This is a genomic window from Marinomonas colpomeniae (genome assembly GCF_014803385.1).
In the GTDB taxonomy this organism is placed as follows: Bacteria; Pseudomonadota; Gammaproteobacteria; order Pseudomonadales; family Marinomonadaceae; genus Marinomonas; species Marinomonas colpomeniae.
In genome coordinates this window covers 115343-173013 of record NZ_JACYFC010000005.1, presented here as the reverse complement: position 1 = coordinate 173013, position 57671 = coordinate 115343, and the positions used below count along the sequence as shown (strand labels likewise).

Annotated in this window: 53 protein-coding genes and 1 other RNA gene (2 of these 54 running past the window's edge); 32 read left to right on the top strand and 22 right to left on the bottom strand. The window is 40.2% G+C overall.

The genetic code is table 11. From position 1 onward, the window contains the following. Together ssrS and IF202_RS15075 are read right to left on the bottom strand one after the other, a co-directional pair. Window positions 1-136, bottom strand: a non-coding RNA gene (gene ssrS, locus IF202_RS15080) — 6S RNA (it extends 42 nt beyond the left edge of the window). A 129-nt stretch (window positions 137-265) separates the two neighbouring features. After that, a complete protein-coding gene (locus IF202_RS15075) occupies window positions 266-565 on the bottom strand; it encodes a cell division protein ZapA (protein ID WP_191595739.1) in 300 nt (99 codons plus the stop codon). Window positions 566-708: 143 nt separating this feature from the next. Between IF202_RS15075 and prfB the strand changes: the two genes are divergently transcribed. From prfB to IF202_RS15010, 13 genes are all read left to right on the top strand, one after another. Beyond that, window positions 709-1804, top strand: a protein-coding gene (prfB, locus tag IF202_RS15070; protein ID WP_191595738.1) for a peptide chain release factor 2 whose coding sequence is annotated in 2 segments (ribosomal slippage) — window positions 709-780 and window positions 782-1804 — 1095 coding nt in all. Because the reading frame shifts where the segments join, the coding sequence is not laid out codon by codon here. 61 nt (window positions 1805-1865) lie between these two features. Continuing rightward, window positions 1866-3365 carry a lysine--tRNA ligase gene (gene lysS / locus IF202_RS15065; protein WP_191595737.1) on the top strand — a complete coding sequence of 500 codons (1500 nt, stop codon included), beginning with the start codon at window positions 1866-1868 and terminating at the stop codon, window positions 3363-3365. Window positions 3366-3447: 82 nt separating this feature from the next. Next, complete coding sequence (hisC, locus tag IF202_RS15060) at window positions 3448-4506, top strand: histidinol-phosphate transaminase (RefSeq protein WP_191595736.1); 1059 nt, start codon at window positions 3448-3450, stop codon at window positions 4504-4506. A gap of 561 nt (window positions 4507-5067) precedes the next feature. Next, window positions 5068-6690, top strand: coding sequence for a methyl-accepting chemotaxis protein (locus tag IF202_RS15055; protein ID WP_191595735.1), 1623 nt, complete (start codon window positions 5068-5070; stop codon window positions 6688-6690). Between the two features lie 213 nt (window positions 6691-6903). Further along, a complete protein-coding gene (locus IF202_RS15050; protein ID WP_206705518.1) occupies window positions 6904-7314 on the top strand; it encodes a hypothetical protein in 411 nt (136 codons plus the stop codon). 127 nt (window positions 7315-7441) lie between these two features. After that, window positions 7442-8812, top strand: a complete 1371-nt coding sequence (locus IF202_RS15045) for a DUF4856 domain-containing protein (protein ID WP_191595734.1) — start codon at window positions 7442-7444, stop codon at window positions 8810-8812. A 17-nt stretch (window positions 8813-8829) separates the two neighbouring features. Then, window positions 8830-9837, top strand: coding sequence for a sterol desaturase family protein (locus IF202_RS15040; protein ID WP_191595733.1), 1008 nt, complete (start codon window positions 8830-8832; stop codon window positions 9835-9837). Between the two features lie 390 nt (window positions 9838-10227). Beyond that, the gene (locus IF202_RS15035) at window positions 10228-10593 is read left to right on the top strand and encodes a DoxX family protein (RefSeq protein WP_191595732.1); all 366 of its coding nucleotides are present in this window, start codon (window positions 10228-10230) and stop codon (window positions 10591-10593) included. Between the two features lie 231 nt (window positions 10594-10824). Continuing rightward, window positions 10825-11277 carry a DUF302 domain-containing protein gene (locus IF202_RS15030; protein WP_191595731.1) on the top strand — a complete coding sequence of 151 codons (453 nt, stop codon included), beginning with the start codon at window positions 10825-10827 and terminating at the stop codon, window positions 11275-11277. Window positions 11278-11357: 80 nt separating this feature from the next. Next, on the top strand, window positions 11358-11927 hold the full coding sequence (locus tag IF202_RS15025; protein WP_191595730.1) for a DUF6151 family protein: 570 nt from the start codon (window positions 11358-11360) through the stop codon (window positions 11925-11927). A gap of 128 nt (window positions 11928-12055) precedes the next feature. Continuing rightward, complete coding sequence (locus IF202_RS15020; RefSeq protein WP_191595729.1) at window positions 12056-12307, top strand: TIGR03643 family protein; 252 nt, start codon at window positions 12056-12058, stop codon at window positions 12305-12307. 43 nt (window positions 12308-12350) lie between these two features. Beyond that, entirely contained in the window at window positions 12351-12596 is a 246-nt protein-coding gene (locus tag IF202_RS15015) for a Rho-binding antiterminator (RefSeq protein ID WP_191595728.1), read from the top strand. 108 nt (window positions 12597-12704) lie between these two features. After that, on the top strand, window positions 12705-13037 hold the full coding sequence (locus IF202_RS15010) for a YnfA family protein (RefSeq protein WP_191595727.1): 333 nt from the start codon (window positions 12705-12707) through the stop codon (window positions 13035-13037). Window positions 13038-13053: 16 nt separating this feature from the next. Here IF202_RS15010 and IF202_RS15005 read toward each other — a convergent pair whose 3' ends face one another. The 3 genes from IF202_RS15005 to IF202_RS14995 all read right to left on the bottom strand — a co-directional run bounded on the left by IF202_RS15005 (window position 13054) and on the right by IF202_RS14995 (window position 16785). Continuing rightward, the gene (locus IF202_RS15005) at window positions 13054-14982 is read right to left on the bottom strand and encodes a putative bifunctional diguanylate cyclase/phosphodiesterase (protein ID WP_191595726.1); all 1929 of its coding nucleotides are present in this window, start codon (window positions 14980-14982) and stop codon (window positions 13054-13056) included. A gap of 308 nt (window positions 14983-15290) precedes the next feature. Further along, complete coding sequence (locus IF202_RS15000) at window positions 15291-15695, bottom strand: rhodanese-like domain-containing protein (RefSeq protein WP_191595725.1); 405 nt, start codon at window positions 15693-15695, stop codon at window positions 15291-15293. A gap of 277 nt (window positions 15696-15972) precedes the next feature. Then, window positions 15973-16785 (bottom strand): AraC family transcriptional regulator, encoded by an 813-nt coding sequence (locus tag IF202_RS14995; protein ID WP_191595724.1) that lies wholly within the window; start codon window positions 16783-16785, stop codon window positions 15973-15975. A gap of 146 nt (window positions 16786-16931) precedes the next feature. Here IF202_RS14995 and IF202_RS14990 point away from each other — a divergent pair, with 146 nt between their 5' ends. Then, complete coding sequence (locus IF202_RS14990; RefSeq protein ID WP_206705517.1) at window positions 16932-18530, top strand: AMP-binding protein; 1599 nt, start codon at window positions 16932-16934, stop codon at window positions 18528-18530. A 174-nt stretch (window positions 18531-18704) separates the two neighbouring features. On the opposite strand, the gene IF202_RS14985 is transcribed toward IF202_RS14990, so the two are convergent. From IF202_RS14985 to IF202_RS14965, 5 genes are all read right to left on the bottom strand, one after another. Further along, window positions 18705-21005 carry a molybdopterin-dependent oxidoreductase gene (locus tag IF202_RS14985; protein ID WP_191595723.1) on the bottom strand — a complete coding sequence of 767 codons (2301 nt, stop codon included), beginning with the start codon at window positions 21003-21005 and terminating at the stop codon, window positions 18705-18707. A gap of 126 nt (window positions 21006-21131) precedes the next feature. Then, entirely contained in the window at window positions 21132-22235 is a 1104-nt protein-coding gene (locus IF202_RS14980) for an amino acid ABC transporter permease (protein WP_191595722.1), read from the bottom strand. Between the two features lies 1 nt (window position 22236). Next, complete coding sequence (locus IF202_RS14975; protein WP_191595721.1) at window positions 22237-23358, bottom strand: ABC transporter permease subunit; 1122 nt, start codon at window positions 23356-23358, stop codon at window positions 22237-22239. A 28-nt stretch (window positions 23359-23386) separates the two neighbouring features. Continuing rightward, window positions 23387-24427: an amino acid ABC transporter substrate-binding protein gene (locus tag IF202_RS14970; RefSeq protein WP_191595720.1), complete on the bottom strand. Its 1041-nt coding sequence runs from the start codon at window positions 24425-24427 to the stop codon at window positions 23387-23389. A 253-nt stretch (window positions 24428-24680) separates the two neighbouring features. Further along, window positions 24681-25433: an IclR family transcriptional regulator gene (locus IF202_RS14965; RefSeq protein ID WP_191595719.1), complete on the bottom strand. Its 753-nt coding sequence runs from the start codon at window positions 25431-25433 to the stop codon at window positions 24681-24683. Window positions 25434-25787: 354 nt separating this feature from the next. On the opposite strand from IF202_RS14965, the gene metC reads away from it, so the two are divergent. From metC to IF202_RS14925, 8 genes are all read left to right on the top strand, one after another. Then, window positions 25788-26969: a cystathionine beta-lyase gene (gene metC / locus IF202_RS14960; RefSeq protein WP_206705516.1), complete on the top strand. Its 1182-nt coding sequence runs from the start codon at window positions 25788-25790 to the stop codon at window positions 26967-26969. A 23-nt stretch (window positions 26970-26992) separates the two neighbouring features. Further along, window positions 26993-27640: a VOC family protein gene (locus IF202_RS14955; RefSeq protein ID WP_191595718.1), complete on the top strand. Its 648-nt coding sequence runs from the start codon at window positions 26993-26995 to the stop codon at window positions 27638-27640. A 96-nt stretch (window positions 27641-27736) separates the two neighbouring features. Continuing rightward, entirely contained in the window at window positions 27737-28501 is a 765-nt protein-coding gene (locus IF202_RS14950) for an amino acid ABC transporter ATP-binding protein (RefSeq protein ID WP_191595717.1), read from the top strand. A 325-nt stretch (window positions 28502-28826) separates the two neighbouring features. Next, window positions 28827-30119: an NAD(P)/FAD-dependent oxidoreductase gene (locus IF202_RS14945; RefSeq protein ID WP_191595716.1), complete on the top strand. Its 1293-nt coding sequence runs from the start codon at window positions 28827-28829 to the stop codon at window positions 30117-30119. A gap of 26 nt (window positions 30120-30145) precedes the next feature. Then, complete coding sequence (locus IF202_RS14940; RefSeq protein WP_191595715.1) at window positions 30146-32239, top strand: hydantoinase/oxoprolinase family protein; 2094 nt, start codon at window positions 30146-30148, stop codon at window positions 32237-32239. A gap of 1 nt (window position 32240) precedes the next feature. After that, complete coding sequence (locus tag IF202_RS14935) at window positions 32241-33887, top strand: hydantoinase B/oxoprolinase family protein (RefSeq protein WP_191595714.1); 1647 nt, start codon at window positions 32241-32243, stop codon at window positions 33885-33887. 28 nt (window positions 33888-33915) lie between these two features. Continuing rightward, window positions 33916-34671, top strand: coding sequence for an SDR family NAD(P)-dependent oxidoreductase (locus IF202_RS14930; RefSeq protein ID WP_191595713.1), 756 nt, complete (start codon window positions 33916-33918; stop codon window positions 34669-34671). 204 nt (window positions 34672-34875) lie between these two features. Next, window positions 34876-35613 carry a DUF1499 domain-containing protein gene (locus IF202_RS14925; RefSeq protein WP_191595712.1) on the top strand — a complete coding sequence of 246 codons (738 nt, stop codon included), beginning with the start codon at window positions 34876-34878 and terminating at the stop codon, window positions 35611-35613. A 64-nt stretch (window positions 35614-35677) separates the two neighbouring features. Here the strand turns inward: IF202_RS14925 and IF202_RS14920 are convergent, their stop codons facing one another. After that, window positions 35678-36178, bottom strand: a complete 501-nt coding sequence (locus IF202_RS14920; protein WP_191595711.1) for a lactoylglutathione lyase family protein — start codon at window positions 36176-36178, stop codon at window positions 35678-35680. 91 nt (window positions 36179-36269) lie between these two features. On the opposite strand from IF202_RS14920, the gene IF202_RS14915 reads away from it, so the two are divergent. Next, on the top strand, window positions 36270-37142 hold the full coding sequence (locus tag IF202_RS14915; RefSeq protein ID WP_191595710.1) for a LysR family transcriptional regulator: 873 nt from the start codon (window positions 36270-36272) through the stop codon (window positions 37140-37142). Between the two features lie 76 nt (window positions 37143-37218). Here the strand turns inward: IF202_RS14915 and dxs are convergent, their stop codons facing one another. From dxs to IF202_RS14900, 3 genes are read right to left on the bottom strand one after another with little or no spacing between them, the layout of a single operon-like run. Beyond that, entirely contained in the window at window positions 37219-39105 is a 1887-nt protein-coding gene (gene dxs, locus IF202_RS14910) for a 1-deoxy-D-xylulose-5-phosphate synthase (RefSeq protein WP_191595795.1), read from the bottom strand. A 50-nt stretch (window positions 39106-39155) separates the two neighbouring features. Then, complete coding sequence (locus IF202_RS14905) at window positions 39156-40037, bottom strand: polyprenyl synthetase family protein (RefSeq protein ID WP_191595709.1); 882 nt, start codon at window positions 40035-40037, stop codon at window positions 39156-39158. After that, a complete protein-coding gene (locus IF202_RS14900; protein WP_191595708.1) occupies window positions 40034-40276 on the bottom strand; it encodes an exodeoxyribonuclease VII small subunit in 243 nt (80 codons plus the stop codon). Before IF202_RS14900 ends, IF202_RS14905 begins: the two co-directional genes overlap by 4 nt. A gap of 174 nt (window positions 40277-40450) precedes the next feature. On the opposite strand from IF202_RS14900, the gene pomA reads away from it, so the two are divergent. The 3 genes from pomA to dapB all read left to right on the top strand — a co-directional run bounded on the left by pomA (window position 40451) and on the right by dapB (window position 43131). Then, window positions 40451-41206 carry a flagellar motor protein PomA gene (gene pomA / locus IF202_RS14895; protein ID WP_191595707.1) on the top strand — a complete coding sequence of 252 codons (756 nt, stop codon included), beginning with the start codon at window positions 40451-40453 and terminating at the stop codon, window positions 41204-41206. A 24-nt stretch (window positions 41207-41230) separates the two neighbouring features. After that, window positions 41231-42223, top strand: coding sequence for a flagellar motor protein MotB (locus IF202_RS14890; RefSeq protein WP_191595706.1), 993 nt, complete (start codon window positions 41231-41233; stop codon window positions 42221-42223). 107 nt (window positions 42224-42330) lie between these two features. After that, the gene (dapB, locus tag IF202_RS14885) at window positions 42331-43131 is read left to right on the top strand and encodes a 4-hydroxy-tetrahydrodipicolinate reductase (protein ID WP_191595705.1); all 801 of its coding nucleotides are present in this window, start codon (window positions 42331-42333) and stop codon (window positions 43129-43131) included. A gap of 118 nt (window positions 43132-43249) precedes the next feature. On the opposite strand, the gene IF202_RS14880 is transcribed toward dapB, so the two are convergent. The 7 genes from IF202_RS14880 to IF202_RS14850 form a co-directional block, all read right to left on the bottom strand. Next, the gene (locus IF202_RS14880; protein ID WP_191595704.1) at window positions 43250-44458 is read right to left on the bottom strand and encodes a quaternary amine ABC transporter ATP-binding protein; all 1209 of its coding nucleotides are present in this window, start codon (window positions 44456-44458) and stop codon (window positions 43250-43252) included. Further along, window positions 44451-45347, bottom strand: a complete 897-nt coding sequence (locus IF202_RS14875) for an ABC transporter permease (RefSeq protein ID WP_191595703.1) — start codon at window positions 45345-45347, stop codon at window positions 44451-44453. Before IF202_RS14875 ends, IF202_RS14880 begins: the two co-directional genes overlap by 8 nt. A 90-nt stretch (window positions 45348-45437) precedes the next feature. Then, on the bottom strand, window positions 45438-46436 hold the full coding sequence (locus IF202_RS14870; protein WP_191595702.1) for an ABC transporter substrate-binding protein: 999 nt from the start codon (window positions 46434-46436) through the stop codon (window positions 45438-45440). 335 nt (window positions 46437-46771) lie between these two features. Beyond that, window positions 46772-47263 carry a MarR family winged helix-turn-helix transcriptional regulator gene (locus IF202_RS14865; RefSeq protein ID WP_191595701.1) on the bottom strand — a complete coding sequence of 164 codons (492 nt, stop codon included), beginning with the start codon at window positions 47261-47263 and terminating at the stop codon, window positions 46772-46774. A gap of 178 nt (window positions 47264-47441) precedes the next feature. After that, window positions 47442-48839 carry a deoxyribodipyrimidine photo-lyase gene (phrB, locus tag IF202_RS14860; protein WP_191595700.1) on the bottom strand — a complete coding sequence of 466 codons (1398 nt, stop codon included), beginning with the start codon at window positions 48837-48839 and terminating at the stop codon, window positions 47442-47444. A gap of 13 nt (window positions 48840-48852) precedes the next feature. Beyond that, window positions 48853-49830: a YbgA family protein gene (locus IF202_RS14855; RefSeq protein WP_191595699.1), complete on the bottom strand. Its 978-nt coding sequence runs from the start codon at window positions 49828-49830 to the stop codon at window positions 48853-48855. Window positions 49831-49878: 48 nt separating this feature from the next. Beyond that, the gene (locus IF202_RS14850; RefSeq protein ID WP_191595698.1) at window positions 49879-50889 is read right to left on the bottom strand and encodes an NAD(P)/FAD-dependent oxidoreductase; all 1011 of its coding nucleotides are present in this window, start codon (window positions 50887-50889) and stop codon (window positions 49879-49881) included. A gap of 183 nt (window positions 50890-51072) precedes the next feature. Here IF202_RS14850 and IF202_RS14845 point away from each other — a divergent pair, with 183 nt between their 5' ends. Continuing rightward, entirely contained in the window at window positions 51073-52002 is a 930-nt protein-coding gene (locus IF202_RS14845) for a MerR family transcriptional regulator (protein WP_191595697.1), read from the top strand. Window positions 52003-52093: 91 nt separating this feature from the next. Continuing rightward, entirely contained in the window at window positions 52094-52348 is a 255-nt protein-coding gene (locus IF202_RS14840) for a DUF2061 domain-containing protein (RefSeq protein WP_191595696.1), read from the top strand. Between the two features lie 81 nt (window positions 52349-52429). Here the strand turns inward: IF202_RS14840 and IF202_RS14835 are convergent, their stop codons facing one another. Continuing rightward, window positions 52430-53788, bottom strand: coding sequence for a sodium-dependent transporter (locus IF202_RS14835; RefSeq protein WP_191595695.1), 1359 nt, complete (start codon window positions 53786-53788; stop codon window positions 52430-52432). A gap of 442 nt (window positions 53789-54230) precedes the next feature. Here IF202_RS14835 and ectA point away from each other — a divergent pair, with 442 nt between their 5' ends. The 4 genes from ectA to IF202_RS14815 form a co-directional block, all read left to right on the top strand. Beyond that, the gene (gene ectA / locus IF202_RS14830) at window positions 54231-54728 is read left to right on the top strand and encodes a diaminobutyrate acetyltransferase (protein ID WP_191595694.1); all 498 of its coding nucleotides are present in this window, start codon (window positions 54231-54233) and stop codon (window positions 54726-54728) included. Window positions 54729-54826: 98 nt separating this feature from the next. After that, window positions 54827-56140 (top strand): diaminobutyrate--2-oxoglutarate transaminase, encoded by a 1314-nt coding sequence (gene ectB, locus IF202_RS14825; RefSeq protein WP_191595693.1) that lies wholly within the window; start codon window positions 54827-54829, stop codon window positions 56138-56140. Between the two features lie 58 nt (window positions 56141-56198). Beyond that, complete coding sequence (locus IF202_RS14820) at window positions 56199-56585, top strand: ectoine synthase (protein ID WP_191595692.1); 387 nt, start codon at window positions 56199-56201, stop codon at window positions 56583-56585. A gap of 260 nt (window positions 56586-56845) precedes the next feature. Next, on the top strand, window positions 56846-57671 hold the 5' portion of the coding sequence (locus IF202_RS14815) for an aspartate kinase (RefSeq protein WP_191595691.1). The gene runs 617 nt beyond the window's last position; the window shows 826 of its 1443 coding nt (coding positions 1-826); its start codon is at window positions 56846-56848; the stop codon falls past the right edge of the window.

Sequence of the window (57671 nt, the reverse complement as noted above, 5' to 3'; positions counted from 1 at the left end):
GTGGTTCAAGGTGGAAAGAACTGTGGCTTTTTAGGCTTTCCGACGCACGGACATGCACACCAAACCAACAGGCTCTCTCCGGGGTATTACTCATAGGCTCAAGGGCGTTAAGCCGCTTCGAACAACCCAGGAAACAAACTAAAGTATAGAGTAATTTATTCTGGAAATCACTTAATAGACTTATTCGTTTTTGACCCTGTATGAAGAAAATTCGTGTTCTACGCTTGCAATCAAAAAAGTAGGTCAAAGAATAAACCATGGGTGGTTATTCGTTAACCAACTTAGTTTCATGTGTTAAAGCTGCATCAAGCTGTGACGTCAGTTCTCGCAGCTGTTGTTCGTTAGAACGTGCGTATTTTCGATTCGAAAGCATATCGTGAGTAATATTCAATGCCGCTAGGACTGCAATTTTTTCAGAGCCTGCATTTTTACCGCTGGCTTTGATGTCATTCATTTGTTCATTTAAATAATCAGCGGCTTCTTTTAAATCTTCTTCATGTCCTTTAGGGCAATTTATCTTATAACTCTGTCCCAGTATGGTGACTGACACGGTTGGCTTATCCATATAAACTCCATTTGATAGCAAAGCTCACAAAAATGGTCTATTTTTCCATCATTGAGTAGCGAATGGCATTTTATGCTGCGAGTAAATTCGTTACAATTCGTAATAACTTTAATTCACACTGTTTATAGCAAATTGACGCCAATATGGAAATAAACCCGATAGTTTCAAAGATCAAAGACCTTTCTGAACGAGCTTTAACCCTTCGGGGGTATCTTTGACTACGATTCAAAGAAAGAGCGACTAGAAGAAGTTAACCGCGAATTAGAAGATCCAGAAATTTGGAACGATGCAGATTACGCACAAAAACTTGGCAAAGAACGGTCTTCATTAGAAGCCATTGTTGAGACATTAGACAGTTTGGAGTTAGGTGTAAATGATTCCAAAGAGCTGTTAGACCTTGCCGTAGAAGAAAACGATGAGGATTCAGTAGAAGCGGTTCAGCTTGAGTTAGATGAATTAGATGAGTCGTTAGCTAAGCTAGAATTCCGCCGTATGTTTTCCAAAGATATGGATGAGAGTAGCGCTTTCCTAGACATACAGTCTGGTTCTGGCGGTACAGAAGCGCAAGATTGGGCTAGCATGATTTTGCGTATGTACTTACGTTGGGGCGAAGACAAAGGCTTTAAAGTTGAGCTTATGGAAGTTTCTGCTGGTGATGTTGCAGGTATTAAATCTGCGACAATTCGCTTTGAGGGTGAATATGCTTTTGGCTGGTTACGAACTGAAACGGGTGTGCACCGCTTAGTTCGTAAGTCACCGTTTGACTCAGGTAGTCGTCGTCATACGTCTTTCGCGTCTGTATTTGTTTCGCCTGAAGTCGATGACAATGTTGAGATTGAAATTAATCCTGCGGATATTCGCACTGATACATATCGTTCTTCTGGAGCTGGTGGACAGCACGTAAACACCACAGACTCTGCGGTACGTATTACCCATGTGCCAACCAATATAGTGGTGCAATGTCAAAATCAGCGTTCTCAACATGCTAACCGTGATTTTGCGATGAAGCAGCTGCGCGCTAAGTTATATGAATTTGAAATGATGAAGCGTAATGAAGCGGCACAAGCTGTAGAAGATAATAAATCCGATATTGGTTGGGGCAGTCAAATTCGTTCTTATGTATTGGATGCATCACGTATTAAAGATTTGCGTACTGGAGTGGAAAGCTCTAACACGGGTGCTGTTCTTGATGGCAACCTAGATCAGTTTATCGTTGCAAGTTTAAAACAGGGCTTATAACGCGCGTTCTTATTTTTAAAAATTATTAAATTATTTAATATTAAAGAGTAATAGCAAAATCATGGCTAACGAAAATAATACAGAATCAACACAATTAGACGATAACCGCTTAGTTGCGGAGCGTCGTGCAAAATTGGCTGCCATTCGTGAAGAGCGTAATGCGTATCCGAATGACTTTCGCCCAAACGCTTATGCAGCAGATTTACAGGCTGAGTTTGGTGAATTTGAAAAGCCAGAATTGGTAGAAAAAGATCATAAAGTCAGTATCGCGGGTCGTATCGTGCGTAACCGTGGGTCTTTCATGTTATTACAAGACATGACAGGGCAAATTCAGGCTTATGTAAACCGTAAAACCTTGTCTCCTGAGTTGCTTGCTGAGCAAAAAACATGGGACTTAGGTGACATTATTGGTATTACTGGCCCTGTTCATAAATCAGGCAAAGGCGATTTGTATGTCGACATGCAAGAAGCAAAACTATTAACGAAAGCATTGCGTCCGTTACCAGATAAACATCATGGTTTATCTGATATGGAAATGCGTTACCGTCAACGTTATGTGGATTTGATTGTAAACGAAGAATCTCGTGATACGTTTCAAATGCGTTCAAAAATCATTTCTACTATTCGTCGCTTCTTAGAAGACCGTCGTTTTATGGAAGTGGAAACGCCAATGCTACAAACAATTCCAGGTGGTGCAACAGCGCGACCTTTCGTTACACATCATAATGCGATGGACATGAGCATGTATTTGCGTATTGCACCTGAGCTTTACTTGAAGCGTTTGGTTGTGGGTGGTTTTGAACGTGTGTTTGAAATCAACCGTAACTTCCGTAACGAAGGGACATCAACTCGTCATAATCCAGAATTCACCATGATTGAGTTTTACCAAGCGTACGCTGACTACAAAGATCTAATGGATCTGACAGAAGCCATGTTGCGTGATGTTGCAGAGAAAGTGTTAGGTACAACGACCGTAACTTACCAAGGTTCTGAATATGACTTTGGTGCGCCATTTGTTCGCATGACCATGCTTGAGTCTATCTTGCACTACAACCCAGAATTGACTGCGAAAGATTTGGAAACAATAGAAAGTGCAACCGCTGTCGCGAAGAGTCTAAAAATTGATGTAAAACCGATTTGGGGTTTAGGTAAGCTTTGGACTGAGATTTTCGAAGAAACAGCTGAAAGCAAACTAGATCAGCCAACTTTCATTACAGAATACCCAGCGGAAGTATCGCCATTGGCTCGTCGTAATGACCATGATGATTTCATCACAGATCGTTTTGAATTCTTCGTGGGTGGACGTGAAATTGCGAACGGCTTCTCGGAGTTAAATGATCCAGAAGACCAAGCAGAGCGTTTCAAACTTCAAGTGGCTGAAAAAGATGCCGGTGATGATGAAGCGATGCATTACGATGCGGACTACATCAATGCTTTGGAATACGGTTTGCCACCGACTGCAGGTGAAGGTATTGGTATTGATCGCTTGGTGATGTTATTCACTGATGCGCCATCAATCCGCGATGTTTTATTGTTCCCACATATGAAGCCCCAGGATTAAACCTAGGCCAGTTCACTGTATGTGATTGAATCAATAAGGCCTCTTCTGAGGCCTTATTTTATGAAAAGTAACGGAGCATTCCATGAGTCGTTTTTGGACAGATAAAATTGCCTCTCTTGACCCTTATGTGCCGGGCGAGCAACCACAAGATAAAAAGTACATAAAACTAAATACTAACGAAAGTCCCTACGCACCGTCGCCAAAAGCCTTGTCGGCTATGGCAGCAGAAGTGAGCGAGAGCTTACGTCTTTACCCAGACCCAAATTGTGCCACGTTAAAAAACGCCTTAGCTAAAAATTACTCATTGAATGCGAATCAGGTTTTCGTTGGTAATGGTTCAGATGAGGTTTTGGCGTTGGCATTTATGGGGTATTTCGCGGATGGGAAACCATTGGCTTTTGCAGACATTACCTACAGTTTTTATAAAGTGTACGCAGGTTTGTATGGTATCGAGCCAAAATTGATTCCGCTGAACGATAACTTTGACATTGTTCCAGCAGATTACCAGAACTTAGACGTGTCTGGTGTTGTTGTGACGAACCCAAATGCGCCAACAGGCAAAGCTCTGCCTTTGACGGACATCGAGTACATTTTAAAAGCCAACCCAGATGTTGTCGTGCTGGTGGATGAAGCTTATGTAGACTTTGGTGCACAAAGTGCAGCGTCTTTAGTGAACCAATATCCAAATTTATTGGTTGTTCAGACCTTGTCTAAATCTCGTGCTTTGGCTGGAATTCGCGTAGGTTACGCATTAGGTAACTCTGAATTGATTGAAGGTTTAGAGCGTTTGAAGAACTCTTTCAACTCTTATCCAATCGATCGTATTGCGCTGGCTGGCGCAACAGCGGCAGTGGAAGACGAAACTTACTTGCAAGAAATTTGCGAGAAAACTATAACGACTCGTGAACAATCTATTAAAGATCTTGAAGCACTTGGTTTTCATATTGTTCCGTCTGCGACTAACTTTATATTTGTTACTCATCCAGAAAAAGATGCAGAAGCTATTTATCTCGCATTGAAAGAGAAGGGCATATTGGTTCGTTATTTTGGTAAAAAACCAAGAATTGGCAATCACCTTCGCATCACGATTGGTACAGATGAGGAAATGGCTGCCTTGACTTCAGTATTGAAAAAACTCTAGTTAAAAGGGATTGTCGCAAAGAGGCTGTAATAGAAACTTAGTCGCTCATATTGAGCGGCTTTTTTATAATTGTCCTATAAGGGCGCAGTTTGCATTTGATTTAGAGTAATTATTTGTCCTTTAAACCAGCGTGCTTACTTGTAAAAATTGAAGTCTATTACAAGTTTTTTGCCAGAAACTCTCTCCATCATAAGAAGCTTATTTTAAATAAGAGGTCTTGTATCGATCTGTTTTTTTTCTAATGCTTTAGCGAACCATTAGGATGTATGTACACCGTTGGAATATGTTATTACATGAAGTGTATTGAGATCAGTTTTCAGTAAGCATGTAAGCACTCTTTTTCAAAAATTTAAAGAATCATAAGAAAAGAACGTTTTACAAAAAAAATTCTAATGAAGAAGAGCTAGTGACTATATTTACTAAAGCATACAAGAAGTAGCTCTACGTTCTTTGAATAGCGCATAAACTAAGACTAATTAAGAGTGTTGTTGTATTAGTTATCATCGCATGTACTATTCACAATCATTTTTTTAGACTTAAAATACCTATGGATTATAAATTATGACAATTAACCTGCGTTTGGCGATAGGATTTGGCAGCATATTATTGATGATGCTGATTTTAACAGGTATCGGTATTCAACGAGTTAACTTCATTGATAACTCAATTACACAAATAAACGATGTGAATTCTGTAAAACAACGCTATGCCATTAATTTTCGTGGCAGTGTTCATGATCGAGCGATCGCGATTAGAGACGTGGTTTTTTCTCGTAATCAGCAGGAGCTTAATGACACGGTAAAAGAAATTAGAGTACTTGATAAGTTTTATCAAGACTCTGCTCAATTGCTTACCCCAGCCAAAATATCAATGTCCTCTGAAGAAATGACTATCTACAATAAAATCAAAAACATTGAGCAGAAAACCTTGCCATTGATTGAGCAAATCATTAAAGATCGAGCGTCTAATAATTTAGAGGCTGCAACGCTTGTATTGTTGAATGATGCTAAGCCTGCGTTTATAGAATGGCTTGCGACAATCAATCAGTTTATTGATTTAGAAGAGACTCGTAATCAGGCTGCAACCATTGAAGTGCGTGAAGTTGCCAGTACTTTTGCAGGTTGGATGATCGCATTGACAAGTATCGCCATTATAATCGGTATTACTCTTGCTTACTTTATTAGTATAAGAATCCGCAATGCTGTTGGTGGTGAGCCACAGGAAGCAGCAAAAGTCATTGCTAAAATTGCTCAAGGGGATTTGACTGGTAAAGTTAATTCTTGTTGTGAAAATAGCATGATGTCCTCTGTACAGATTATGCAGGCGAAGCTTGAGAGAATAGTAAATAGTATTATCAGTTCGTCTGATGAATTGTCACAACGGTCTTCTATTGTTGCTTCAGGCTCTCAGCAAGCTTTGGTGGCTGCAGAAGCTCAAGTTACCTATACACGCTCGGCAGTGAATAGCTTGGCCGAAATGAGTCACAGTATTAACTCTGTAGCAGATACAGTACATCAAACAGAAAATAATTCGAAAATAACAGCGGAGCTTTCCCTTAAAGGTCGAGTTGCGGTGCAGAAGGTTGCGAGTGAAATAGAAAGAATTTCGACGACAGTTAGGACAACGGTTGATCAAGTTAATGTATTGCAAGAACGAACCAGTGAGATTGGTGATATTGTTAATGTTATTTATAGTATCTCTGATCAAACTAATTTGCTTGCGTTGAACGCTGCGATTGAAGCAGCCCGAGCAGGTGAATATGGTCGAGGTTTTGCAGTGGTTGCAGACGAAGTAAGGCAGCTTGCTAAGCGAACCGGTGAAGCGACAGGTGATATTGAAAAAATGATTCAACAGGTTCAAGAGGATACGCGAGCATCTGTGAAAGCGATGGAAGCAACGGTTCCTCAAGTTGAAAATGGTTTGTTGTTAACAAATGAAGCTAATCAATTATTGAATGACATCCAAACACAAGCAAATGACTCATTAGAAAAAGTTTTGGAAGTTGTACAGGCGACTTCTAAGCAAGTGTCCACCGTAGAGGAAATTACAAAAAGCGTTGAAGAAGTAGCTAATATGGCGAAAGAAAGCAGCCTTTCATTGAAGAGTAACTCTGAAGAGGCTGTTTCGCTTGAGCAGCTGTCAGGTAAGTTAAAACAAGATATTAATTATTTTGTAGTAAAATGATAAGCCAAAATAAATAAACAGAAGAGCACATCTAGAAGTGATATTTTAGATGTGCTTTTTTATGCCTAAATGAATGGTTTTTATCTAATTAGAGCAAAGAAAGAGTTATTGGTTATCAGTTAGAAAGTAAGAGAAAGTACATAATTTACTTTGTTTTGGGTTGTCTTATATCTATGAGATATTCTTAATTTAATGGTTAGACGGAAGGTAACTATGATGAAATATTGGTTAATGACGTTCTTATTTTCTTCAATGGCTTATAGTACAGGCAATTTCTCTGAGTCATTAGATTACGCTCAAGTAACCTACGTAAAGGCATCACAGAGTTTAAATGGGAGTTGGTGTTTCGACACACAAGTTCGCCATAACGATGAGGGTTGGCAGCATTATGCGGATGCCTGGCAAGTAGTTAATCAACAAGGTGATGTATTAGGTGAAAGGACTCTGTTTCATCCTCATGATAACGAGCAGCCTTTTACTCGCCGTTTATGTGATGTGAAAATTCCAGCTAATGTGACCAAAGTAACCGTGCGAGCGAAATGCAATTTACATGGTTTTGGTGGTCAGGGGATTGTTGTCGATATCTCCTCATCAAAAGGTGATGGGTATTCTATCTCTAAGTAAATTTATGTAAATAAGATTTAAATTATTGTTGATAATCATTATTGTTAATGGTATTTTTCTTTCATTCTTTGTGTTTGTACAGGCACAAAATAATCATTTTGTTGATTGAAAAATAGGAAAAATAACAGTGAAAAAAACCATTCTTAGTTTGTGTGTCGCGTTTTCTGTCAATGCTATAGCAGCACAGGACTACGCTTTTGATGTCACCTTAAAGGGTTATCAAGGCGACGCTTCCTCTTCTGTTTCTTATGGTGGCCAGATTGCCCGCCATGTCTTGCATAACTCTTTGAAAAAAGCAGCGGGCAAAGGCGATGCTGATTTGATGTCTGCTTACTTCTCAAGTAAAGAGTCAGGTCTGAGCATTCTTGACCCAGTATCAAAAGATGGTTTCCCTGTTAAACAAACTAAAATTGATGAACTTTCTAAAGGTAAGGATTTACTATCTAGTGCTTATGACGGCGTAATTACGGGTTGGCCAGGTAACCCAACAGGGCAAGAGTTGTTAGAACAACTTGTTGAACTTGCTGGGAAAACTAAAGAAGGTTATGACCCAGTAAACGGTTATAACTATGTTCAGCTTATCTCTAAATTTTCTATGGGTGCTGTGTTTTATAACCGTGCTGTAAATCACTATCTTGATGAAAAATTAGAAGTTGGCCAGTATCCAAACAATAAGCCATATAAAAAAGGCACTGTGTATACTGGTAAAGAACATGTTTGGGATGAAGCTTTTGGTTACTTTGGCGCGCCAGCAAACGGTCTGTCTTTAACGGCGAAAGAAGTTGTTCAGTTAACCAAACTAGATTCTGCGGTGTTTTCTAAAGCGGATGCGAATGGCGATGGTGTGATTGATCTGAAATCTGAAATGGCCTTTGCTCATGCTTATTACGCAGCAAGCATTGATTCTAGCGCTGGTACGAATTATTTCCATACTATTATGCAAGCCTTTGTTGATGGTCGTCAGTTAATTGCCGACGCCAAAGGAAAAGAGCTTACCAAGGCTCAGCATGCTGAACTAAAAGCTTACGCTAAAACAATTGCGACGGCGTGGCAGCAAGTGATTGCTGAAGCCGCTTATAAATACGCTGGTAGTGTTTATGCCGATTTGGAAAAAATTGCTGTGATTGAAGAAGCGCATGGTGAAGTAGCTAAAGCCTACAGTAGTTATGTGAAACATTGGGGCGAACTAAAAGGATTCGCTCTTGCACTTGAAGCTGCAGGTCGTGATTTAGGAAATGCTCAAGCAGGTTTAGATCGACTTATTGGCTTTAGTCCGATTTTATTTGGCAATACTCAAGTGTTGGCGGTAGATGGTAAAGGTGGATTTATTCAAGGCGATTCAATCGCAATGCAAGAATACAAATTGAATATGATTAAAACGCAGAACCTACTTGATAAATCATTCGGCTTAAAAGCAAAATTGAATGATCGCACAGCAGGTATGAGTGCAGTACTTGATCAAATCAATAAAGCAGGTAACAGTGCTGAAAATGATTAACTAAGTATTTTTAGGCAATGTTTGACGCCTTTGCATTTTGGTTATTGGAAGAGCTGGCTAATGCCGGCTCTTCCTTGTTTGACTTAAGCAAACGAGTTTCGTTTGTGTATCTTATTTCTGCATCTATCGTAGCTTTTGTATTATTGTGGTGGCGATATGGAAATACAGGTTTAAATAGATTACGTACTTACTTTTCATGGCGCATTTGGTGGCATTCTTCGTCCCGAACGGATTATGTTTTATGGTTGATTAATCGATTATTACTCTCTGTTATTATCCCTAAAACACTGACACAAACTGTATGGATAAGTTGGTTGTTTTTTTTCTGGCAAGAGCAGGGTTTATCGAACTTGGCTTTAGGTTGGCCAGATATGCTCGTCGTAGCTATCTTCACTCTTTGTTATTTTCTCGCAGATGATTTCTCTCGTTTCTTTGTTCACTGGTGCATGCATAAAAGCCCTTTCTTATGGGCGTTTCATCAAGTGCATCACAGCGCAACAGTACTGACCCCCTTTACCGTTTTTCGTACTCATCCAGTAGAAGGTTTATTGTTTTTCTTTCGTTCGTTGTTGGTTCAAAGTGTTGTTATTAGTGTATTTCTAGTCTTTTTTCCTTATCAAGTCAGCTTAGTTCAAGTGTTTGGTGTGCTCGTCACGACCTTTTTATTTAACGCGTTGGGAGCCAATTTGCGTCATTCTGGGGTTGTTCTGAGTTATGGTGAAAAAATCGAAAAATGGTTGATTTCTCCTGCTCAACATCAAATCCATCACTCTAATGCACTACATCATTATGATCGTAATTTTGGTGTGATGTTGGCAGTTTGGGATCGAATATTTGGTTCTTGGTTTGCTGGAAGCGATGATCAAACTATTTGTTTTGGAACAGGGCAAACTATCGACCATTTAGGGCCTTGGGGACAATATACTCAGCCTTTTACATCCTTTTTTAGTCTGGTTAGTCATCGAGTGATATCTTTGTTCAAAAAACGTAAGAAGAATCATAGACCTACTGCTAATCAATCTTAGCCATCAAAAAATACAGAGAAAATAGAAGCTAATTTAAATAAAAAATTGGTTTGTCAGGTTTCAATCCGCCTAAATTCTTCAAGCTTAAAATCCCATTCCCCCGTTGTATTTATCATTGCTGATGGTGTCATATGCACTTTTTATTTAGTTTTTTAATTTTTGGTGTTGAGGCATGTATTATTCTTGCTGCTATGTTCAATTTCTATCAATCTAAACTAAGGGTAGATCCACATCGATCAAGAAAAACTCTTATATTAGTTGTAAGTGGTGTTTTCTATTGCTTATGATGAACCTAGTAATAAAACTAGGTGCTGGTTATAGCGTTAATTTTAGGTTTTTTACAAATTTAAAAGGCTTCAATACAAAGAATAAATATTGGAATAATAAAAAATGAATACACTTATTTTAGTCATTTTGATCTTAGAGCTAACATTGTTTTTTATCGCTTCTGGCAGCATAAAAATTTTTGGTTGGCCAAAAGAAAGATATAACACACAGCTGGATTTTTTCAGTAAATTCGGATTAAGCCAAAATATGGTTACTTTTATTGGAGCCGCTGAGCTATTTGGCGCGATTGCATTATGGCTTCCAAACTATGCTGGGATTGTCGGTGTTTGGATTTTGTGTGCTATTTCTGCAATGGTTATTTATGGCCATGCCCGTTTTGGTTCGTGGAAAAACGGTTTCTTTTCAATGGCGACATTCGCCCTTTCAGGTTGGATTCTATATATCAAATCTCTTGCTATGTGGGCTTAATTAAATCCAAAAAACTAGTGTTTTTTTGTGAATGCTATGCTTTTTTTAAAAGTATAATCCAATACAAAATTATGACGTATTTCGCAGAAAACGTATAAAAATAAAAAAGGAATGAATGTGCATGCGTGGCAATATTACTTTCAAAGCTAGTGGCGTTGGTGTTATCTGAGTTCAAGACTTTGAAATTAATATTACTTGAATTGTTATTACTAATAAAAAGGATGTACTTCTATGATTAAGTTAATGTCACTTGGCGCAGTAGTTTTATGCACGTCTCTTTCTCTTAATGCGACAGAAAGTTTGTTAAAATATGAAAGCCAATACTCAGTACAAGAAACTGCTGACCGATTCGAGTCGATTGCGAAGAGCAAAGGGTTGAATGTGTTCGCTAGAATTGACCACCAGAAGAATGCTCAGAGTGTTGGTTTAGAATTAAGACCCACTCAAGTAATTATTTTTGGTAATCCTAAAGTTGGAACGCCACTTATGACATGTGCACAAGACGTTGCTATCGATCTTCCTCAAAAAGTACTGATCTCCGAAGATGCGAATAAACAGGTATGGCTTTCTTATAACAATCAGCAATACCTTAAAGAGCGCCATAATATCCAAGGTTGTGATGCCGTTATTGATAAGGTCTCAAATGTATTAAAGGCATTGTCTTCGGCCGCTGTTACTAAATAATTCATACTGCTAAAAAACCAATGATATGTGGATAACGTATTATTGGTTTTCTTTTAATTTGAATGTAAGAGGCTAATCAAATGGCTAAATTACAATTGACTTGTTCATGTGGCACAGTTCGCGGCACAACCTCGGACATGAATGGAAAAACAGGAACAAGGATTATGTGCTGTTGTAATGATTGCCAATCCTTTGCTAAATTTCTGGAACAAGAAGGCAATGTATTAGACAGCTATGGTGCAACTGAAATCTTTCAAATTCCTTTGTCTTACGTGAAAATCACAGAAGGTAATGAGCAAATTGCATGTATGCGTTTGAGTAAAAAAGGCATGTATCGTTGGTATGCTCAATGTTGTAATACGCCAATTGGTAACACAATGACAGCAGGTATTCCTTTTATTGGGCTGATTCATTCTTTTATAGATAATTCATCAATTAAAGACGCTAAATTGAGTGATAATCTAGGTTACCTTCAAACCAAATTTGCTAGAAAAACAGTGTATTCAGATCAACAAGCTTCTCAATTTTTTGTTATGTCTAAAATTGTTTTTAATTTAATAAACTGGAAAATCAAAGGTCTACACAAGCCATCAGTTTTTTTTAATGATAATGGTCAACCTGTAGTTGAGCCTAAAATATTGAATATTTGAAATCGAGATTTTGAAAATAGGAACTTGATAGCTTATGTTGGTCTGTTTTTACATCATAATATTTAGATTGATCTAAAATCAGAGTCTGTACGTAATACTTCTGCGTTGATCAAAACTGGAGAGGTAGTATGCAATTTTACAGTCATGAACAATCAAGAATCGTAGAGATGGCGTGGGAAGACAGAACGCCGTTTGAAGCAATCGAGTTGCAATTCGGTTTGAATGAACAAGCCGTTATTAAACTAATGCGCAAAAGCCTGAAATCCAGTAGTTTTAGATTATGGCGAGCGCGGACTAATGGTCGTAAAACCAAACACTTGATGCTTAGATCGCCTGATGTAAGCAGAGGATACTGTCCTACTCAATATAAACCGCGTTAGTTTTTTAGGCGTTTTTTCTACCTTTAATTTATATGGTGAATCATTGATTAGTTGTGCTCAATATGACGCGATTGAAATCGTATGCATGTACTTTTATCCGATTAAGCTGACGCTCAAATCCGGTGATGAACTTGCGTGTAAAGCAATGGATACTCAGCGAAATGCGAATGGCGAAGAGTGTATCAAGGTGAAAATAGAAGGCTCTGATCGTTTGGTCGTACTGACTTCGATTTGGAAGCTAGAAATTTGTGTTGAAAATCCTCATTTTAAAATCATGTCTTTTATTTAGATCTACTTGCTTTTTCCTTTCTAGATAAACCTCTTTTTATGATCACCATCATGTAGAATCTATTGCATAGCTCAGTTTGCTATTCGATAACCTTGATGGAGATGAATCGTGCCTGAAATAAAAGTGGTCGGTCTTTTTATGCTTACGGCGGTCGCTGAAATACTTGGCTGCTATTTGCCTTATCTTTGGCTGCGTGAAGACAAATCTATTTGGTTATTAGTACCAGCTGGCTTAAGTTTGATTGTATTTGCTTGGCTACTTACTTTACAGCCATCCGCTGCAGGAAGAGTGTATGCAGCCTACGGTGGGGTTTATATATTTGTCGCAATACTGTGGTTATGGGTAATCGATGGGATTCGTCCAACTACTTGGGATATTGTTGGCTCTGGTGTCGCGCTTTTAGGGATGGCAATTATAATGTTCGCACCGCGTTCTGCATAAACCATCCGTAAGTATCCTAGATTTTTGATTTGTGATAGTACTCAATAGGCTTTGGTTTACCGTGAAAATAACCTTGTTGAAGGTTATAACCAATAGATCTTAGCAAGTCAGCTTGTTGTTGTGTTTCTATTCCTTCAATCAGGCAATCCATATTTAATGTGGTTACTAAACGATAAATACATTCTAACGTGGTTGTATTGTATTTTGTGCTATCAAGAAAAGATTTGTCAATCTTGACCGTTGACGCTGGAATAGTGTGAAGATAAGCGAGAGATGAATAACCTGTGCCAAAATCATCTATGCTGACTTTGATGCCGCTCTCGATAAGTGTTCTGGTTGGGCTACTTTCTGAGTTTATATTACATACTAGTACCGTTTCCGTTAGCTCAATGGTTAAATCATGAGGCTTTAAACTGTTTTTACTTAATATCTGTAATATACGCTCAGCAAGATTTATGTCTAAAAGGTGTAGTCCAGATAAATTAACCGCCATAGTTACATCAGGTGTAACTAGCTCTTTTAATTTAACTAAATCACATATGGCCCTATCTAGTACCCAGTCTTCTAGCTCATAAATGAGGCCTGTTTCCTCTGCTATACGAATAACTTCTTCTGGACCTACTTCGCCAAGTTCTTCATTACTCCAGCGTAATAGTGCTTCAAAAGAGACTATTCTCCCACTTGAGACATCAACTATAGGCTGGTAGTGCAACGTAAACTCTTCGTTTTTATCTGCCAATGCTAGATTTTGAGACAGATGGCTTATACGTTTTAATTTCAGTTCCATTCCATTTTGATACTCAACCCAACATTTTTTGCCTTGCTTTTTAGCTTGATACATTGCTGCATCGGCGCAAGTAATAATATGTTGGATGTCTATTCCATCTGTAGGGTAATGAGCGATCCCTATGCTGGCCGAAATAGATAGTCTTTTACCTTGTAGCGTCTGGTAAGTATCAGAAAGACAATCTAGGAATACTTGATAGCGTTCTTCGTTATTGGGTCTCGATGTATTTTGATAAGACACGACAATGAATTCATCACCGCCAAAACGGCAAAGTGTATCTGTTTGATGACATGCTTGTTTTAATCGTTGGCAAACTTCAATTAAAACGTCATCACCTAAATTATGTCCAAGAGAATCATTGACCATTTTGAAACCATCTAAATCAATATAAAATATAGAGAATGGCGTCTCATTCTCTATATTTTTTTCTAGCTTATGAGTCAATCCTCGTCGGTTTAATAAGCCTGTTAAAGGGTCTGACCAAGCTTGCTGGCGTAAGTTTTGTTCTAATGTTTTTCTTTCATGAATATTGTAGTGATGTAGTAAAAGTGTGCTTTGTTCTTGCTCGTTATGATTGTGAATGGCAAAAACTCTAAACCAGGTTTCTCCTTTAGGTGTATTCATCAGCACGTCTTTCTCAAAACGATGCCCTTCCAAAGTAGAGTCTTTTAGGTCTATAAATGTGTCCGGATCACAGAATAATTGACTTAAGCTTAAACCTTCCTCTCCAAAGCTTTTTATAAAAGGAGGGTTACCACTTATAAACTGGCCTTCCATTGAATGGACTGAGAGTATTGTTGTAGCGCCAAGCTTTATATGTGAATTGAGTTCACTAGTCGTCGCTTCTACTAACATTGCCATTCTCCCATCTTCTGTTTCTATACCGGAGAATTGACAAAAAGCTTCAATATTTTTCCCTTTCGGAGAGTAAGACCAGTTTTCTTGGATAACTTGACCTTTTTTAAAGGCTTGCTGATATTGTAGAAGACTTTCTTTTACAGCAACGGATTGGCCTGTTTTTATATCTCGATTGACCAGTTCATCAAGAGAAGGGCTATTCCATAGTTTGAGTGCAGCTTGGTTGGCCCACACAACACAGGAATGGTCAATGTCATAAATCCAAATAGCGGTATGCAATTTCTGTAAATCTACAGGCATAGTCTCAATTCTTAATTTTTGTGATTCAATTCGTATTTTGACTTGAATTCAAGTGTTTTTATTTTTTATAGAGAAGGACGATTTTTTATTATAGTAAGATAATTTTATTCGATACGTTATAAGTAAAAGGTTTCTTTAAGTAACCGCTATTTTTCGTTGGGGTAAGTAACTAAAGTGCTAAGGATGAGGGGAAGAGTTTTATTAATAGCTTTGTTTAGATTTATTTTTTAGTTTGAGTTATTCACTATGGATGATTATGTTGAATACGTGTTACTTAACTCTGACTCATTAACACGTATTCGGTGTTTTTAATTTCTCTTATCTGGAAATTCAATGGTGCCACCGGCGTCTTTCCATGACATGAAACCGTCTTTCATATGAGCAATATTATCCATGCCCATCTCTTGTAATATTTGTGTTGTTAATGCTGATCGCCAGCCTGAAGCGCAATGAAAAATGAATTTTTTATCTTCACCAAAAATCTCTTTGTAATAAGGGCTTTCAGGGTCTACCCAAAATTCAACCATGCCACGAGGGCAGTGAAAACTATTAGGAATGAAGCCTCGTTGACGTTCACGAATGTCTCTAATATCTACGATTACCACTGCGCCATTGTCAATCATATCGAGCATGTCTTTCGCATCGATTTCTTCGATGGCAGATCGAGCATTGGCAACCATTTGGGCAACGCCGGTTTTAAGTTTCTTAGTCATCTTTCATCTACCTTTTATAATATTTCGTCACAAAAGCAGCTTAATAATCTCAATTTTAAGATCATTAAAATACACACTATATTGACAGAATATATCGATAAAGAGACATTGTGTTGTCTTTAGAATTGAGCTACGCAGAAAAGCTTAATTTGATGTTCTATAGATTTTTAATCATGTTAGCATTGCTAAAAAATTAAAGAAGGCATGAGATTTTAGCTCTTATATACGTTAAAATTTCAGCTTCAATTCAACATTGTCTTGAACATATCGCTTTTTCTTAGACACGTATTCCGTTTTCTTTCAAAAATTGAAGGGGTGACGTTTTATATTCTTCTTTAAAAACATAAATAAAGGCGGATGTAGAGCGATAGCCTAGCCTTAGACTTACTCGAGTCACGCTGTCGCCCTCTGCAAAATATTCTAGTGCCTTGATCAATTTTAAACGGCGTCGCCATTCCCTATGAGATATTCCCATTTCTGCTTCAAAATACCGAGTTAATGTGCGGCTTGAAGTCCCCAGCTGTTGTGCCCACTGTACAAGATTTTTGTTATCTGCTGGTTCTTGGCGTAATGCTTCACACATAATTTGTAACTTCTTGCTATGTGGCCATGGCAACAATAACCCTGCTTCGGGCATCTGTATCATTTCTTCTAAGAGTATTTGAATAATACGATTTTCGTAGCTGGTTTCTTGGTAGTTTGTGTCGAAGCTGGCGGCTTTGTTTATCAGTTCTCTCAATAAAGGCGAGACCAAAATAATTTTTGATAACTTTGTTGTTAGATTTGAAAGAAGGCTGATATTGCTTTCAATATAAAGACTACGAAATACTGCGCCACTATAGGACCTTGTTGAGTGCTCTGTATGAGCAGGAATCAGAATGGCTTGTTCTGGTGTGATAATGAAGCTTTGTTGGTTAAAGTCGACAATTAAAATGCCACTGCTAGCGTAGATTAATTGATGCCAATCGTGCTTGTGTGTAGGGTAGCGTGTTTTTTCTGGGATAGTGTTCGAACGAAAATAAACAGGTCGAGGTAGTGTCACCATATCGGGTGGCGTTAATGTTTGCCATTGATCGTATTGGTAATGCATAAGAATCTGTCTCTTTATCGATATATTGTGTCAAAATATCGTGTATTTTTTAGCCTGTCAAACCTGACACCATATTGCCTTAGCTCATTATTTTTTAATGAATAAATAGACCTATTTTAATAGGCGAAACTAAGGAAATTTTTACTATGTCTAAGATGCCAAGTGCTAGCTACGAACCTCTTACTCCCCTTAGCTTTTTAGAACGTACTGCTAAGGTGATGCCCAATGAAATAGCTGTGATAGAAAAAGATAAAAGCTGGACATGGGCAGATTTTTTTAATCGTGTTAACCGTCTCAGTAATGGTCTTAAAGGTCTTGGTATTAGTAATGGAGATCATGTCGCTATTATCTCTAGAAATTTTTCCCCGATGTTAGAGGCCCATTACGGTATCCCAATGACGGGGGCTGCCATAGTGGCAATCAACTATCGTCTTTCTGCCGATGAAGTCAGCACCATAGTTAACCTGAGTGAGGCGAAAGTACTCTTGGTTGATATGGGGGTTGCTGATCGTATTGATAAGGAAAAGTTACCTAATGTCGAACATTACATACTGATCAACAACGGTGTGATAAGTTATCAGGAAGCACCAAAAGCTAATATTGAAGGTATGGATTACGAAACATTACTAGAGCATGCTAGTGATGAGTATAAGCGTTTACACTTAGACGATGAAAATACGCCGATTGCTATTGATTACACTAGCGGTACAACGGGCATGCCAAAAGGTTGTATTTACTCGCATCGTAGTGTGTATTTGCATGTTTTGGCGAATGTAATTGAACACAAGGTAGATGCTTATTCGGTTAACCTTTGGACATTGCCGATGTTTCATTGCAATGGTTGGTGTTGGACTTGGACAACAACCGCAACTGGAGCAACAAATGTATGTATGCCAACGCCGGATGCTAAAGAGATATCAACGCTTATTCAGCAACATAACGTCACGCACATGGCTGGCGCCCCGATTGTTTTTCACCGATTAAGCCGCTATATGAATGAAAATTCGATCTCTTCTTTTCCTAATAAATTGATTATTGATGTTGCTGCAGCACCACCACCAAAAGGCATGTTATTAGACATGGAGAAAAGAGGTGGCGTGATTCACCATGCGTATGGTCTGACAGAGACCTATGGTCCTTTTACAATTTGTGAATGGCAGCCTGCTTGGGACAGCTTATCTGAAGTGGAAAGAATTAACTTAAAAATGCGTCAAGGTGTGCCTGATATCACTGCGGGTTACGTGCGTGTGGTGAATGAAAATGATGAAGACGTACCTGCAGATGGGGAAACCGTAGGTGAAATTATCATGCGTGGAAATGACGTGATTCAGGGCTATTACAAGTCGCCAGAAGAAACGGCTAAAGCCTTTAAGAATGGTTGGTTTTACAGTGGTGACGGCGGTGTGATGCACCCAGGTGGCTATATCGAAGTGAAAGACCGATTTAAGGATGTCATTATCACAGGCGGAGAAAATGTGATTAGCGTAGAGGTTGAAAATATTCTTTATGAACATCCAGCCGTTTACGAAGCCGTGTGTTATGGCAAGCCAGATGAAGAATGGGGTGAACTCGTAAAAGCCTTAGTTCACCTAAAACCAGGTCATGAAGTGACAGAGCGAGAGCTCATCGTCTTTTGTAAATCTCGTTTATCAAACTACAAATGTCCAAAAGAAATCGATTTTGGTGAAATACCAAGAACATCAGCCGGGAAGGTTCAAAAGTATAAGCTTCGCCAGCAAAGCTAACGGAATCTATAATCATGTGTACTAAACCCTCTTTTGTTTTGAGAAACGGATAAAAGAGAGTTTATGGTTTATAGAGCTGTTCTGGAAAAGAAAGGCGACACACATTTAAGCAGCAATTAACCCTTTCACTGCTCGAATGTATGTTCTGTTGAATTTATTACTTTTGGTTTTTGACTAGCTAATAGGCGGTGTAAAAGCCTCAATAATTGGCAACTCTCCTATGTGTTTTTTGATCTCAACCAATGCGGACTGAGCCGCTGGACCTTGTGATAATCGTGAGGTTCGATAGTCATGAGTTAAGACGTTAGGATTACCATGCCTATCTTGATGGCTTTCATTTTTTAAGTTGGGGTCATACCAAGCACCTGTCCATAGAAATACCGTATTTTTGCATATGTCATGGGTGATTTTTGCGCCTGCTAAGCATTGTCCTCGATTGTTAAAGACGATAACAACATCACCATCTTTTATACCGCGCTCCTGTGCATCATCAGGATGCATTAAAATTGGTTCACGGCCCTGAATTTTCATACTTTTAGAATAGGAGCCCTCATCCAGCTGACTGTGTAAACGAGTTGCTGGTTGGCCTGAAATCATGTGTAGGCTGAAATGAGATGTATCCGCGCCTAACCATTCTCGTGGCGGTAACCAAGTTGGATGACCGGGACAGTCTTCATATTGAAAGCTGGCAATCGTTTCTGAAAATAGTTCTATTTTTCCGCTCGGTGTTGTAAGAGGGGATTGATTTGGGTCTTTGCGAAAATCTGCTAAAAACACGTTTTTAGGTGATGGATCATCAAAACTGATAATGTCACCTTTTAGAAATTCCTGAAGGCTAGGTAAGTCTCTTTCATGTTTTTTGGCTTCAGTTTTTAACGAGTCCCACATTTCTTCTAACCATTGCTCTGATGTCATTTTACGGCTGAAATCAGTATTGAGTCCAAGTTTTTTTTCTAACGCTGTAAAAATCTCGAACTCTGTTCTTGCTTCAAATTGAGTGGGAATAATCTGTGGCATAGGAATGATCGAATTATCTTGTGTACCGGCACCTATGTCCGTTCGTTCAATCGTCGAGGCAACAGGTAAGACTATGTCTGCATGCCTTGCCGTAGCGGTCCAACTTATTTCATTTACTATGATGGTTTGAGGCTGTTGGAAGGCTTTTCTTAATCTGTTTAAATCTTGGTGGTGATGAAATGGATTACCGCCTGCCCACCAGATCATTTTAATATTAGGAAAGGTGCGAGTCTGTCCGTTGTATTCATAACGAGTTCCTGGGGACAGTAACATCTCCGATATCATGGCGACGGGGATAAAATCTTCTACCGCGTTTTTACCTTGAGAAAAAGAAGGCCAACGCATAGGTCGGTCGACCACGCCAATGCTTGCATCTGCGCCATAACCAATTCCAAATCCACTCCCTGGCAAACCAATTTGGCCTAACATGGACGCCAAAAGAACCGTCATCCACAAAGGTTGCTCGCCATGTTCTGCTCGTTGAAGACCGACGGCAGTGCAGAGCAGTGTTCGTTTGGAAGCCATCTCGCGGGAGAGCTTAACAATCTCTTCTTGTGGTATGCCAGATTGTTTTTCAGCCCAGCTCGCGTCTTTGATTACACCATCTGATTTACCTAATAAATAGTCAGATACTTGTTTGAAGCCAACAGTGTAGTTATTAATAAAATTCTGGTCGTAAAGGTTTTCAACAAGCAGAGTATGAGCCATTCCCATCATTAACGCGGTGTCAGACCCTGGACGAGGCGCCAACCATTGTGCTTTTAGTTCGGTAGCCGCATCGTTTTTAAGAGGGCTGAAATTGACAAAACGAACGCCAGCGTCAACACATGCTTTCATATCGTCTTTTAACGTATGTTTAGCAATTCCACCGCCAGAAACCTGCGTATTACGTAAGGGAATACCGCCAAACATAATGACTAATTCACCTTCATCTTTCACTGTGTTCCAACGGGTGGCTTGTTTCACATGATCTCGAAAGTTACCGACAATATAAGGCATCAGTATCAAAGCAGCGTTGTAACTGTAATTTCCTTCGGAGCGAACAAAGCCGCCGATACTATTCATAAAACGTTTTAATTGGCTTTGTGCATGATGAAAACGTCCTGCACTTGACCAACCATAAGAACCCGCAAAAATGGATTGGTTGCCATGATCTTCACGCACTCTATTTAATTCTGAGGCAATCAAGTCTAAAGCCATTTCCCAGCTTACTTCGACGAATTTTTCTTCGCCCCTTTCACCTTGATTCGCTAAAGGACCATTTTTTAAATAACTCTCTCGAACCGCAGGATGACGAATTCGAGATTGGCCTTTTAGTGCACCAGGAATATTTTCATTAATACGGGAAGGGTTTGGATCGTCAGGATGAGGCGTGACTGAAAGCTGTTCACCATCCACATTAATAACACTTGGTCCCCAATGATTAGAGGTAATATGCGGGCCTGTTTTTTTATTCATTATAAAGTGGACACCTTTTAAAATATTGTTCAGAGATAATGGAATTCTATGAAGTACATATTGTCTAGTCAGAATAATATTTTCTGACGGCATACAGTATTAAACCGCCAGAAAAGTAGAGTGATTTTAATGAATGGCGATGCGCATTCTCTTTTTCAAATAAGCACCGTACTGACTGAGTGAAAAAATAAAGCTCCAATAAATAAGCGCAACGAACGCATAGACTTCCATATAATACGGCGCCCATTCACCGCTACCGAATGCCGCATTTGCCGAGGCGAGTACATCGAAAAACCCGATGATGATAACAATAGCGGTTTCTTTAAAGGTGATCACGACCATATTAATGGTGCCAGGTAGTGAATGGCGAAATACTTGTGGCATTATGATGTGACTTAAAATTTGAAAATAGCTTAACCCTAATGCATCGCCCGCTTCGAATTGTCCTTTAGGAATGGCTTGAAAACCGCCCCGAAAAACCTCTGCTTGATAACAGGCAAAGAACAGTGAAAAAGCGATAATGACACGCCAAATTTTATCACCAGTCATCCAGTCTGGAAGGACAATAGGCATCACTACAGCAGCGATAAATAAAGTGGTCAATAAAGGCAAAGATCGTATCAAATCAATAAAAATGGACGCGCCATAACGTATTAATGGAAGTTTAGAGCGACGAGCTAATGCCAGACCTAACCCCATTGGCATGCCAACTAAAACAACGGAGGCAAACAGAAAAAGGGTTAATGCCAGTCCGCCCCATTGATCGGTTGTCACTTGTTTAAGCCCAAGCAAACTGCCTTCCATTAGTAGGAAAAAAGTCGTAAACCCCACAAGCCAAAGCAAAGAAAGGCGTTTTGCCTCCCATAATTTTGGTAGGCAAGAAAGTATGATGGTGGAGACAATTGTTAGGCATGCCAGACTGGGCCGCCAATGGAGATCATATGGATACAGGCCAAACATGATCAACCGGTAGCGAGCATCAATAACAGACCAACAGGCACCTACTGCATCCTGACATTGTGCAACATTTTCCTTTGTCCACACCGCATCAAATATTGCCCAGCTTAGAATGGTATAAATAATAACGAACAAGGCAGTAAAAAAACAAAGACTAATGATACTGTCTGTTTTTGAGAAAAAAGCTCTTGTTTTTAAAAAATGTAAGAGACGTTTCGTGATGACATTGAAGGTTGATTTATGGGCTAAGGCAGAGTGAGTTCGAGTGCTCATATTAATGTCCTTTTAATGTCATTCGAGAGTTTAAATAGTTAATAAACTGAGCAAGAGAAAAGTTTATTAACAGGAAAGAGCCCATTAAAATAGCGATTAATTCGAGCGTTTGTCCGGATTGAGTGATTGAAGTGGAAATAAGCATAAAGAGATCGCTAAAGCCGATGGCAACACCAACGGTAGTGGCTTTCATCATAAATACCCATTGGTTCCCCAGTGGTGGAATGATAGTGCGGAGTGCCATAGGCATCTTTATTCTTAACCAGATCATGCGCTCACTCAACCCTAATGATTTTCCTGCCTCGACTAACCCTTTAGGGACTTCATTCAATCCGCCTCGAACGACTTCAGCAATGTAGGCAGCACCGTAAAGTGAGGTACTGATAATCATGGTGATTAATTCAATAGGAATAGTTGTGCCCCCTACAAACCGTAAACCTTTCAGGTTCGGTATGGATAAAAGCTGGCCTTCAACACTCAGTAAATAGAGAGCAGTACCTACCAACAGAATGCCATATACCCAAAATGAAGGTAATGTTTTCAGCGCATTGATTTTGTTTTTGAATGTCCAATAAAACGTAAGAATTAGAACCAAGATGATCGGCATAAACAGCGATATTTTTAGGCTCGGTATCATCATGCCTCGATTTGATAAGTAGGCGACATCAAACAAAGCATGTGCTTGTCGTGGACTTGGCATATGGATTAAAACGGCATACCAAAATACCAGCTGTAGGATTAATGGGATGTTACGGAAAGTTTGGATAAACAAGGTTGCCATTGCTTGTACTGTGATGTTGTATGAGTCCCTTGCTGTACCAATAATAAAACCAAGGGCAGTGGGCAAAATAATTGTGATTGATCCTAGAAATAAGGTGTTTATGAAGCCAGAAAATAAAGTCCATTTATATGGATCTTCGATCGATGTTTCTAACAGAGAAAAACCATAACCCCAACCTGTAGCTCGATTTAAAAAGTCGAATCCACTCGATATACCTAACTCGGCTAAATTATCACGGGCGCTAATATAAGCGCCCGCAATGATCACAATGACGGCCAAGAGAAATGCAACTTGAATGAGTTGATTTTTGGCGTTAAACGTTTTCTTTATATAGGTAGACATTATTTACTCGCCCCTTGACCGGTTGGATTTAGTCTAAAATTGGCGCGTAAAGCAAACCACCATGACTCCAAAGATTATTTAAGCCACGCTCTAGCTTATAAGGAGAATTCATGCCTAAGTTACGCTCATAGATTTCAGAGAAGTTCCCGACTGCCTTGATCACGTCTTTAGCCCATGTTTCACGTAAGTTGAGTCTTTCACCAATACCTGGCGTACTGCCCAATAAACGTGCAACCGTTGGGTTTGTTGGGTTCGCCGCCATGTCGTCAACGTTAGCTTGGGTAATACCATGTTCTTCTGCGAGCAATAAAGCGGCTAGAGTCCAGTTGACGGTATCCACAAAGCCTTCGTCACCTTGTCTCATCGCGGCGGCAATAGGTTCGTTGGATAATGTGTCGCTAAGAATAACGTTGTCGTTTGGGTTACCCATTTGACTAGAGCGAAGAACGGCTAGGCTTGGGCCCCAACCACCAAAAGCATCACAACGACCTGATTGATAAGCTGCCATGACTTCGGAATTTTTTTCGTAAGAAACAATGTTGTAGTCAACGCCAAGAGTCGCCATTTTATCTGCGATTAAGCGCTCGTTCGTTGTACCTGCTTCAACACAAATGGTGCCGCCTTCTAGATCTTTCGCTTCGGTGACGCCAAGTTCAGCTTTTGCCATCATCTGAGTGCCACCAAAAAAGTAAGGCATACTAAATTGCAAACCTAATTCTGTATCCCTTCCCATTGTCCAACCAGTCGCTTTGATAATGATATCCACATCACCTGATTGCAAAGCAGGGAAACGTTGTGCCCAACTTAGAGGAATGATTTTAGCTTTGCTTGGATCGCCTAAAATGGCGGTAGTCACAGCGTGACAAATATCTATATCCAATCCTTTCCATTCATTTTTATCGTTTACTTCGACAAAACCAAAATAACTTCCGTTATGACCACTACACAACATAGTGTCTCGATCTTGAATGGTTTTAACTGTAGGACTTTCTGCAAATGACATTTGAGTCGCTGAAATTGAACATATAGCAACGGCGGTAGTTAAGACTGGTTTTAGTATTTTTACCATTTTATCATCCCTTTTGTTTCATATAGTGAAATGCTTGTTCTATTTAGTGATATAATAACTCGTGATGTATGTCAAATTAAAATGTTGTTCTTGTCGTTATCAAGCAATATCGATTGACTAAATCTGAGTGAGCCTAGAGCAAACCCTATGTTTATTATTTAAGATAAAAGGTTTTGAATTTTATGGAGGGCGGTTAGAAAATAAAAAAACCACCCGAAATGAGGTGGTTTTTTTATAGCGAGGAAATTGGTGCTTAGATGTCTTTGAGTGTACTGCTCAGGCTCTGTGCTGCCTGTTTTACGGTATGTATGATCTTCTCAATGTCTTCTTCGGATAGGTTGATTGCTGGGGCAGAAATACCAATTGAAGCAATGGCTTCATTGTTTGAAGAGAAGACAGGCGCGGCAATACTCAATACTTCCGCTCGGTATTCTCCTAAATCAATGGCAACACCACGCTCTCTAATGTTGTCGACTTCAACGTCCAGCGCTTCTATCGTTGTGATGGTTTTGTCTGTGTAAGAACCAAGGTTGCCGATTAACTTTTCTCTTAGGGTATCGTAGTTAAAAGCCAGTAATGCTTTCCCCGTTGCAACACAATGAATAGGCGCATTACCGCCTTTGGGAGTGTAGGTTCGGATTGCTTTTGTGCTTTCTACCTTTTCAATATAAAGAGTAGATAAACCATCAAGTACTGACAAATAAACCGCTTCACCAGTAATGCTAGAAAGGTATTGCATCTGACTAATCGATAGGCGCGGTAGATCAAGCTTTTCCATGATCATTTGGCCAATTTTCCATGCCTTCATTGTCGCTGAGTACTGCTTATTTTGATCTTGTTTTACATATCCATGAATAATTAAGGTCTGTAACAGTCTAAATGTATTAGATTTCGTAAGGTTTAGGTTACGTGCCAGCTCGGATACGCCTATTCCTTTGTCTGCTGCTGCAAGCGCTTCAATAACGGACAGTCCTTTTGACAGTGTTGAATCTACCCTTCCAGTCATGAATTTTTAACCTTAGTTTTAATAAAACATTAATCGTCAGTATAGGTAACTCATTGGAATACCGACTGAAAACGAGAAAAACACTGTTGATAGAATCAATACTTCAGATGGTCAATGCCATCTTTTGCTTTTGTGTGCCCAAATTTATAAGTGTTCAGATGCAGTCAGTATAAAGAGATCGTATGTTGAATTAAAGCTGAAACGCCAAGGATGCATCGTATAAAGACACCTTTATGGTGCAGTGTATTTAAAAATGCACAAAATCGGTTCTCATATTAAAACTTTTGTTCCGAATATTGACACGATTTGTCGTTGTGTTTTAAAGTGCATCAACATCGAAGAAGGATATTGGCATTGAAAAAAAATAATGAAAATTTAACAAATGCACTGATTCATTTGGGACGCGATACAGTAAGTAATGGTAGATCGGTAAATTTGCCAATGCATCAGGCGTCTACCATGTTGTTCAATACTCTAGAAGAATTTGAGCAAGCTCGGGATTCTCGCTATCAGAAAGGCACCTTGTATTACGGTCGTTATGGAAATCCAGCCACCTTTGAATTAGAAAGTATGATGGCTGAGCTTGAACAGGGAGCAGGCTGTGTAGCGGTATCTTCTGGTTTGACTGCCTGCGTTGTTTCTTTAATGGCATTTTTGAATGCCGGTTCCCATGTCCTTGTCGCCGATACCGTTTACGGCCCTACGCGTGCTTTTTGTGACAATGTGCTCAAACAGTATGGCGTCAGTGTTACGTATTTCGATCCTATGATGGGTGAAGCGTTAGCAGGGCTGATTCAAGACAATACTCATGTTGTCTTTTTCGAAGCGCCTGGTTCAGCAACATTTGAAGTACCTGATATTCCTGCCATTGCACAAGTTGCAAAACAAGCCAGTGTTGTCACTATTTTGGATGGAACGTGGGCGACGCCTTTGCTTTGTCAGCCTCTGCTATTAGGTGTCGATGTGGTTGTGCATTCTGGTTCGAAGTACATCAGTGGACATTCTGATGCCATGCTGGGTTTGATTGTTGCTACGTCAGAAGAGAATTATCAAACCGTCAGAAAAATGAGCTTGTCGATTGGCGATCGCGCAGGGGCAAACGATGTTTTTCTTGCGTTACGTGGCTTGCGAACCTTGTCTGTTCGATTACGTCAACATGCTGAGAGTACTTTACAGTGTATTGAATGGTTAGAGCAGCAACCAGAAGTCGAACGCATTCTGCACCCCGCCCATCAAGATTGTCCAGGGCATGAATTTTGGCAACGTGATTTTAACGGCGTAGCAGGTTTGTTTAGTGTGGTTTTTCGATCAGGGACAGAAAATAAAATACGAGCCATGATCAACAGCTTAGAAATGTTTGGCATAGGTTTAAGTTGGGGAGGATTTGAAAGTTTAATTCTTCCCGTTGATCCAACGCCATTTAGAACAGCGACAAGTTGGAATTCAGTAGGACCCGTTGTTCGATTCAATATTGGTCTTGAAGACAGTTCTTCCTTGATCAGCGATTTGCAAACGGGTTTTAAATTTCTTAAATAATACATTGAATAGAGACAGTGACGATGACGGTAAAAAATAAAATTGATCATATAGTAATTGGTGCAGACAGCCTTGAACAAGGTATGGATGCTTTACAAAAAATATTAGGCGTTGTGTTACCAAAAGCGAGTAAACATGACGCAATGAGCACACATAACTGTGTTGCCCCTGTTGGCAATGAAAGTTTTATTGAAATTCTTTCCGTGGATCCTGACGCACCGATGCCTAACCGAGCTCGTTGGTTTGATATGGACAATCCACACGTTCAAGCTCGTTTTAAAAAGAGTGCGTGCGCTTATCATTGGGTTGTTGGTACCACTGACCTTGATGCTGTAATGGCGAATAGCCCAATTGATATGGGTGAAGTGGTCACATTTACTCGAGGTGAGAGAAGTTGGCGTTTAAATATCCCTAAAGATGGCTCCCTTTCGGAAAACGGATTAATACCAACCTTTATCGAATGGTCGCCAGGTGCACACCCATCAACAGGCATGAAGGAATTAGGCTTAACACTTGAAAGTGTTGTTTTGACTCACCCTGATCCTGAAAAGCTAGAAGACGTTCTTCAAGCACTCGGTGTTTCTCAACTTGCTTCCATCATTAAAGGTGATCAGAAAAGTGTCTCTTTTAATATGAAAGTGCCAAGTGGCGATACGGTTTTCCTTAAATAAATAAAGTACTCATTTTTTGGTTCTAAGAAACCGTTATAAGACAGTAAAAATTTAACATTTGATTTAACATTTGATTTAACAAGGCAGGATAGGCAAATGAATACAATATCAAATACTTCCCCTGAAGAAATCGCCATTTCTATTACGGATATGAATAAGTGGTATGGCGATTTTCATGTTTTAAAAGATGTAAATTTAAAGGTTAAAAAAGGCGAAAGAATTGTCATTTGCGGGCCATCGGGTTCAGGGAAGTCTACGATGATTCGCTGTCTTAATCATTTGGAAGAGCATCAAGCTGGCGACATCAATGTGCTTGGAACACAACTAAATGGGAACCTCTCCAATATCCAATCCATCCGAAAAGATGTTGGTATGTGCTTTCAACACTTTAACCTATTTCCTCATATGACGGTTTTAGATAACTGTACTTTAGCGCCTATGTTGGTTCGCGGACTCTCAAAAGTTGATGCTGAAGGTGCCGCAATGGCGTATTTGAAGAAAGTGTGTATTGATAATCAAGCGGATAAATTTCCAGGCCAATTATCTGGCGGCCAACAACAACGTGTCGCGATTGCTCGTTCTTTGTGTATGAATCCTTCCATTATGCTTTTTGATGAGCCTACCTCGGCTTTAGATCCTGAAATGATCGCTGAAGTGCTAGATGTCATGGTGAGTTTGGCTGAGACAGGAATGACAATGTTATGTGTTACCCATGAAATGGGTTTTGCCCGTAAAGTGGCTGATCGAGTGATCTTTATGGATGCAGGACAAATTATCGAAGAAAACTCACCACAAGCGTTTTTTGATAACCCTCAATCAGAAAGAGCGAAAACGTTTTTGAGTCAAATTCTAAATCATTAATAGAGTGACACTTTATTACCGTGTGATGACGTCTTTGACTGATTCACAAAAGCGTATATTTCATTTACCTAAGTAGCATTTTTCATCGTTATTTGTTTATAACTCAATAGCGTATCTCTCAGTATATGACTCATTTTTATAAAAAAATGAGCGCTTTTCCATGTTTATAGTTTTATTTCCAAAATTGGTTTGACCTAAAACTAAAAAAATTGAATTGATCGAGAAATTTGTTTTAGGGCAGTAGATTTTTATTAAAAACTAAGATAATGTTTTGTATGTTGATATGATTGTTCTGCATATAGAAACATTAATTCAGGTGGTAAGTATGAATAGAGGCGCAGTATTGGGCTCGACACAGTATGCAATTTCTTTGTGGGATATATCTGCACCAGTCGCTCCTACAGCAATACCTTTAGACGGTGATAAGGTTACAGACGTTGCGATTATCGGTGGTGGATACACTGGTTCATCAACAGCGTTACATTTGGCAGAAAAAGGTGTTGAGTGTTTAGTTCTTGAAGGAGAAAAAGTAGGGTTTGGTGGTTCAGGTCGAAATTGTGGCATGGTTAATCCTGGTATTTGGCTGCCGCCACAAGATGTCCGTACTGTATTAGGGGAAAGAGTTGCTAATCGTTTCCTTGATGCTATGGGAAAGGCACCAGATACTGTTTTTTCATTAATTGAACGTTTCAATATGCAATGTGAAGCCACACGTAATGGCACTATTCATGCGGCGCATTCAGCTGCAGGCTATAAAGAACTTGCCGCCCGTGCACAAGAATGGCAGCGTCGAGGACGTGATGTGAAGCTTTTAAGTGCACGTGAGGCAGAAGAAAAAATAGGCACGCCGCGTTTTTATGGTGGTTTGCTTGATCCTCAAGCAGGAACAATAAACCCAATGGGATACGCACAAGGCCTTGCCGAAGCCGCCATGGCCTCTGGAGCAACAATTCATTCTGAAACACGAGCACAAAAACTCAGTCAAGTTGGAGATAAATGGCTGATTGAAACAGATCGTGGCACAGTAACTGCTAATAAAGTGATTATTGCAACTAATGCTTATACGGATGATCTGTGGCCAGGTTTAAAACAAACCTTTACCTCTATTCATTTTTATCAAGTAGCGACAGAGCCTCTTGGTGATTTGGCCGATAAAATCTTGCCAGAAGAACAAAGCGTTTGGGATACTGGCTTGGTGATGTTTTCCATTCGGAAAGATAAATTTGGACGATTAATTATTGGCAGCATGGGTAAATTGGCTGGAAAAAATGACTCAGCTTCAGAGTCTTGGGCTCAGAAACAGATTAATAAAATGTTTCCTTTTCTTGGGACAGTGAAATTTGAAAAATCATGGCACGGTAAAATGGCGCTGACACCAGACCATTTACCTCATATCCATAATCCAGCTCCTGGCTTGTACACACCAATAGGTTATAACGGTCGTGGAATTACAACGGGAACGGCTTGCGGACAAGCCATGGCGCAATTATTGACAGGTACGCCAGAGCAAGAAATTATGCTGCCAGTCACAACGATGAAAAAAGACCTTGGTGCCTTTATTCGTGAGCCAGTGTATGAAGGCTGCTTTAAAGCATGGCGCCGTTATAAAAGTATTTAACATATTATAAAGTTTGGAGAGTCAATATGGCGCAAAACAATGTGCGAGTAGGGGTAGACATTGGTGGCACCTTTACTGATGTTGCTTTGGATCTTAGCGGAGCACTATATACTGGAAAGGTGCTGACAAATTACTTGCAACCAGAGCAAGCGATTCTTGATGGCATTCATCTAGTGTGTAAGCGTGCAGGCATTGATGTAAAAGAAATCACTACTGTTATTCACGGTACAACATTAGTCACCAACTCATTGATTGAACGTCGTGGCGCTCGTACTGCTTTTATTACAACAGACGGTTTTCGAGATGTTGTTGAAATGCGTACAGAGAATCGATTCGAACAATATGATTTGAATTTATCGTTACCGACACCTTTGGTTAAGCGTACAGATCGCTATACATTAAAAGAGCGCATTAGTGCGGAAGGTGAAGTTCTTACCAAGATTGATCAAAATGAATTAAATGCATTAGTAAAAGACATTATTGCAGAAGGCTATGAAGCCGTTGCTGTTGGTTTTGTCCATTCCTATACGAATGACATTCACGAAGTTCAAGTGCAGAAAGCGTTTGAAGCGGCTGCACCAGAGCTTTGTGTCTCTATTTCCAGTCACGTATCGCCTCAAATGCGAGAGTTTCAGCGTTTCAATACCGTTATTGCCAATGCTTATGTACGTCCACAAGTTTCTGAATACCTAGGTCGTTTGGTGACTCGTCTTATCGAAATAGGCATTAGCTGTCCTGTCTTCATGATGCATTCCGCTGGTGGTCTTATCAGTGTTGATACAGCATCTGAATTTCCTGTTCGATTGCTTGAATCAGGTCCAGCTGGCGGTGCTATTTTTGCGGCTAAATTTGCCAGTAGTTATGGCGAAAACCAAGTTGTGTCGTTTGATATGGGTGGCACAACGGCGAAGATTTGTCTTATCGAAGGTGGAAAACCTAAAACAGCCAATACGTTTGAAGTCGCTCGTACTTATCGTTTTGCGAAAGGCTCAGGAATGCCGCTTTCAACACCGGTTGTTGAAATGGTTGAAATTGGAGCGGGCGGTGGTTCTATCGCACATGTAGACGATATGAGACAAATTCGTGTTGGACCAAAATCTGCTGGTTCTGAACCGGGCCCTGCTTGTTATCAAAGAGGTGGTGAACACCCAACAGTAACCGATGCTAATTTGCTATTGGGTCGTTTAGATCCCGACTTATTTGCAGGTGGTGAAATTAAGCTGTCTGTTCCGATGGCGAAAGAAGCTATGCGTCAAAAGGTGGCTTCTAAAGCAGACTTAAACGAAGAGCAAGCGGCTTTTGGTGTTACTGAAGTAGTTGATGAAAATATGGCGAATGCGGCACGAGTGCATACAGTCGAAAACGGCAAAGAAATTTCAAACTTCGCAATGATTGCTTTTGGTGGTGGTGCGCCACTACACGCCTGTCGTTTGTGTGAAAAACTGGACGTGGATTATTTGATTATTCCACCCGGTGCCGGTGTTGGTTCTGCTATCGGCTTTTTGAATGCGCCTTTCTCTTATGAAGCAACAAAAGGTATGTATCAACGTTTAAATAACTTTGATCCTGAGCGCATTAATCAATTGTTAAGTGAATTAAGAGCAGAGGCGTTGGCTTTTGTTGAACGTGGTGCTGGTGAAATAGAAACGACAACAACGGTTCAAGCCTTCATGCGTTATACCGGACAGGGTGGTGAAATTGGTGTTGATATCTCCTACAAGGATTATGTTGATGCCGATGTGGATGTTTTCCGTGAAAAATTTGAAACGGGTTACCATAAATTATTTGGCCGAACCATTGATGGTTTAGGTATTGAAATTACTAACTGGTCAATTACTGTGGCCTCTAAATTGGAGCCATCCACGCCTATTGCTTTGCGCCGCTCTGGTTCACAAGTTGACGTCACTAAAACACGTGAATTCTTTGATGCTGCGTTACGAAAATTTGTTACTGCTAGTGAAATACAACGTGATTCTCTTTCTCCAGGTGATGCGGTTTCAGGCCCTGCTGTGATTGTTGAAGATGAAACATCAACGGTCGTCACATCGGGTTATACCCTTGTCGCACAAGATGATAAATCTATGTTGCTGGTGAATAAAAAGACAATGGAGGCTGTGTAATATGAAATTAAGTAATGTTGATTATCAAATTATGTGGAACCGCCTTGTGGCTGTTGTGGAAGAACAAGCGACGACGTTAATTCGTACTGCTTTTTCGACATCGGTGCGTGAGGCAGGTGACTTATCGGCAGGCGTATTTGATCGTCGTGGTCGAATGATTGCACAAGCCGTAACGGGCACACCGGGACATGTGAATGCAATGGCAGAGTCTGTTCCTCATTTTATTGAAGAAATTGGTCGGGATAATATTTTCGAGGGTGATGTCTACTTGACAAATGATCCTTGGAAAGGAACTGGCCATTTACATGATTTTACTATGGTGTCACCAGCTTTTTACCAAGGGAAGCATATCGGCTTTTTTGCAGCGACCGCCCATGTTGTAGATATTGGTGGTCGTGGCTATGGACCTGATGCGAACGAAGTATATGAAGAGGGACTGCTAGTTCCCATCATGAAGTTCATCGAAAAAGGCCAAGTAAATAAAGGACTGGTTAATATCATCCGAAATAATGTGCGAGAGCAGGATCAGGTCATTGGTGATTTGTACTCACTCGCGGCTTGTAACGCAGCGGGTGATGCTCGACTCATGGATATGATGAGTGAATTTAAGCTGGATGAATTAGAAGCTTTATCTGACTTCATTATTGATAACAGTCGTGCAGCAACATTACAGAGAATCGCTGATTTACCTGATGGCACTTATCATAATGAAATGATGGTTGATGGTTATGAAGCACCCGTTGATATGAAGGTAGCCTTAACGATTGCTGGTGACACCTTACTTGCTGATTTTGCGGGTACATCTGGACCGAGTAAATTTGGCGTGAATGTGCCTATGGTATACACCCGAGCTTATGCTTGTTACGGTTTGAAATGCGCGATCGCTCCTGATATTCCGAATAATACCGGCTCGTTATTACCTTTCTCAGTCACTGCGCCAGAAGGTTGTATCTTGAATGCGCCGCATCCAGCACCCGTGTCGGTTCGTCATGTGCTGGGGCATTTGGTGCCAGATGTTGTGTTGGGTGCATTACATGAATGTATTCCGGGTATCGTACCTGCGGAAGGTGCGAGTGCATTGTGGAACGTTTTACTAAGCGCACGACCTGTTGACCCTTTCTCTGGTTTACCACCATCAGAAATTCTTATGTTTAACTCTGGAGGCATGGGAGCGAGAGCGACTCTTGATGGCTTGAGCGCGACAGCTTTTCCATCAGGTGTGAGTACCATGTCTGCTGAAGCGACAGAGAATGTAGGGCCACTAACAATCTGGCAAAAAGACTTGTTGGAAGGTTCGGGTGGCAGTGGCGAGTTTCGCGGTGGCTTAGGTCAGACGATTGTTATTAGCGCGAATGAAGGCTATGAGTTGTATTTTAATGCCATGTTTGACCGTATTAAATATCCTGCCCGCGGACGAGAAGGCGGTAAGGATGGCCGTGCTGGTAGTGTGATGCTGGATGATGGCACCATTCTAAATGGTAAAGGACGTCAGCTCATTCCTGCTGGAAGAAAGCTTATCCTTGAATTGCCTGGCGGTGGTGGTTATGGCGATCCTAAAAAACGAGATTCTCAACAAGTTCGTGCTGATTTAGACGCTGGCTATATTACGTTAGATCAGGCTAAAAATGACTACGGTCTTGATGTATAAACTAATTTAATAAGATTCGAGAAAAATTATGACAAATGCAAAAAAAATAGCGTTAATTACGGGTGGTGCTCAAGGAATTGGATTGGCTTGTGCTGAAGCATTAGCAGAAGATGGGTTTACTATCATATTGGCCGATATAAAAGATGATGTGATGGCTGAGTCGATTAAAAAGATAGGTAATGGTGCCGCAGCGTACCATTGTGATATGGGCGAATCAGAACAAATCCTAGCCATGTTTGATCGTATTGAAGCAGAACACGGTCCTGTTAGTGTGCTGGTTAATAATGCTGGTATTGCCAATCCAGGTGATTTTCTAGAATTAACTGAAGCGCAATTTCGCAAGGTTATTGATGTTAACTTAACGGGTACTTTCATTGCACTACAGCGCGCAGCAAAAACCATGGTAGAAAATAAGATCCATGGCTCGATTGTGAATATGAGTTCTGTTAATGCACGAGTTGCTATTCCTAGTATTGCTGCTTACTGCTCATCGAAAGGTGGTGTTATGCAGCTTACAAAAGTAGCCGCTTTAGCTCTTGCTAAAAATGGTATTCGAGTGAATGCAGTAGGGCCAGGTTCCATTGATACTGAAATGATGGCTGGTGTTAACTCAAACCCTGAAGCGATGAAGAATGTATTAAGTCGAACACCATTAGGCCGTGTGGGCTCGCCTCGTGAAATTGGTGATACTGTTGCTTTCTTAGCCAGTGAAAAAGCCAGTTATATCACGGGGGAGACTATCTACGTGGATGGTGGTCGTCTTGGTCTTAATTATACGTGCTAAGTTTCTACTGCTTTTGTGAATGAGCTTTAAGCTCACTTTATAGTCTTTAATAAGTGTTTATTTAAAACTCATCGTCTTTTCTTAGGCGGTGAGTTTTTTGTTTTGTTTTACTGATCGATCACATATTCTTTATCTAGTGCGAGCAGTGGTTAATCAGTTGTATGCTTTTTAATAGTCGTTAGTGCTTAAGAAAAGGTATAAAAAATGAAGAAAAAGTCCTCCCGTTTGGGAACGATTCTACTTGTGATTGCTGCTGTTGCCGTAGTGGTTATAGGAACAATGATGTTCGGTGCTAAGTTAGGTTTATGGCAACCTATTGTTGGTTTCGGCTTGGTTCGAAGCTATATGAACCCTATTGCTTATGGTTTGCTTGGTCTTGGTGTATTAGGTTTGGTTCAGCAGAGAATGGCGAAAAATTCTTATGGTGCCATCAAGTCTGCGTTCACTGCGTTGATTGGTTTGGCTATGCTGACGCCAACTTTGTATGGAAAAATTAATCCGCCAGTACGCCTTCCTCCTATTCATGACATTTCAACGAATACGGTAACACCGCCTGAGTTTATTGTCTTAGACGATAATCGAGTCGGTGCTAGAAATACGCTCGTTTACGGTGGGTCAGAAGTCGCGGCCTTGCAGAAAAAAGCTTATTCAGATATTACGCCAATTGAGTCTGGTTTGTCTGCCGCTGAAGCCTTTAATGAAGCATTACGTGTCGCTGATGTTATGGGGTGGGAGTTGGTTGCGCAAGACGTAGAGAGTCTACGTTATGAAGCAACCGCTCGTACTTCGGTTTATGGCTTTGTCGATGATGTTGTCGTTGTAGTAACGCCAGTAGGCGATGCGAGTCGAATTGATATTCGTAGCGTATCACGTATTGGACGAGGCGATCGCGGCGTAAATGCCGCTCGAGTCCGAACTTTCATTGAAACATTTGAAGGGTAAATTCGAACAAAATAAAGCCCTGCTACTGATGAAGTGGCAGGGCTTTATTGTTTTTGGTTCTAACTTAGTAGGCACCTTCGCCATAAACTAATTCATAGCTGTGGCTATAGATTTCTAGAATATTGCCAAATGGGTCTTCCATATAAATCATGCGATAAGGTTTTTCGCCTGGATAATAGTAACGTGGTTTTTCCATGCGTTTTTTACCACCAGCCGCTACAATTTTTTCGGCTAACTCTTCTACATTTGGATCTTGTACACAGAAGTGAAAAATTCCTGTTTTCCAATATTCGAAGTTGTTTTCTGGGTTTTCCTGACCTTTAAATTCAAATAACTCAACGCCAATACGGTCACCTGTAGACAAATGAGCGATTCGGAATTTATCCCAGCCTTGACCAAAAACATCGGTGCACATTTCACCAATAGCACTGTCATCTTCGACAATTTCAGTTGGCTTCATAATTAAATACCAACCCATTACTTGAGTATAAAACTGCACAGCTTTTTCTAAATCTGGTACAGAGATACCAATATGTGAAAAGTTGCGTGGGTAAACATTGTTCATAATTCTCTCCTGTATTTTGATGTCAGTAGGTTACAAATTGATGATGATTAAGTAAAATTATCGTTTGAAATTATTATGAGTATTTTTTGTAATGATAAATCCACTCTGGTTACGTACTTTCTGTACGCTTGTTGATATCTCACACTTCACTCGTACCGCGGAGCATTTGAATATGACGCAATCAGGGGTAAGTCAGCAGGTTCGTAAGTTAGAGGATCTGCTTGGCCAGGCATTGCTGATTCGTAAGGGAAAGCAGTTTACGCTGACAGATGCAGGTGAACGCCTTTATAAAGAAGGCGGAGAGCTTCTTGGCCGTTTATCAGAGCTTGAGATGAGTATTGGTGATGACCCTGCTTATGAAGGTTCAGTGAGGGTGGTGTCGCCTGGTAGTGTGGGATTGAAGTTATATACACAACTTTTATTGCTGCAAAAAAAATATCCTAAGCTAGTGATAGATTATCGATTTGCATCTAACCATGAGGTAGAAAGGTTGGTGGCAGAGAATAAAGTCGATTTAGGTTTCATGACTCGACCATCGACATTGGGTGATGTGCATGTAAAGCCAATAGCGACAGAAGAGCTATTGCTTATCACACCTCATAACATACAGAGCTCAAGTTGGAAGCAATTACAGACATTAGGCTTTATTGATCACCCTGATGGGGCTCATCATGCATCGTTACTATTGGGAGCTAATTATGTGGAATTTGAGCACGATGAAGCGTTTAAACGCAGTGGTTTTTGTAATCAGATTACCTTGATTTTAGACCCTGTTGGATCGGGGCTTGGTTTTACTGTTTTGCCACGTCACGCAGTGTCAGCTTATGGAAAACCTGAAAATATATTTATTCATCAGCTTGCCACACCTGTTAGTGAAACACTGTACCTGGCTAGACTTCGTAATAAACGACTGACTAACCGACAGCAAACAGTTATCGAAGTGGCTGAACAATGTTTAATGTAAGTCGTTATTGGATAATAAAAAAGCGAAACACAAAGGTGTCTCGCTTTTTAAATATTGTACTAAATGTGTTATCGAATTAAGGCAAGTTTAATGACACTAGTTTCTTTTCAATAGCAGATTGAATACCGTCTGCGTCTAGTCCTACGTGTTTGAGCATAGAGCTATGGCTGGCGTGTTCTTCATATTGATCTGGTAAGCCAATATGAAGAACTGGAATACGAATATGGTTTGCATGCAAGAACTCACTTACTGCCGATCCGGCGCCACCCATAATGGCATTTTCTTCTACGGTAACGATGAGTTTTGCTTCTCGTTGAGCCAACAAAGCGACTTCATCAATTGGTTTTATGAATCGCATATCAATTAGCGTCGCATCTAAGTGTTCTGCAGCTTGGAGTGCATCGTAAGTAGGGCGACCAAAAGCACAAATCACCACACCAGATTTACCTGTATGTAATGTACGTGAGCGACCAATATCTATTATTGATAATTCTGACTCTATTGTGACACCTTGGCCTGTTCCTCGCGGATAACGTACTGCCGCAGGGCCTTTATATTCGTAACCTGTTTGTAGCATTTTACGGCACTCATCTTCATCAGATGGAGCCATAACGATCATGTTTGGAATACAGCGAAGGTAGCTCAAATCATATACGCCTGCATGAGTAGGTCCGTCTTCACCGACTAATCCTGCCCGATCAATAGCAAAGAGTACATCTAGGTTTTGCAAAGCGATATCGTGAATCAACTGATCATAAGCGCGTTGTAAAAATGTCGAATAAATCGCGACAACTGGTTTTACGCCTTCGCAAGCCATACCTGCGGCCAATGTCACTGCATGTTGTTCTGCGATTGCTACGTCAAAATATCGATCAGGGAAGCGTTCTGAAAAAGCGATCAGATCTGAACCTTCTTTCATTGCAGGTGTAATCGCTGCAAGCTTTTCATCTTGCGCTGCTGCGTCACAAATCCATTGGCTAAAGACATTACAGTATTTAGGTAGCGTACTTTTTGGAATGTCAGTTTTTTGTTCTGGCTCAATCTTATTGATAGCGTGGTAACCAATTGGGTCACCCTCAGCTGGCTCGAAGCCTTTGCCTTTCTTTGTCATGACATGAAGGAATTGTGGACCAGAGCGATCTTTAAGATTATTAATAGTAGTTAACAAATGGTCTAAATCATGGCCATCAATAGGGCCAATATAGTTGAAGCCTAGCTCTTCAAACATCATGCCTGGAGACACCATGCCTTTCATGTGTTCTTCGGCTTTACGGGCAAGTTCTAATGCAGAGGGCAGTCCAGAGAAAACTTTTTGTCCACCTTTGCGAATATGATCGTAAGTCTTGCTAGCCCAAATACGAGCAAAATAACTAGATAGTGCACCAACAGGTTGAGAAATTGACATTTCATTGTCATTTAAAATAACCAGCATATCGGCTTTTACATCACCTGCGTGATTAAGCGCTTCGAAGGCCATACCGGCGGACATAGCGCCATCGCCAATAATAGCAACGGCTTTTCGGTCTGATTTCAGTTGTCTGGCAGCAAGGGACATGCCTAATGCAGCGCCAATAGATGTACTTGAATGACCAACGCCAAAAGCATCATATTTACTTTCGTCACGTTTAGGAAAACCCGATATTCCGTTTTCTTGGCGAATGCTTAATAGCGCCTCTCGGCGGCCTGTGAGTATTTTATGAGGATAAGCTTGATGACCAACATCCCAAACAATACGATCTTCTGGTGTGTTGTATATGTAATGAAGAGCAACGGTTAATTCGACAACGCCAAGACCTGCACCAAAGTGACCACCGGTTTGTCCAACGCTGTATAGCATGAATTCTCTTAATTCACGGATAAGTGTTGGTAGTTGTTCTTTTTTTAATGCGCGTAAATCTGATGGTTCATTGACTAGGTCAAGTAGTGGAGTATCAGGTCGCGTAGTTGGTATTTCTTCAAATATTGGCACAGATTGGGTCACATACAGTTAATCTAAAAAAGTGCATAAGTATATCAGTGGTTGCGACCAATAATATAGCTCGCAAGCTCAACTAAAGGTTGAGCAGTGTCACCAAAAGGTGAAATGGCATCGATTGCTTGGTCATGCAGTTGTTGCGCAAGTGTTTGAGCTCCATCTAATCCTAGTAGTTTAGGGTAGGTAGGCTTATTGGCATCCTCATCTGAAAACTGAGTCTTCCCTAATGTTGCTGTATCACTTGTAATATCTATGATGTCGTCTTGAACTTGAAAGGCTAACCCAATCGCGTTGGCGTAAGCGTCAATAGCGGCTAAGTCTTTATTATCTTTGGCGCCTGTACTGATCGCTCCCATTCGAACGCTAGCTCGAATTAACGCACCAGTTTTGTGTTGGTGCATTTGTTCAAGTGCTTCTATATTGATGCCTTTCCCAACATTTGCTAAATCAATCATTTGACCTGTTACCATACCGTGGCGTCCAGAAGCGTGAACAAGTTCTTGGATTAATTGTAATTGAATCGCTGTTTCATGGTGCTCAGGTGTGCTCAATAATTCAAAAGCAAAGGTTTGTAGTGCATCACCAGCTAATATTGCCGTTGCTTCATCATATTGTTTATGACAAGTGGGCTTACCTCTGCGTAGGTCATCATTATCCATAGCAGGGAGATCGTCATGAATTAAAGAGTAAGCGTGAATTGATTCAATGGCTGCAGCACTGGCATCTGTTAGTGTATTAACTTCGCCAAATAATGATGCAGAGGCATAAGTCAGCATAGGGCGAACACGCTTACCACCATTAAATAAGCTATATGCCATGGCGCTTTGTAATTGCGTGGCAGGCTCGTATTTTTTTAGGTTCTGCGTAAGATAATGATCTACTCGACGACGAGCGTATTGAGAAAAATCGTCTAAAGTCACGAATTGGATTCCGGATCAAAAGTTTCTAAATGTTCTCCATCTTGCTTTTCGAGCAGTATTTGAACTTTTTGTTCTGCCTGAGTGAGAACTAACTGACATTCTTGACTCAGTTTAACACCTTTTTCAAAGGCTTTTAGTGCCTCTTCAAGAGAAAGTTGATTAGATTCAAGTTGGGTGACAATGGTATCTAAATCGCCTAGATTTTCTTCAAAATGGCGAACGCTGCTTTTTCGAGACATGTATAGTTACTCTTATAGTATCCAAGGTTTTTAACAGAAAAAGACCAACTCTTCGAGGCTGAGTTAAAGAAAATTACAAAAATCATGTAAGAAGGTGTGATCCTTGGTCCTTCTTTCGTATAGAATCATACCTACGTATAGATTGTATTATAGCTTTTTTGTTAGGAGACGTGTGTGGATATCGCAACGTTAATAGGACTTGTTGGATCTTTTTTAGTTGTTATTACTGCTATTGTGTTAGGCGGATCAGCTGGGATGTTCGTAGATACCACCTCAATACTTATTGTAGTGACGGGCTCACTGCTTGTTGCATTAATGCAATACCCTTTGGGGCAGTTTCTTGGAGCAGGTAAAATTGCTGCGAAAGCGTTTATGTTTAAAAGTGTTCCAATGGATACTTTGATTGATGAAATATACGGATTAGCGGATGAAGCACGAAAAGGTGGATTACTGTCCTTAGAGGGTAAAGAAGTGGGGCATCCTTTTTTATCAAAAGGTATTCAGATGCTGGTCGATGGTCACGATGGTACGATTGTAAAAGCTCAACTTTCTAAGGAAATGACTCAATCCTATATACGTCATAATAATGGCGCAAAAATATTTAAAGCTTTAGGTGATGTTGCCCCTGCGATGGGAATGATAGGAACCTTGGTGGGTTTGGTACAGATGTTGTCTAATATGTCTGACCCTGATTCGATTGGCCCTGCGATGGCTATAGCACTTTTGACAACACTTTATGGTGCTATCTTGGCAAATATGATGTTTCTTCCTATACAAGCCAAGCTCAATGCTCGAGCGGATGAAGAGTTACTTAATCAAAAGCTTATATTAGATGCTTTATTGGCCATTCAATCAGGCCAAAACCCTCGGATATTAGATGGCTCTCTTAAAACTTACCTAGCTGAAGGTAAGCGTACTGAGCGTGAATAAATTTAGTGATAAACGGATTCTATAATGAGTGATGAAGAAGAATCAGATTGCCCTGAATGCATAGAGGGCTTGCCAGCTTACATGGGAACCTTTGCGGATCTCATGTCTTTGTTGTTGTGTTTCTTTGTACTTTTATTGTCATTTGCAGAAATGGATGTGACAAAATTTAAACAACTTGCTGGTTCTTTAAAGTTGGCTTTTGGTGTGCAGGCTGAAGTAAGGGCGGAAGCTATACCAATGGGAACGTCTGTTATTGCACAAGAGTTTAGTCCAGGGCGTCCAGAACCTACGCCAATTAATGAAGTGAGGCAAAAAGTAGATAGTATACCTGAGAATACTTTAGAGGTTCTTTGTAAACCTGATGACGCTACATTAAAACAAGCAAGTGATTCTGGAGCACCAGCTCCTGTGACTTTTGTTAATAAATCTCAGGCTGATATTGATAGGCAGCAAAAAATTCAAGAAACAGAAGGTGATGCTCAACAAATAGCGTCTGTATTACGAGAAGAGATCTCAAAAGGTACAGTAGAAATCGAAACGCAAGAAGAAACCATCACCATACGTATAAAAGATAAAGGGTCGTTTAGTTCTGGATCTGCTGAACTGAATTACGACTTTATTCCAGTTATAGATTTAATCCGAGATGTACTGGTTGGGATTCAAGGAACTATTTCAGTAGAGGGAAATACCGACAATATTCCTATAGATAGCCGTCAATTCCGTTCTAATTGGCAATTATCTTCTGCGCGTGCAATTTCTGTTGCGGAAGAGCTTTTTGCCACAGGTCAGCTTGATCAAAGCCGCTTTGCTGTGACGGGTTATGCGGATACTCGCCCTTTAGTGCCAAACGACACTTCTGATAATCGAGCAACGAATAGACGTGTTGAAATTGTGATTAAGCAAAATGATAATTCACGACCTCAAATGCGAGAAAGCCCTGATGATTTGCCTGAAGAAGGTGTTATTGAGTTTGATCTATTGAGTGTTGAAGAATTAGCGCCTAATGAAATTTTTTAGAACGACACTTTAATACCTAAAAAAGGGAGCCTCGGCTCCCTTTTTTAATGCTGAGATTTTATTGGATTTTTGTTATGGTTTGCGCAGACAAAATTGAGGAAGTAAAAATGCGAGTAGCAGTCATTGGCGCATCAGGGCGCATGGGTAAAAATTTAATTACAGCCATTCAAGATGCTGAAGGCGTTTCTTTAGGTGCAGCGATTTTAAAGCCTGGTAGTAGCTTAGTTGGTGCTGATGCCGGTGAAATCGCGGGTGTTGGAAAGTTAGGTATTGCTGCAGTGGCGGGGTTAATTGATTGCGTTAATGATTTTGATGTATTGATTGATTTTACAACTCCGGTATTAACGCTAGAAAATGCCGCGTTTTGCGCACAACATCAAAAAGCGATTGTGGTAGGTACAACGGGGTTAAACGATGAGGAAAAAAACGCCTTGAATAAGGCGGCTGAGCGTTCTTCAGTGGTTTTTGCCCCAAATATGAGTGTTGGTGTTAATCTAACACTTAAACTACTCGCAACAGCCGCTAAAATCTTAGGCGATGATTACGATATAGAGATTATAGAAGCACACCATCGTCATAAGGTGGATTCTCCTTCAGGTACAGCGTTACGCATGGGTGAAGTGGTGGCTGAAGCTTTAGGTCGAGATCTAAAGGAATGTGCTGTTTATGGTCGAGAAGGACAAACTGGCGCTCGTACACAAAAAGAGATTGGTTTTGAAACCATACGTGCTGGTGATGTTGTTGGCGAACACAGTGTTTGGTTCGCGACAGAAGGTGAGCGAATTGAAATTGCTCATAAAGCGAGTAGTCGTATGACCTTTGCTAAAGGTGCCGTACGTGCCGCAAGTTGGCTAGAAGGGAAATCAGCAGGTATGTATGACATGCAGGATGTACTTGATCTCAAATAAGAGAAGTGAGTAGTGTTCTTTATTCTGTTCATAGTTGAGCTTGAATGTTGAGCTTAATCAAAAAAAACCGTATTCATAGATTAAAATGAATACGGTTTTTTTTGTTTCTTTTTAAGCTTTACTCTGCTGTATATTCAAGTGTTTCAGCTAAACTTTCTGAGCTAAGATCACCAACATATCGCCCGTCTTCATCTAGAACTGGTAGAGAATATTCCGATGTTAATGAGTCAGATAAAGCTTCTTGTAAGAGCATGTCAGGCATTAAATTAGGAATCTCAGTTACATCTTCAGGCGTTATGTTGCCTTCTGGACGTAGCTTAATGGCAGCTTCCAGTTTCTTACGAGTTAGAAGGCCATGGAACCCAGATTCATTTTGATAAAATGCATAGCCTTGTTTAGGTAGTTTAGCAATAGCTTCTGCTAGATTGGCCGATTTTATAATAGGTACTGACTGTTGCATAATAGTCTTAACAGGCACTGCACGGGCACGGTTTACATCTTTAACAAAAGCTTCTACGTAGTCGTCTGCAGGGTTAAGAAGAATATCTACAGGTGTGCCTATTTGTGATACTACACCATCATTTAAAATGGCAATACGGTCACCGATGCGCAAGGCTTCATCCAGATCGTGAGTGATAAAGATAATGGTTTTCTTTAGTTTTTCTTGTAGCTCAAGCAGCTGACCTTGCATCTCACTTCGTATAAGAGGGTCAAGTGCAGAAAACGCCTCATCCATCAGAAGAATCTCTGCGTCTGTACATAACGCTCTAGCTAAACCAACACGCTGTTGTTGACCACCAGAAAGTTGCCCAGGATACTGTTCTTCGTATCCAGCTAGGCCTACTGTTTCAAGCCATGTTACTGCTTTCTCGGATCGCTCTTTTTTTGGAACTTTCTGAATTTGTAAACCATAGGCAACATTTTCTAAAACAGTTCGATGTGGCATGAGTCCGAAATTTTGAAATACCATAGACATTTTGTGGCGTCTAAATTCGATTAATTCGTCTTTAGACAGTTGCATAATGTCTTCACCTTCAACTTTTATTTGACCTGAAGTAGGGTCAATTAAGCGGTTGAAGTGTCGAATAAGCGTAGATTTACCAGAACCCGAAAGTCCCATGATGACAAAGATTTCGCCTTGTTGTACATCTAAGTTAATATCACGTAAACCAACAGTGTGACCCGTTTCTGCCAATACATCTTTCTTGCTCTTGCCTGTTTCTAGTAGCGGTAAAATACTTTGTTCTTTAGGGCCAAAGACTTTATATAAACCATTGATTTCTATAAGAGGGCTCGTCGTTTGGTTATTTGTGTTTATACTAGTCATGACGATTTCCTAGGTGTTTTTGTGAGCGTTTAGCATAAGCCTGAGAGACTCGGTCAAAAATAATCGCAAGGGCTACAATGGCCAACCCATTCAATAAACCTAACGTAAAGTATTGGTTGGTAATCGACTGTAAAACAGGTTGTCCTAAGCCTTTAACACCTATCATTGACGCCACAACAACCATCGCTAGTGCCATCATAATAGTTTGGTTTATACCTGCCATAATAGTTGGCATTGCGAGGGGTAATTGAACACCAAATAGCTTCTGTGTATTGGTCGCTCCAAATGCGGTTGCGGCCTCCATGATTTCTTTGTCGACTAAACGAATACCCAAATTAGTTAGGCGGATAACCGGAGGAACAGCGTAAACAATAACCGCGATAACACCTGGAATTTTACCAATGCCTAATAGCATGACAACCGGTATTAAGTAGACAAATGCAGGCATGGTCTGCATGACGTCTAGAATAGGCGTTATGAGGGACTGCATTCTATTTGAACGAGACATCAAAATACCAGTAGGTACACCTATAACGATAGAGAGTAGGGTACAAATGGTAATGATGCTTAAGGTACGCATGGTATCGTCCCACATACCAAAAATACCAATGGCAATAAGTGATGCGAGTACGCCGGTACAGAGTTTCCATGAGCGTGTGGCGCTATAGACAATAGCAACAATTATTCCCATGGTTAGCCACCAAGGAGAGGCTAATAGCAATTTTTCGAACCAAATTAAAAAGGTAAGTAATGGATCAAAAAAGCCTTCAATTAATTCACCGTAATTACGGGAAAATTCTCGATAGGCACCATCTAATGTTCTTTTGAAGATAGTTAGATCTTTCCTATCTAACTGTGGGAAGCTAGTAAACCAAGAGCTATCTGCCATTTGTATTGGAACCTTGTTTTTTATAAAGAAAAGTGAAAAGCACTATCACCGTTAATTTAAGGCTCTAGTGCTTGTAGTATAGGTGTGCTTTTAGTTAAGAGCTGCTTTTATCTTTTTGGCAGCATCAGCAGAAACCCAAGTAGACCAAATTGCTTCATTATTCTTTAGAAAGTATTCAGCAGCAAAGTCTCCTTGAGCTTGATTCTCTTCCATCCATGCTAATAGAGTATTCATTTTTGCATTAGTAAATGAGCGTTTAGTTAAATACTCATAAACAGCAGGTTTTTCACTTGCTAATGCTTCCGTTGTTACTGTATCTACAGGTGATGGTGGGTACATGCTAGGTTTTGGATCTTCACAATATTCTTGTGTAAGGCAGGTTTGGAAGTGTTTTAAATCAATGCCAGAGCCAAAGTCTACTTTTACCATTTCATATTTACCTAAAACAGCAGTAGGAGCCCAATAGTAGCCTAACCAACCTTCTTTACGTTCGTAAGCTTTAGCAATAGAACCAGAAAGGCCTGCAGCAGAACCGGGATCAATTAAATCAAAACCACGCTCTTCCATATTAAAGGCTTCAAATAAATGGCCTGTAGAAATTTGACAGTTCCAACCTGCAGGACAGCTATATAGAGCGCCTAATGAGTCATCTTCTGGGTGCTTGAATAGCTCGGGGTGTTTTAGGATTTCTTCCATTGATGCAAGTGCTGGATTTTCATCGACTAGGTATTTAGGTATCCAAAAACCTTCTTCACCGCCATCAGAAAGTGCTTTGCCTGCGACGCGAATGCGTTTTTCTGCAATACCTTTCGATATCGCTTCAGCTAGAGCATTTGACCATAGCTCTGGTGCTATATCAGGCTCACCTCTTTCAATGATAGAAGCGCCTGTCGCATTCGTATCACCTGGAACTAACTCGACGTTACAGTTATAACCTTCAGTAAGAATAAAGCTATCAATGTTGGCTATTAATGTCGCTGAGCTCCACGTCATGTCAGCAATGGTTAGATCGCCACAATTGTCATTTGCAGCAAACGCAGACGACGCAGAAAGCATCACAGTAAGTGCAGAAAGGGTCTTTAAGTACATGGTTTGGTTCCTTTTAATGTTATAAATATTATAATAATTAGTGATCAAACTGTATTTAGTTTATAGATCTAATGTTTATACATCAAATTTATTTGTATGATTAGTTTTATATTTAGTTGTTGAGAGGGCCTGTTTTGTTGAGCTTTCCTATATCACTGCGATATGTTTGATAGACAATATGCTTAGAGAAGAATGGTGTTTTAGTATAAGAGAACAGGGAAAAGTGTAGGGAAAATACAGTTTTAAATCATGAAGAAATAGATCGTATAGGTAGAAACAAAATAGCCCTAAAAATCTACTAGTATTTTTAGGGCTATTTTAGTATTTAAGTGAATTTAAATGATCGATTCAGCATTAGGGGGATTGATGTATAGCAAAGGCGCTGCATCTAATGATTCAGCATCCATCATCACTGCAATGCGCTGTAACGAAGACAAAACTTGCGTTTGTTCCCATCCTTCTAATGACTCAAATTCGCCTATAAATTTTTCGTGTAATAAAGGTGGTGTCGTTTTGAGTATATTAATGCCGAGCTCTGTAAGGCGTGCATTAACTATGCGTTTATCTTTTTGTGCTCTTACGCGCTCTACGTATTTTCTGTCTTCTAAGCGGTTAAGGATAGTTGTTACTGTGGCTTGGCTTAACGATACGCTGTCTGAAATACGGCGCACAGTAACATCACCAAGTTCTTCAATGGATCTAAGTACCATAATTTGAGGAATGGTTAAGCCGCAGGCTTTTACAACACGTTTTGATTGTAGGTCTGTTGCTCGAATAATGCGTCGTAGATGAACTAAAACGTCGTGTAAGTGCTGTGGATCAGACATAAAGATAAATAGACCTAAAAAATTTTCCGAATTATATAGTGTTGTCAGAGCTGATAAAAGCTAAGTTTTAGTTTGTTACAGCTCAAAGTATAGACAGACTCTACATCATTAGAAAGCCAGTAAGGTAAATTTTCTATGAAGAAAGGCTCCAGTAGCAGAGCTTTTGTTAAAACTGTTACTAGAGCATTTTTAGTTCGTGAAATGCATCGATAGCTGCCAATCTTGCTGGCTTGTAATCAATGATAGGCTCTGGGTAATTGCATCGTTTTCTTTGTTCTGAGCTTGGACTATGTATGGACTTCGCATCTAACTCAGCCAGTTCAGGTACGAATCGGCGGATAAAATCACCTGCTTTATCGTAAGTTTCAGATTGTCTGGTTGGGTTAAAGACTCGAAAGTATGGCGCGGCATCGCAACCTGTCGATGCACTCCATTGCCAACCGCCATTGTTGGCTGCAAATTCACCGTCAATTAACTTACTCATAAAGTAGGCTTCGCCTTTTCGCCAATCAGCAAAAAGCAGCTTGGTAAAGAAACTTGCCGTAATCATTCTGAGACGGTTATGCATCCAACCTGTTTGATTGAGCTGCCTCATGGCCGCATCAACAATAGGGAATCCGGTCTTACCTTCACACCAAGCATAAAACTCATCTTGGTTATTACGCCAGCGTAGGAAATTAGTATTAGGTTTGAACGGCTGATTCATCGAGAGCGAAGGGAAATGTTCCATTAACTGACGATAGAAATCACGCCACGCGAGCTCTTTGAGCCAAATACTGTCTTGCCATTTTTTTTCCTCTTGATCGCAAGTGTAAAAAATAGCCTCTAAGCATTGTCTTGGACCCAATGCGCCCAATGCAAGATAAGGGGAAATCGTACTGGTAGCAGGCTGTATTGGGTAATCTCTACCTGTTTGGTAGTGACGCTCTTTATGGTGGCAGAATTGCCAAAGACGCTTTTTGGCTGTGTCTTGGTCTGCAGGCCATAAATCTTCCCTAAAAGGCTTACTCCAGTCTAAGTTAAGCAATATTGGGTCAATTGGCTCGGCTTGTGATTCAGGAGCCGGTAACGGTGTTAGGTCTTGTTGGGCAAGTAAGGTTACCCAGCGTTTAAAGAAAGGCGTGAACACTTTAAAAGGTGTGCCTTGTTGACTCAGTACGGATTGAGGGACGATTAAATCAGCACCCTGAACGTGTACATCTATATTGTGGTTTTTTAGAGACAGACAGACAGATTTGTCTCTTTGTTTTTCGTGTATCGGTAAATCACGGTTAAACCAGAGATGTTTGATGCCTTGCTTTAAACAGAAATCAGTTATCTCATCTGGCATTTGTGAAAAAGTGTCTGCGTGAATGAGATGCAATGGAATACCAAGTGTCGCTAAGGTATTAGCAAGCGTTTGAATAAGGCCTGCTCGCAGACCTGTTTTGGCATCTGATTCGTTATGCTCTGCCCATTGTTGTGGTGTTACTGCGACAACCACAGCAACATTACCTTGCTGGGAGGCATGGTAAAGAGCTGGGTTATCTAAGCTGCGAAGATCGTTTCTTAGCCAAACAAGGTGTTCAATTTTCATTGTTTTTTGAGTCCTAAACCGTATTACGAATACCTAATGGCGTTGGGTACGGAGCGAAATAGCTTTGCTGATTAATGTATTCACTGCCGTAATGTTTTAAATAATGTTGCAGTAGTGTCATCGGAGTGGCGAGATTCACTTCGCCACGACGGTACTGCTCGACCACATTAATAATGTCTTTTCGTACTGAAACATCGACCGCATGTTTTAGGTATCCAATCAAATGCATGAGCACATTACAGTGATTTTTACGTTGCGCTGGTTTGGATAGTGTTGTCATTAATATCTCAAAGTACGCGTCTCTTAGTTCGGCCACTGGTCGTGGATCATTGCCAGAAAGTAAACGACCAAGCTGGCGATATATTGGCTGAGAGTGCGCCATCACCATGTATTTATAACGGCTATGGAAAGCAATTAAATCTTTCATCTTTATTGATTCTCCAACACTGTGGCGAAAATCATGATGCGTAAAAACACGTAACAAGAAATTTTCTCTCAGTTTTGGATCATTTAAACGTCCATCTTCTTCGATTGGCAATAATGGATAACGTCGCTGTAATTCTTTGGTGAACAAACCTGCGCTTCTTTGCATGTGAGGATGTCCGTTTTCTTGGTACACCTTAATTCTCTCTAATCCACAGCTTGGTGAGTTCTTCATGACGATATAGCCATCAAGGTGAGAGAGTTTTTCTAAGTAAGCATCAGATGCGGACATAAAAACATCAGAGACGTTTTTGTCTGTTTGCTTAGTGAATACCATTCTTGGGTCATTTGGATCGCCTTCTAAACGTAAGGTTGGGCGAGGTGTCCCAAATCCTGCTGCCACTTCTGGGCAGAATTTTTGATAGTCAAAATAGTCAGTCAGTACTTTATCGCAGTAGTCTGAGTGGCTGTGTCCACCATTAAAGCGAACATTTTCACCTAACAAACAAGCGCTGATTCCAACTGGTATTTTTTGCTCTAGCTGATCTGGTGTATGAAATAATGGCATTTTGTATTCTCCAAAAGATAAGTTGCTAACTAAAAATCAGTTAATAGTTTAACGATCGTCTTTTATTGCATTTGTTAGGAAGAGTGCACTTAGTAGTGCGCCCTCAGCATCACCTTGAAATAACCAATCTCCAGCGAGTCCAATATTGTATTCAGAAGACCAGACGAAAGGTTTGTTACCTCCGTTCTCTAAGAATCGGCTTAAAAGCCATCGGTGTGGTTCGCCGTGTTTTAAGGCTCTTTGTTCTGTATATTGCGAAAACGTTTGAAGGAGCTCTTGTGTGATTTGTTTTTTATCTACATCAAGATGTTTATTCGTCCACTCTGCGCTTGCTTGGATAACCCAACGGTCAATATCATCGCCATTCCGCATAGGTTTGTAGTTATCCTTTATCATTCGAACAATCGGAGAGTTGTCTAGGTCTATCAAGGCACTTAGATCACTACTTTTGGTTTCTACCCACATAGCCCATTGTGATTGATAGAACTTACTCGCTTGGCTTGCTCTTAATAGTAGAACGGCCAAATCTGCTTGAGTGGCTAATATCATTGCTGCTTGTGGCGCTGGTGCGGTGATAATGATTTTCTTAGCGCGAACAATCACTTGATACTTATCATTTCTTAGTAACCAAAGTAATTGGCCGTTCTCGTCATTTACTTGCTCTATGTGGTGAATCCGTGTCTCAGTAATCAATGTCGCTTTTGTTAGCCAATACCGAGTAATTGAACTCATTTTAGGAATCCCTACAAACGCTTGAGCATCGGCTTTACTTAATTGCTTCCAAGGTGCGGCAACATTTTCTTTTACTAGTTCTTCTAGAATTTCTTCGGATTCAGGGTGGTGAGCATAAATAAAAGGAGCGCCTAAATCACAGTGGATCTTATCTGTGATTCTTTTACTACTTGCACGTCCGCCGCTTCCACGACTTTTTTCTATTACGCATACCTTGTATCCAGACTTGGAAAGCAAATGAGCTGATAAGCTTCCAGCCAACCCTGCGCCAATAATGGCGATATCAAAGGTTGATGTTTTCACTTTATCGTTTTTGGATGTGCTCATGATGATACTGCTCCAACTGTTTCGATGACTTTCTTATACAATATATAAAGTTGTACAATAAAAGCAAGTTAATTGTACAAAAAAATATTTGTATAACTTTTGTCTATTCTATAAGTTTAGGCCACAATGTATTTATTGTGTGAATTTAAACCTTTTAATAATTGTTATGTATTGGAAGCGAATATGAGTCAGTTAAGCCAGAGTGAAGAAACCGTCAATGCAGAAGTGCCAGATCTATTGGATGAAGTGCTTTCCCTAGATAGTTCTTCTTACTTTCCCATTCGAGAATTATCGTTAAAAACGGGGGTGAACTCGGTTACCTTGCGGGCTTGGGAGCGTCGTTATGGTTTATTGAAACCAAAACGAACTAAGAAAGGTCATCGCCTTTATGATCAAGGTGATGTGCAGCGTGTAGAGGGAATATTACGTTGGATTCAACAAGGGGTAGCTGTTAGTAAGGTACGAGCTTTACTAGATCAAGACATCGCTTTTGATGGAGTAGCGCCATCTAATGAATGGCTTGATTGGCAAGGCTCTTTGATAAAAGCATCACAAGAGTTCCAAGAAGAAAAAATTGAACAACTGTACCAGCAAATTTTCTCTCAATATCCTTCGGACATTGCAGTACGAGATTGGCTTTTACCTAGTTTTGAACAATTAGGTAAAGGTGCACCATTGGCGTTTTGTGAATCTGTTGTGTTGTCATGTTTGGTTACACGTATTAATAGTCTTAAATCTCAACAAAAGCATTCCTCTAAAGTATTAATTACAGGTCTGATGTCTCAGAGAGGGCTTTGGTGTTATATGGCCGCGGCCATGCTACTAGACAAGGGAATATCTTGTCGAGTAGTGCCCAATGTTCAGCATAGTGATGATTGGTCGGACCTGATAGAAGGTATTAGGGCTCAATCAGTTTTGGTGTTTTGTGAGAATGAATTGGCACCGAAAGCGCCTGGTCTAATATTACAAATGCAAAAATGGAACAGGCCTATTACAGCGATAGGGGCAGGATTTTGGCTGGCAGCACATGAGCTAGACATAACAGCACAGGGTGATGTAAAAGTGTATTCGGAGCCTCTGGAAGGTATTTCTGAGTTTATTAAAATAAATTAATGGAAAAACTATCAGCCACATATTTATAATATATTTTGAGTATCGACTTACCTCCTCTAATATCTTTATTAAATAAAACGAGGAGATTCAAATGACTAAAACTATTACTTTTGCTGTTATGCATTTTACCATTGCATTCAGTGTTGCTTACTTAATCACAGGCAGTTTTATTGTGGGTGGTTTGGTTGCGATTGTTGAGCCAGCTATTAATACCGTGGCATATTATTTTCATGAGATTTTTTGGAATAAAAAGCTACAACAAGCAAATAGAGAAAAAAACAAAAAAATAGCACTTTCGAAAGGCTTTCAAGCAGTGGGTGAGAGCTACGCATTAAGAGCTATGTAAGTTGGTGTGTTGGGTAATAGGCATTTAGCTCCTCGAAGGCACCGCTAACGCTCAGCGTTAGCGGTGAGGGAGATCGATATATTACGTCAATGGATTGATCAAGAAGTATAGAACAACAGCAACGGCAATTGGTGCTGTGAACTTCATTGAGATATTCCATAGTGTGTAGATAGAGTCAGACAGCTGCAATTCGTCCTGTGCGAACTTATCTTTTACAACCCAACCTGCGAACAGCGCAATCAAGATACCGCCTAATGGCAACATGATGTTAGCGGTAATATAGTCTAAGAAATCAAACGTATTTTTACCAAACAAAGTCACATCAGATAGGAAACTGAATGAACCTAGGCATGCAATGCCTAATCCCCATACGACAACACCTAATGTTATCGAGGCTGTGATACGTTTCATTTCGAATTTTTCGATCAAAAATGCAACGGTTGGCTCTAACAAAGAAATGGCAGAAGTCCATGCAGCAACACCCACTAAGATGAAGAACAAAGAACCAAACAGTTGACCAAGTGGCATTTGACCGAATGCAACAGGCAAAGAAATAAACATCAAGCCTGGACCTGCACCTGGGTTCAATCCATTTGAGAATATGATTGGGAAAATAGCTAAGCCAGCAACCAAGGCAACAAGTGTATCCAGTGCACCGATAGTTAATACAGTTTTACCAATAGATGCTTTCTTCGTCATGTAAGAACCGTACGCCATTATCGTTCCCATACCTAATGACAAGGTAAAGAAAGAATGGCCTAGTGCAACAAGCGTCGCATTCCAAGTTAATTGACCGAAGTCAACGTGGAACATGAAGTCCCAGCCTTGTGCGAAACCATCGGTAGACATGGCGTAACCAAGCAAGATAAGCAGCAATACAAACAACGAAGGCATCATGATGCGAGTGGCTGTTTCGATACCTTTATTGATACCACCGGCCACAACGGAAATAGTCATGATGCTGAAAAGTGTGTGCCAGCCCAATAGTGTTTTTGGGTCGCCAAGAAGCACGTCAAACGTCGCGCCAGCTTGTTCAGCACTGACTCCCAGCATCTCGCCAGTTAGCATGACCTTGATGTAATGAAGTACCCAGCCGCCAACAACAGAATAGAAAGAGAAGATTAGGACACCTGAAAGCATTCCCATGAAACCAATCAACCCCCAGGCTTTAGATCCGCCTGACTCTTCTGCTATGTCAGTTAATGCATGAATAGGATTTTTGCGAGCACGGCGGCCAATAAAAACTTCTGCCATCATAATTGGAATACCAACAAGTAAAATACAGGCCAAGTAAACCAATACAAATGCGCCACCACCGTTCTCGCCAGTAATATAAGGGAATTTCCAGATATTGCCTAAACCAACAGCAGAACCTGTTGCTGCTAAAATGAATATCCAGCGGCTCGCCCATGAGCCGTGAATAGATGTTTTATTAGTCATAATTATCTCTAAGTTATATTGAAAGCAAAAAATATATACAGCGATCCCAGTTTGTTTCATATCAAGATTGTGTCTCCCACAACACAAAAATGTATGAGTGCTAAATAAGCAAAACTTGGAATAGGCGCGGGATTTTCCGAATTTAGTCGCTTATATGCAACAAAAAATGACATTTTATGCTAATTCCTTTTATTGCTGTGACGTATTGGTGGTCTTGATTGCGCTCTTTTCAAGACGTTTTTTTGTCCTTATTGATTAGACATCTAAATAAATTATTGGATTGAATAATGCTTTTAGATATAATGATTAGACATCAAATTAATTGTTCGTTTTACCTTATGCCTTTATTTTATTCTTTATAAAACAGAGGTTTTTTTATGTTCTTAATATGGACAATTAAAAATACAGATTTTTAATACTTTGTTATCTAATGGATATAATCATGAATGCAGAAGAATTTATTTTTAATAACCCCAGCTCAATAGACGGAATGGCTGTGCATCAATTGGTGGCATCATGTCCTCCACTGGATACAAATTCGACTTACTGTAATCTTCTTCAAACTAGTCATTTTGATGAAACATCTATTACTGCCAGTTTAAATGACGGTCAATTAGTAGGTTTTGTGTCGGGTTATATCCTCCCTAATTCAATCGATACATTATTTATTTGGCAGGTCGCTGTGAGCGAAAAAGTACGTGGTAAAGGGGTCGCGAAAAAAATGCTTTCTTCATTGCTTAAACGTGCTCGTTGTTCTGGCGTGCGTTTCATAGAAACCAGTATTACTGAGTCTAATTTGGGTTCCTGGGCTCTATTTCGAAGCCTTGCTGGTCAGCTAGGATCGACTTTGGAAGAGACTGTTATGTTTGATAAACAAGAGCACTTCAAAGGCAAGCACGATACCGAACATCTCGTCAGAATTGGCCCAATCTCATTTTGAATTAGCAAAATACATTGAATTAGATACTACGCTGAGCTTGAGAGTTGAACTTTCGCTCGCCACATCACCATTTATTCTCTTAAAGGAAATATAAAAACATGAAAATTTTTGATGAAATCGAATCTGAAGTACAGTCTTATGCCCGTTCTTTTCCACGTGTCTTTCATCGTGCTGAAGGCGCTCATTTATTTGACCAAGAAGGTAATAAATACCTCGATTTTTTGGCGGGTGCAGGTACTTTAAATTACGGACATAACAACCCAGTGTTTAAAGAAAAGTTAATTGAATACATATTAGAAGACGGCATTACACACGGTTTGGACTTACATACGAAGGCTAAAGGTGAATTCTTAGAAGCTTTTAAACAACATATTTTAGAGCCTCGTGGCCTTGAATATATGATGCAGTTTACTGGGCCAACAGGGACAAACGCGGTAGAAGCGGCATTAAAACTAGCTCGTAATGTTACTGGTCGTGAAAATATTATCAGTTTTACCAATGGTTTCCACGGTTGTAGTTTAGGTGCTTTATCTGTAACGGGTAACTCTCATCACCGTGGGGCAGCAGGTCTTACTCTAGGTGCAGGTGTATCTACTGTGCCATTTGATGGTTATTTAGGAGAAGGCATAGAAACTACTGAATATTTAGACAAGGTGTTATCTGACTCTAGTAGTGGTGTCGATATGCCAGCGGCTGTGATTGTAGAGACAGTTCAAGGTGAAGGCGGAATCAATGTAGCGAGTTTTGGCTGGTTACAAAATCTTGATACCGTGTGCAAAAAACATGGTGTGTTATTGATTTTAGATGATATTCAAGCTGGTTGTGGTCGCACAGGTACTTTCTTTAGCTTTGAAGGCGCTGCTATAACACCAGACATTATCACTATGTCTAAATCTCTAAGCGGCTACGGTTTGCCATTTGCAGTGGTATTAATGCGTCCAGAGTTGGATGAGTGGAAACCTGGTGAGCATAACGGTACTTTCCGTGGTAATAATCTTGCTTTTGTAACAGCAAAAGCTGCTATTGATACCTATTGGAAAGACGACGCATTCGAGAAAGAAATTAAACGTAAAGGCGAATATATTCATCAGCGGACACAAGCGATTGTTAAAGAGTTCGGTGAAGGTAATTTTGTGGTTCAGGGCAGAGGTATGATGCGTGGTATCAACTGCGTTAGTGGTGAATTAGCAAATAAGATCACCAAAAAATGTTTTCAAAACGGTTTGATGATTGAAACCTCAGGTGCGGATGATCAAGTAGTGAAATTTCTTTGTCCTCTAATCATTAGTGATGAAGATTTGAAACAAGGTATCGATATTTTAGAAAATGCCATTCGTGAAGTGTGTGCTAAAGAAGATGATATGCCGGAAGCTAAAAGCTATTTTGACGAAAATTACGATATTGCCGTTTAAGGTATTTGTAAAATCAAGTTAAAGCCATTTTTCGGATAAAAACAAAGAGGAATAGTAAATGTTTGCACGTGACCTAGCAGAATGCGAAAAAACTGATCGCCGAGTAGTTTCGCCAGATGGTAATTGGGAAAGTACTCGTTTGTTGTTAAAAGAAGATAATATGGGCTTTTCTTTCCATATTACAACAATTTATGAAGGTAAAGACTTTGATATGCATTATCAGAATCATCTTGAGTCTGTGTACTGCATCTCAGGTGAAGGTGAAGTAGAAAGTCGTGAAACAGGTGAGAAACATCAGATTAAACCTGGCGTTGTGTATGTTTTAGATAAACACGATGCACATACGCTAAGAGCCTTTAAAGAGTTGAAGTTAGCGTGCGTATTTAATCCGCCGATTACGGGTAAAGAAGTACATAATTTAGAAGGTGCTTACGAAATTTTATAATAAACGACGCACCTAATTATGGTCGAAAAAGACGCTTCTTCATGAAGCGTCTTTTTCGACCATTTTACCTAGACCAATTTAAGTTGAGCGTTATTTTTAAATAGAGCGCTATAACCTTAGTTTATGGTGGTTATGAGATGATTTGAATGCTTAAAAAGGTGATTAATGCTTAAAATTTCCGCGACCTTATGACAATATAGCGGCAGTTTTATGACTCTGGTCGATGTTTGTTTTCGACCCCTTAGTGAATTGGATAAATAATGGGACAACATACAGTTGAAAAAATTGGCGGTACGTCCATGAGTGACTATCGTTCAGTTAGAGATAATATAATTTTTAAGCCGACTCAAGCTGGCAACATGTACCAGCGTATTTTTGTTGTTTCAGCTTATGCTGGCATGACAGATAAATTACTCGAGCATAAAAAAACGGGTGATGCGGGTGTGTTTGCTTTGTTCGCACAAGAACGTAAGCAAAATAACTGGTTTACGGCACTTACCGATGTGCGTAATGCCATGTTAAAAATTAACAATAACCTGTTTATGGCTGGTGAACTGCGCGATAAAGCCAATGCATTTTTAAATAGTCGTCTACAAGAAGCTCAAGAATGCTTAGAAGACTTGCACCGCCTTTGTCAGCACGGACATTTCTCGATTAGCGAACATCTCGCTACCGTACGAGAAATGCTTGCCAGTATTGGCGAAGCTCATAGTGCATGGAATACCGCACATCTTTTAGAGCGCGATGGTGTAAACGCTGTCTTTGTCGATTTGACCGGTTGGAATAGTCCTAATCATATGTCGCTTGATGAACGAATTCTCGATGCGTTTAAAGGGATTGATTTAAGCAAAGAGCTACCGATTACAACAGGCTATGCTCACAGTGAAACTGGCTTGATGTCGACGTTTGATCGCGGTTACAGTGAGATGACATTTAGTCGTATTGCTGTATTAACTAAAGCTCATGAAGCCGTTATCCACAAAGAGTTTCACTTGAGCAGTGCAGACCCTCGTTTAGTGGGTGAGAGTAAGGCTGTTCCAATTGGCCGTACAAACTATGATGTAGCTGATCAATTAGCAAATCTTG

Excerpts from the sequence above, each read along its gene's own strand:
- IF202_RS14925 (WP_191595712.1), top strand. The coding sequence starts at position 34,876 with ATGAAGAAAAAGTCCTCCCGTTTGGGAACGATTCTACTTGTGATTGCT.
- ectB (WP_191595693.1), top strand. The coding sequence starts at position 54,827 with ATGAAAATTTTTGATGAAATCGAATCTGAAGTACAGTCTTATGCCCGT.
- ectA (WP_191595694.1), top strand. The coding sequence starts at position 54,231 with ATGAATGCAGAAGAATTTATTTTTAATAACCCCAGCTCAATAGACGGA.
- IF202_RS14965 (WP_191595719.1), bottom strand. The coding sequence starts at position 25,433 with ATGACTGGAAGGGTAGATTCAACACTGTCAAAAGGACTGTCCGTTATT.
- IF202_RS15040 (WP_191595733.1), top strand. The coding sequence starts at position 8,830 with ATGTTTGACGCCTTTGCATTTTGGTTATTGGAAGAGCTGGCTAATGCC.
- IF202_RS14945 (WP_191595716.1), top strand. The coding sequence starts at position 28,827 with ATGAATAGAGGCGCAGTATTGGGCTCGACACAGTATGCAATTTCTTTG.
- IF202_RS14915 (WP_191595710.1), top strand. The coding sequence starts at position 36,270 with ATGATAAATCCACTCTGGTTACGTACTTTCTGTACGCTTGTTGATATC.
- IF202_RS14920 (WP_191595711.1), bottom strand. The coding sequence starts at position 36,178 with ATGAACAATGTTTACCCACGCAACTTTTCACATATTGGTATCTCTGTA.
- IF202_RS14900 (WP_191595708.1), bottom strand. The coding sequence starts at position 40,276 with ATGTCTCGAAAAAGCAGCGTTCGCCATTTTGAAGAAAATCTAGGCGAT.
- hisC (WP_191595736.1), top strand. The coding sequence starts at position 3,448 with ATGAGTCGTTTTTGGACAGATAAAATTGCCTCTCTTGACCCTTATGTG.
- IF202_RS14985 (WP_191595723.1), bottom strand. The coding sequence starts at position 21,005 with ATGAATAAAAAAACAGGCCCGCATATTACCTCTAATCATTGGGGACCA.
- IF202_RS15025 (WP_191595730.1), top strand. The coding sequence starts at position 11,358 with ATGGCTAAATTACAATTGACTTGTTCATGTGGCACAGTTCGCGGCACA.
- phrB (WP_191595700.1), bottom strand. The coding sequence starts at position 48,839 with ATGAAAATTGAACACCTTGTTTGGCTAAGAAACGATCTTCGCAGCTTA.
- IF202_RS14940 (WP_191595715.1), top strand. The coding sequence starts at position 30,146 with ATGGCGCAAAACAATGTGCGAGTAGGGGTAGACATTGGTGGCACCTTT.
- IF202_RS14850 (WP_191595698.1), bottom strand. The coding sequence starts at position 50,889 with ATGAGCACATCCAAAAACGATAAAGTGAAAACATCAACCTTTGATATC.
- IF202_RS14840 (WP_191595696.1), top strand. The coding sequence starts at position 52,094 with ATGACTAAAACTATTACTTTTGCTGTTATGCATTTTACCATTGCATTC.
- IF202_RS15030 (WP_191595731.1), top strand. The coding sequence starts at position 10,825 with ATGATTAAGTTAATGTCACTTGGCGCAGTAGTTTTATGCACGTCTCTT.
- IF202_RS14995 (WP_191595724.1), bottom strand. The coding sequence starts at position 16,785 with ATGCATTACCAATACGATCAATGGCAAACATTAACGCCACCCGATATG.
- IF202_RS14980 (WP_191595722.1), bottom strand. The coding sequence starts at position 22,235 with ATGAGCACTCGAACTCACTCTGCCTTAGCCCATAAATCAACCTTCAAT.
- IF202_RS15075 (WP_191595739.1), bottom strand. The coding sequence starts at position 565 with ATGGATAAGCCAACCGTGTCAGTCACCATACTGGGACAGAGTTATAAG.
- IF202_RS15055 (WP_191595735.1), top strand. The coding sequence starts at position 5,068 with ATGACAATTAACCTGCGTTTGGCGATAGGATTTGGCAGCATATTATTG.
- IF202_RS14890 (WP_191595706.1), top strand. The coding sequence starts at position 41,231 with ATGAGTGATGAAGAAGAATCAGATTGCCCTGAATGCATAGAGGGCTTG.
- IF202_RS14845 (WP_191595697.1), top strand. The coding sequence starts at position 51,073 with ATGAGTCAGTTAAGCCAGAGTGAAGAAACCGTCAATGCAGAAGTGCCA.
- lysS (WP_191595737.1), top strand. The coding sequence starts at position 1,866 with ATGGCTAACGAAAATAATACAGAATCAACACAATTAGACGATAACCGC.
- IF202_RS14955 (WP_191595718.1), top strand. The coding sequence starts at position 26,993 with ATGACGGTAAAAAATAAAATTGATCATATAGTAATTGGTGCAGACAGC.
- IF202_RS14855 (WP_191595699.1), bottom strand. The coding sequence starts at position 49,830 with ATGCCATTATTTCATACACCAGATCAGCTAGAGCAAAAAATACCAGTT.
- IF202_RS14970 (WP_191595720.1), bottom strand. The coding sequence starts at position 24,427 with ATGGTAAAAATACTAAAACCAGTCTTAACTACCGCCGTTGCTATATGT.
- IF202_RS15035 (WP_191595732.1), top strand. The coding sequence starts at position 10,228 with ATGAATACACTTATTTTAGTCATTTTGATCTTAGAGCTAACATTGTTT.
- IF202_RS14870 (WP_191595702.1), bottom strand. The coding sequence starts at position 46,436 with ATGTACTTAAAGACCCTTTCTGCACTTACTGTGATGCTTTCTGCGTCG.
- IF202_RS14835 (WP_191595695.1), bottom strand. The coding sequence starts at position 53,788 with ATGACTAATAAAACATCTATTCACGGCTCATGGGCGAGCCGCTGGATA.
- IF202_RS14990 (WP_206705517.1), top strand. The coding sequence starts at position 16,932 with ATGTCTAAGATGCCAAGTGCTAGCTACGAACCTCTTACTCCCCTTAGC.
- IF202_RS14820 (WP_191595692.1), top strand. The coding sequence starts at position 56,199 with ATGTTTGCACGTGACCTAGCAGAATGCGAAAAAACTGATCGCCGAGTA.
- dapB (WP_191595705.1), top strand. The coding sequence starts at position 42,331 with ATGCGAGTAGCAGTCATTGGCGCATCAGGGCGCATGGGTAAAAATTTA.
- IF202_RS14930 (WP_191595713.1), top strand. The coding sequence starts at position 33,916 with ATGACAAATGCAAAAAAAATAGCGTTAATTACGGGTGGTGCTCAAGGA.
- IF202_RS15020 (WP_191595729.1), top strand. The coding sequence starts at position 12,056 with ATGCAATTTTACAGTCATGAACAATCAAGAATCGTAGAGATGGCGTGG.
- IF202_RS15005 (WP_191595726.1), bottom strand. The coding sequence starts at position 14,982 with ATGCCTGTAGATTTACAGAAATTGCATACCGCTATTTGGATTTATGAC.
- IF202_RS14935 (WP_191595714.1), top strand. The coding sequence starts at position 32,241 with ATGAAATTAAGTAATGTTGATTATCAAATTATGTGGAACCGCCTTGTG.
- IF202_RS14865 (WP_191595701.1), bottom strand. The coding sequence starts at position 47,263 with ATGTCTGATCCACAGCACTTACACGACGTTTTAGTTCATCTACGACGC.
- IF202_RS14950 (WP_191595717.1), top strand. The coding sequence starts at position 27,737 with ATGAATACAATATCAAATACTTCCCCTGAAGAAATCGCCATTTCTATT.
- IF202_RS14875 (WP_191595703.1), bottom strand. The coding sequence starts at position 45,347 with ATGGCAGATAGCTCTTGGTTTACTAGCTTCCCACAGTTAGATAGGAAA.
- IF202_RS14880 (WP_191595704.1), bottom strand. The coding sequence starts at position 44,458 with ATGACTAGTATAAACACAAATAACCAAACGACGAGCCCTCTTATAGAA.
- IF202_RS15000 (WP_191595725.1), bottom strand. The coding sequence starts at position 15,695 with ATGACTAAGAAACTTAAAACCGGCGTTGCCCAAATGGTTGCCAATGCT.
- IF202_RS15050 (WP_206705518.1), top strand. The coding sequence starts at position 6,904 with ATGATGAAATATTGGTTAATGACGTTCTTATTTTCTTCAATGGCTTAT.
- IF202_RS14975 (WP_191595721.1), bottom strand. The coding sequence starts at position 23,358 with ATGTCTACCTATATAAAGAAAACGTTTAACGCCAAAAATCAACTCATT.